This is a genomic window from Clavibacter vidaverae (genome assembly GCF_047529985.1).
Lineage (GTDB): Bacteria > Actinomycetota > Actinomycetes > Actinomycetales > Microbacteriaceae > Clavibacter > Clavibacter nebraskensis_A.
In genome coordinates, this window is record NZ_JBLJAM010000001.1 from 1 (window position 1) to 55,941 (window position 55,941).

The 55,941-nt window shown below is 73.4% G+C and carries 54 protein-coding genes and 1 tRNA gene (1 of these 55 only partly in view); 35 read left to right on the plus strand and 20 right to left on the minus strand.

The window, feature by feature from the left end; all coding sequences use genetic code 11:
* The first annotated feature begins 1,074 nt into the window (after window positions 1–1,074).
* The 16 genes from ACMT9T_RS00005 to der all read left to right on the plus strand — a co-directional run bounded on the left by ACMT9T_RS00005 (window position 1,075) and on the right by der (window position 16,751).
* Window positions 1,075–1,917, plus strand: coding sequence for a tetratricopeptide repeat protein (locus tag ACMT9T_RS00005; RefSeq protein ID WP_414743678.1), 843 nt, complete (start codon window positions 1,075–1,077; stop codon window positions 1,915–1,917).
* Entirely contained in the window at window positions 1,907–2,938 is a 1,032-nt protein-coding gene (locus ACMT9T_RS00010) for an HAD-IIA family hydrolase (protein WP_414743679.1), read from the plus strand. The genes ACMT9T_RS00005 and ACMT9T_RS00010 overlap by 11 nt, the downstream gene beginning before the upstream one ends.
* Before the next feature lie 9 nt (window positions 2,939–2,947).
* The gene (locus tag ACMT9T_RS00015; RefSeq protein ID WP_414743680.1) at window positions 2,948–3,166 is read left to right on the plus strand and encodes a hypothetical protein; all 219 of its coding nucleotides are present in this window, start codon (window positions 2,948–2,950) and stop codon (window positions 3,164–3,166) included.
* Window positions 3,159–4,019, plus strand: coding sequence for a TlyA family RNA methyltransferase (locus ACMT9T_RS00020; RefSeq protein ID WP_414743681.1), 861 nt, complete (start codon window positions 3,159–3,161; stop codon window positions 4,017–4,019). The genes ACMT9T_RS00015 and ACMT9T_RS00020 overlap by 8 nt, the downstream gene beginning before the upstream one ends.
* 5 nt (window positions 4,020–4,024) lie before the next feature.
* On the plus strand, window positions 4,025–4,942 hold the full coding sequence (locus ACMT9T_RS00025) for an NAD kinase (protein WP_414743682.1): 918 nt from the start codon (window positions 4,025–4,027) through the stop codon (window positions 4,940–4,942).
* Window positions 4,935–6,650 carry a DNA repair protein RecN gene (gene recN, locus ACMT9T_RS00030; protein WP_414743683.1) on the plus strand — a complete coding sequence of 572 codons (1,716 nt, stop codon included), beginning with the start codon at window positions 4,935–4,937 and terminating at the stop codon, window positions 6,648–6,650. Before ACMT9T_RS00025 ends, recN begins: the two co-directional genes overlap by 8 nt.
* 128 nt (window positions 6,651–6,778) lie before the next feature.
* Complete coding sequence (pyrG, locus tag ACMT9T_RS00035) at window positions 6,779–8,473, plus strand: CTP synthase (RefSeq protein ID WP_414745840.1); 1,695 nt, start codon at window positions 6,779–6,781, stop codon at window positions 8,471–8,473.
* A complete protein-coding gene (locus ACMT9T_RS00040) occupies window positions 8,470–9,129 on the plus strand; it encodes an NUDIX domain-containing protein (RefSeq protein ID WP_414743684.1) in 660 nt (219 codons plus the stop codon). Before pyrG ends, ACMT9T_RS00040 begins: the two co-directional genes overlap by 4 nt.
* Entirely contained in the window at window positions 9,126–10,112 is a 987-nt protein-coding gene (xerD, locus tag ACMT9T_RS00045; RefSeq protein ID WP_414743685.1) for a site-specific tyrosine recombinase XerD, read from the plus strand. Before ACMT9T_RS00040 ends, xerD begins: the two co-directional genes overlap by 4 nt.
* Before the next feature lie 107 nt (window positions 10,113–10,219).
* Window positions 10,220–11,068, plus strand: a complete 849-nt coding sequence (locus ACMT9T_RS00050) for a ParA family protein (RefSeq protein ID WP_223842741.1) — start codon at window positions 10,220–10,222, stop codon at window positions 11,066–11,068.
* The gene (locus tag ACMT9T_RS00055; RefSeq protein ID WP_414743686.1) at window positions 11,052–11,906 is read left to right on the plus strand and encodes a segregation and condensation protein A; all 855 of its coding nucleotides are present in this window, start codon (window positions 11,052–11,054) and stop codon (window positions 11,904–11,906) included. The genes ACMT9T_RS00050 and ACMT9T_RS00055 overlap by 17 nt, the downstream gene beginning before the upstream one ends.
* Complete coding sequence (gene scpB, locus ACMT9T_RS00060) at window positions 11,896–12,519, plus strand: SMC-Scp complex subunit ScpB (protein WP_414743687.1); 624 nt, start codon at window positions 11,896–11,898, stop codon at window positions 12,517–12,519. The genes ACMT9T_RS00055 and scpB overlap by 11 nt, the downstream gene beginning before the upstream one ends.
* A complete protein-coding gene (locus ACMT9T_RS00065) occupies window positions 12,503–13,363 on the plus strand; it encodes a pseudouridine synthase (RefSeq protein WP_414743688.1) in 861 nt (286 codons plus the stop codon). The genes scpB and ACMT9T_RS00065 overlap by 17 nt, the downstream gene beginning before the upstream one ends.
* The gene (locus tag ACMT9T_RS00070; RefSeq protein WP_414743689.1) at window positions 13,360–14,478 is read left to right on the plus strand and encodes a prephenate dehydrogenase; all 1,119 of its coding nucleotides are present in this window, start codon (window positions 13,360–13,362) and stop codon (window positions 14,476–14,478) included. The genes ACMT9T_RS00065 and ACMT9T_RS00070 overlap by 4 nt, the downstream gene beginning before the upstream one ends.
* On the plus strand, window positions 14,475–15,203 hold the full coding sequence (gene cmk, locus ACMT9T_RS00075) for a (d)CMP kinase (RefSeq protein WP_414743690.1): 729 nt from the start codon (window positions 14,475–14,477) through the stop codon (window positions 15,201–15,203). Before ACMT9T_RS00070 ends, cmk begins: the two co-directional genes overlap by 4 nt.
* 39 nt (window positions 15,204–15,242) lie before the next feature.
* Entirely contained in the window at window positions 15,243–16,751 is a 1,509-nt protein-coding gene (der, locus tag ACMT9T_RS00080) for a ribosome biogenesis GTPase Der (RefSeq protein ID WP_414743691.1), read from the plus strand.
* Window positions 16,752–16,838: 87 nt separating this feature from the next.
* Here the strand turns inward: der and ACMT9T_RS00085 are convergent, their stop codons facing one another.
* Window positions 16,839–18,170: an acyl-CoA dehydrogenase family protein gene (locus ACMT9T_RS00085; RefSeq protein WP_414743692.1), complete on the minus strand. Its 1,332-nt coding sequence runs from the start codon at window positions 18,168–18,170 to the stop codon at window positions 16,839–16,841.
* A 263-nt stretch (window positions 18,171–18,433) separates the two neighbouring features.
* Between ACMT9T_RS00085 and ACMT9T_RS00090 the strand changes: the two genes are divergently transcribed.
* From ACMT9T_RS00090 to ACMT9T_RS00100, 3 genes are all read left to right on the plus strand, one after another.
* On the plus strand, window positions 18,434–18,973 hold the full coding sequence (locus ACMT9T_RS00090; RefSeq protein WP_414743693.1) for a hypothetical protein: 540 nt from the start codon (window positions 18,434–18,436) through the stop codon (window positions 18,971–18,973).
* Between the two features lie 84 nt (window positions 18,974–19,057).
* Window positions 19,058–19,131: transfer RNA gene (locus tag ACMT9T_RS00095), tRNA-Pro, on the plus strand.
* A gap of 230 nt (window positions 19,132–19,361) precedes the next feature.
* Window positions 19,362–19,940 carry a hypothetical protein gene (locus ACMT9T_RS00100; RefSeq protein WP_414743694.1) on the plus strand — a complete coding sequence of 193 codons (579 nt, stop codon included), beginning with the start codon at window positions 19,362–19,364 and terminating at the stop codon, window positions 19,938–19,940.
* A gap of 159 nt (window positions 19,941–20,099) precedes the next feature.
* On the opposite strand, the gene ACMT9T_RS00105 is transcribed toward ACMT9T_RS00100, so the two are convergent.
* Window positions 20,100–22,574: a tetratricopeptide repeat protein gene (locus ACMT9T_RS00105; protein WP_414743695.1), complete on the minus strand. Its 2,475-nt coding sequence runs from the start codon at window positions 22,572–22,574 to the stop codon at window positions 20,100–20,102.
* A 133-nt stretch (window positions 22,575–22,707) separates the two neighbouring features.
* On the opposite strand from ACMT9T_RS00105, the gene ACMT9T_RS00110 reads away from it, so the two are divergent.
* The 6 genes from ACMT9T_RS00110 to ACMT9T_RS00135 all read left to right on the plus strand — a co-directional run bounded on the left by ACMT9T_RS00110 (window position 22,708) and on the right by ACMT9T_RS00135 (window position 27,903).
* Entirely contained in the window at window positions 22,708–23,211 is a 504-nt protein-coding gene (locus tag ACMT9T_RS00110) for a hypothetical protein (RefSeq protein WP_414743696.1), read from the plus strand.
* A 3-nt stretch (window positions 23,212–23,214) separates the two neighbouring features.
* Window positions 23,215–24,222, plus strand: a complete 1,008-nt coding sequence (locus ACMT9T_RS00115) for a hypothetical protein (protein WP_414743697.1) — start codon at window positions 23,215–23,217, stop codon at window positions 24,220–24,222.
* Window positions 24,223–24,324: 102 nt separating this feature from the next.
* Window positions 24,325–25,503: a glycosyltransferase gene (locus tag ACMT9T_RS00120; RefSeq protein ID WP_414743698.1), complete on the plus strand. Its 1,179-nt coding sequence runs from the start codon at window positions 24,325–24,327 to the stop codon at window positions 25,501–25,503.
* A gap of 142 nt (window positions 25,504–25,645) precedes the next feature.
* A complete protein-coding gene (locus ACMT9T_RS00125) occupies window positions 25,646–26,083 on the plus strand; it encodes a very short patch repair endonuclease (RefSeq protein ID WP_414743699.1) in 438 nt (145 codons plus the stop codon).
* Between the two features lie 71 nt (window positions 26,084–26,154).
* Window positions 26,155–26,430, plus strand: coding sequence for a hypothetical protein (locus ACMT9T_RS00130; RefSeq protein WP_414743700.1), 276 nt, complete (start codon window positions 26,155–26,157; stop codon window positions 26,428–26,430).
* A gap of 195 nt (window positions 26,431–26,625) precedes the next feature.
* Window positions 26,626–27,903, plus strand: a complete 1,278-nt coding sequence (locus ACMT9T_RS00135) for a PASTA domain-containing protein (RefSeq protein WP_414743701.1) — start codon at window positions 26,626–26,628, stop codon at window positions 27,901–27,903.
* A gap of 40 nt (window positions 27,904–27,943) precedes the next feature.
* On the opposite strand, the gene ACMT9T_RS00140 is transcribed toward ACMT9T_RS00135, so the two are convergent.
* The 3 genes from ACMT9T_RS00140 to ACMT9T_RS00150 form a co-directional block, all read right to left on the minus strand.
* Complete coding sequence (locus ACMT9T_RS00140) at window positions 27,944–28,438, minus strand: GNAT family N-acetyltransferase (protein ID WP_414743702.1); 495 nt, start codon at window positions 28,436–28,438, stop codon at window positions 27,944–27,946.
* Window positions 28,439–28,531: 93 nt separating this feature from the next.
* On the minus strand, window positions 28,532–30,004 hold the full coding sequence (locus ACMT9T_RS00145) for an MFS transporter (RefSeq protein WP_414743703.1): 1,473 nt from the start codon (window positions 30,002–30,004) through the stop codon (window positions 28,532–28,534).
* 293 nt (window positions 30,005–30,297) lie between these two features.
* Window positions 30,298–31,260: a trypsin-like serine peptidase gene (locus ACMT9T_RS00150; RefSeq protein WP_414743704.1), complete on the minus strand. Its 963-nt coding sequence runs from the start codon at window positions 31,258–31,260 to the stop codon at window positions 30,298–30,300.
* 237 nt (window positions 31,261–31,497) lie between these two features.
* Between ACMT9T_RS00150 and ACMT9T_RS00155 the strand changes: the two genes are divergently transcribed.
* The 4 genes from ACMT9T_RS00155 (at window position 31,498) to ACMT9T_RS00170 (ending at window position 36,512) form a co-directional block, all read left to right on the plus strand.
* Entirely contained in the window at window positions 31,498–32,868 is a 1,371-nt protein-coding gene (locus ACMT9T_RS00155; RefSeq protein ID WP_414743705.1) for an LLM class flavin-dependent oxidoreductase, read from the plus strand.
* Window positions 32,865–34,106 (plus strand): acyl-CoA dehydrogenase family protein, encoded by a 1,242-nt coding sequence (locus tag ACMT9T_RS00160; protein WP_414743706.1) that lies wholly within the window; start codon window positions 32,865–32,867, stop codon window positions 34,104–34,106. The genes ACMT9T_RS00155 and ACMT9T_RS00160 overlap by 4 nt, the downstream gene beginning before the upstream one ends.
* A gap of 109 nt (window positions 34,107–34,215) precedes the next feature.
* A complete protein-coding gene (locus ACMT9T_RS00165) occupies window positions 34,216–35,382 on the plus strand; it encodes a hypothetical protein (protein WP_414743707.1) in 1,167 nt (388 codons plus the stop codon).
* Window positions 35,379–36,512 carry a hypothetical protein gene (locus ACMT9T_RS00170; protein ID WP_414743708.1) on the plus strand — a complete coding sequence of 378 codons (1,134 nt, stop codon included), beginning with the start codon at window positions 35,379–35,381 and terminating at the stop codon, window positions 36,510–36,512. Before ACMT9T_RS00165 ends, ACMT9T_RS00170 begins: the two co-directional genes overlap by 4 nt.
* Before the next feature lie 84 nt (window positions 36,513–36,596).
* On the opposite strand, the gene ACMT9T_RS00175 is transcribed toward ACMT9T_RS00170, so the two are convergent.
* Entirely contained in the window at window positions 36,597–37,601 is a 1,005-nt protein-coding gene (locus tag ACMT9T_RS00175; RefSeq protein ID WP_414743709.1) for a trypsin-like serine peptidase, read from the minus strand.
* Window positions 37,602–37,764: 163 nt separating this feature from the next.
* Here ACMT9T_RS00175 and ACMT9T_RS00180 point away from each other — a divergent pair, with 163 nt between their 5' ends.
* Complete coding sequence (locus tag ACMT9T_RS00180) at window positions 37,765–38,256, plus strand: DoxX family protein (RefSeq protein WP_414743710.1); 492 nt, start codon at window positions 37,765–37,767, stop codon at window positions 38,254–38,256.
* 40 nt (window positions 38,257–38,296) lie between these two features.
* On the opposite strand, the gene ACMT9T_RS00185 is transcribed toward ACMT9T_RS00180, so the two are convergent.
* The 10 genes from ACMT9T_RS00185 to ACMT9T_RS00230 form a co-directional block, all read right to left on the minus strand.
* Entirely contained in the window at window positions 38,297–38,536 is a 240-nt protein-coding gene (locus ACMT9T_RS00185; protein WP_414743711.1) for a PLDc N-terminal domain-containing protein, read from the minus strand.
* A 35-nt stretch (window positions 38,537–38,571) separates the two neighbouring features.
* The gene (locus ACMT9T_RS00190) at window positions 38,572–39,807 is read right to left on the minus strand and encodes an amidohydrolase (protein ID WP_414743712.1); all 1,236 of its coding nucleotides are present in this window, start codon (window positions 39,805–39,807) and stop codon (window positions 38,572–38,574) included.
* A gap of 123 nt (window positions 39,808–39,930) precedes the next feature.
* Entirely contained in the window at window positions 39,931–40,551 is a 621-nt protein-coding gene (locus tag ACMT9T_RS00195) for a PepSY domain-containing protein (RefSeq protein WP_414743713.1), read from the minus strand.
* A gap of 74 nt (window positions 40,552–40,625) precedes the next feature.
* On the minus strand, window positions 40,626–41,954 hold the full coding sequence (locus ACMT9T_RS00200; RefSeq protein WP_414743714.1) for a sensor histidine kinase: 1,329 nt from the start codon (window positions 41,952–41,954) through the stop codon (window positions 40,626–40,628).
* The gene (locus tag ACMT9T_RS00205; RefSeq protein ID WP_414743715.1) at window positions 41,947–42,624 is read right to left on the minus strand and encodes a response regulator transcription factor; all 678 of its coding nucleotides are present in this window, start codon (window positions 42,622–42,624) and stop codon (window positions 41,947–41,949) included. The genes ACMT9T_RS00200 and ACMT9T_RS00205 overlap by 8 nt, the downstream gene beginning before the upstream one ends.
* A gap of 57 nt (window positions 42,625–42,681) precedes the next feature.
* Window positions 42,682–43,305 (minus strand): histidine phosphatase family protein, encoded by a 624-nt coding sequence (locus tag ACMT9T_RS00210; RefSeq protein ID WP_414743716.1) that lies wholly within the window; start codon window positions 43,303–43,305, stop codon window positions 42,682–42,684.
* Window positions 43,302–44,726: a threonine/serine exporter family protein gene (locus ACMT9T_RS00215; protein WP_414743717.1), complete on the minus strand. Its 1,425-nt coding sequence runs from the start codon at window positions 44,724–44,726 to the stop codon at window positions 43,302–43,304. Before ACMT9T_RS00215 ends, ACMT9T_RS00210 begins: the two co-directional genes overlap by 4 nt.
* Before the next feature lie 247 nt (window positions 44,727–44,973).
* Window positions 44,974–45,882 (minus strand): dienelactone hydrolase family protein, encoded by a 909-nt coding sequence (locus ACMT9T_RS00220; RefSeq protein ID WP_414743718.1) that lies wholly within the window; start codon window positions 45,880–45,882, stop codon window positions 44,974–44,976.
* Window positions 45,883–46,081: 199 nt separating this feature from the next.
* The gene (locus ACMT9T_RS00225; protein WP_414743719.1) at window positions 46,082–46,747 is read right to left on the minus strand and encodes a VOC family protein; all 666 of its coding nucleotides are present in this window, start codon (window positions 46,745–46,747) and stop codon (window positions 46,082–46,084) included.
* 52 nt (window positions 46,748–46,799) lie between these two features.
* Window positions 46,800–47,420, minus strand: a complete 621-nt coding sequence (locus ACMT9T_RS00230; protein ID WP_414743720.1) for a (deoxy)nucleoside triphosphate pyrophosphohydrolase — start codon at window positions 47,418–47,420, stop codon at window positions 46,800–46,802.
* Between the two features lie 117 nt (window positions 47,421–47,537).
* Here ACMT9T_RS00230 and ACMT9T_RS00235 point away from each other — a divergent pair, with 117 nt between their 5' ends.
* Window positions 47,538–47,885, plus strand: coding sequence for a LysR family transcriptional regulator (locus ACMT9T_RS00235; RefSeq protein ID WP_053774742.1), 348 nt, complete (start codon window positions 47,538–47,540; stop codon window positions 47,883–47,885).
* Between the two features lie 40 nt (window positions 47,886–47,925).
* On the opposite strand, the gene ACMT9T_RS00240 is transcribed toward ACMT9T_RS00235, so the two are convergent.
* On the minus strand, window positions 47,926–48,762 hold the full coding sequence (locus tag ACMT9T_RS00240) for an alpha/beta fold hydrolase (protein WP_414743721.1): 837 nt from the start codon (window positions 48,760–48,762) through the stop codon (window positions 47,926–47,928).
* A 127-nt stretch (window positions 48,763–48,889) separates the two neighbouring features.
* Between ACMT9T_RS00240 and ACMT9T_RS00245 the strand changes: the two genes are divergently transcribed.
* The 4 genes from ACMT9T_RS00245 (at window position 48,890) to ACMT9T_RS00260 (ending at window position 53,977) form a co-directional block, all read left to right on the plus strand.
* Window positions 48,890–50,605: an AMP-binding protein gene (locus tag ACMT9T_RS00245; protein WP_414743722.1), complete on the plus strand. Its 1,716-nt coding sequence runs from the start codon at window positions 48,890–48,892 to the stop codon at window positions 50,603–50,605.
* A 66-nt stretch (window positions 50,606–50,671) separates the two neighbouring features.
* Window positions 50,672–51,340: an FMN-binding negative transcriptional regulator gene (locus tag ACMT9T_RS00250; protein ID WP_414743723.1), complete on the plus strand. Its 669-nt coding sequence runs from the start codon at window positions 50,672–50,674 to the stop codon at window positions 51,338–51,340.
* Window positions 51,337–52,908, plus strand: a complete 1,572-nt coding sequence (locus tag ACMT9T_RS00255; protein ID WP_414743724.1) for an amidohydrolase — start codon at window positions 51,337–51,339, stop codon at window positions 52,906–52,908. Before ACMT9T_RS00250 ends, ACMT9T_RS00255 begins: the two co-directional genes overlap by 4 nt.
* Window positions 52,909–52,948: 40 nt before the next feature.
* Window positions 52,949–53,977, plus strand: coding sequence for an NADPH:quinone reductase (locus tag ACMT9T_RS00260; RefSeq protein ID WP_414743725.1), 1,029 nt, complete (start codon window positions 52,949–52,951; stop codon window positions 53,975–53,977).
* 93 nt (window positions 53,978–54,070) lie between these two features.
* Here ACMT9T_RS00260 and ACMT9T_RS00265 read toward each other — a convergent pair whose 3' ends face one another.
* The 3 genes from ACMT9T_RS00265 to ACMT9T_RS00275 form a co-directional block, all read right to left on the minus strand.
* The gene (locus ACMT9T_RS00265) at window positions 54,071–54,367 is read right to left on the minus strand and encodes a hypothetical protein (RefSeq protein WP_414743726.1); all 297 of its coding nucleotides are present in this window, start codon (window positions 54,365–54,367) and stop codon (window positions 54,071–54,073) included.
* A gap of 178 nt (window positions 54,368–54,545) precedes the next feature.
* Window positions 54,546–55,238, minus strand: a complete 693-nt coding sequence (locus ACMT9T_RS00270) for an NAD(P)H-hydrate epimerase (protein WP_414743727.1) — start codon at window positions 55,236–55,238, stop codon at window positions 54,546–54,548.
* Window positions 55,235–55,941, minus strand: partial view of an SGNH/GDSL hydrolase family protein gene (locus ACMT9T_RS00275; RefSeq protein ID WP_414743728.1) — the 3' portion only. Its footprint extends 97 nt past the window's final position; 707 of the gene's 804 nt are visible here — the last part of the coding sequence; the start codon falls outside the window, past its right edge — the gene reads right to left on this strand; the stop codon is at window positions 55,235–55,237. Before ACMT9T_RS00275 ends, ACMT9T_RS00270 begins: the two co-directional genes overlap by 4 nt.

A 55,941-nucleotide genomic window follows, 5' to 3' on the forward strand; every position in this document is an offset into this window, starting at 1 on the left:
CGAGGTAGGGCCGGCCGGGCAGGGGCGACCTGCACTGTCGCCCAGAGCGAGTCTTCCTCCGCGCATGCATCCGAAGTCGACGAGGGATCCACGCTCCGAGTGGAGCTGCGTGCCGCGCTGCTGCCCTTGCGCGGGGGCGGCTCGATGCGGCTGCTGTCGCTGTCGCAGGCCCGAGAGCCCGTGTGACTCGCTACGGGGTGGACGCCCGCCCGCAGCCGTTAGCCTGGACCTTGACTTCGGTACGACCCACAACACCACAGACATCATCAGGCCCACGTGGCCGACAGGAGCACAGTGAGCGACTCATCCGATCGAGACAACCGGCCCGAGGGCCAGGACCGCGGATCGTCGCACTCTCCGCGTGGGCGTGACGGCGGCCGGCCTCCGTACGAGCGAGGATCATCGGGTGCTCCTCGAGGGCCGCGCGACGGCGGTCGAGCAGCGGGGCCCGGGGGAGCGGGCGCAGAGCGCCCCCAGCGCGATGGGGAGCGGAAGCCGTGGTCGAAGGACGGCGGCGCCGGTGGCGGGCGTCCTGCTCGGGATGGGGAGCGGAAGCCGTGGTCCAAGGACGGCGGTGCCGCGGGCCGCCCCCAGCGGGATGGCGAGCGGAAGCCCTGGTCGAAGGACGGCGGTGCCGCGGGCCGCCCCCAGCGGGATGGCGAGCGGAAGCCCTGGTCGAAGGACGGCGGTGCCGCGGGCCGCCCCCAGCGGGATGGCGAGCGGAAGCCGTGGTCGAAGGACGGTGGCGCCGGTGGCGGGCGTCCTGCTCGGGATGGGGAGCGGAAGCCGTGGTCCAAGGACGGCGGCGCCGGTGGCGGGCGTCCTGCTCGGGATGGGGAGCGGAAGCCCTGGTCCAAGGACGGCGGTGCCGCGGGCCGCCCCCAGCGTGATGGCGAGCGGAAGCACTGGTCGAAGGACGCTCCTCGGGATGCCGGTCGCGGCGGGGCGCGACCGCCCCGCGACGGCGACAAGCTCTGGACGCGCGACGGGCGGCCGGCGCGCAACGACCGCGACGCCCCGCGCTACGAGGAGGCGCTGACGGAGGAGCAGCTGCGGGCGCGTGAGCTCCGCTCCGTGCGTCCTCGGCACGACGACCCGGAGATCCCCGAGGACGTCGCGCCCGGCGACCTCGACCGGATCGCCCGCAACGAGCTGAAGACGCTCAGCAAGGACAACGCCGAGGGCGTCGCGCAGCACCTCGTGATGGCGGCTCGGCTCATCGAGGAGGACCCGGAGCTGGCGCACCGGCACGCCACGTCCGCGGCGCGACGCGCCGGACGCATCGCGGTCGTGCGTGAGTCGCTCGCGATCACCGCGTACGCGGTCGGCGACTACGCCCTCGCGCTGCGCGAGCTGCGCACGTACCGCCGCATCTCGGGCAAGAACGACCAGCTCGCGCTCATGGTCGACAGCGAGCGCGGCCAGGGCCGGCCCGACAAGGCGCTGGAGCTCGGTCGCTCCGTGCCGAAGGAGACCCTGCCGGCGGCGGAGCAGGTCGCCCTGGCGATCGCCATGTCGGGCGCGCGACTCGACCTCGGCCAGACCGAGGCGGCGCTCGACGAGCTCTCGATCGCGCAGCTCAACCGCGATGTGGCGTACTCCTACAGCGCGGACCTGTTCCACGCGTACGCGGAGGTCCTCGAGGAGCTCGGACGGTCCGACGAGGCCGACGCGTGGCGGCAGCGCGCGGATGCGGCGGAGGCGGCGTTCGCGGATCCGGACGAGGGATGGGATGACATGGTCGAGGTCGTCGAGGAGGAGCTGGAGGGGCAGGAGTCCGGCGACGACGAGGACGCGGCCCCGGACGTGACCCCGGCGCCGACCCCGCCGAGCGAGGACGGCGACAGCGAGGAGATCGCGATCGACGTCGACGACGAGCTCGACGCACCGACCGAGGGAGACCGCGATGTTCGCTAGGGCCGCGAAGGGCAGCGCGCCCCTGGCGGGCGTGGACGTGATCCTCGCCGACCTCGACGGCGTCGTGTACGCCGGGCCGGACAGCATCCCGCACGCCGTGGACGCGCTCAACCGCGCTGCCGGCGACGGGATCCGCCTGGGCTACATCACGAACAACGCCTCGCGCACGGACGCGTCCGTCGCCGAGCACCTCACCTCGCTCGGGCTGACGGTCGCGCCGGACGACGTCGTCACGTCGCCGCAGGCCGCCCTCCGTCTGCTCGCGGACCGCGTGCCCGCCGGATCCACCGTGCTGGTCGTCGGCGGCGAGGGCCTCGTGCACGAGCTCGAGAAGGCCGGCTACGTCGTCACGCGCTCCACGGAGGACCGCCCGGCCGCGGTCGTCCAGGGCTTCGCGCCCGAGGTGGGCTGGACCCAGCTCGCGGAGGCCGCCTTCGCGCTGGCCGACCCGGACGTGGTGTGGGTCGCGACCAACACCGACTGGACCATCCCCGTCGCGCGCGGCATCGCGCCCGGCAACGGCACGCTCGTCTCCGCGGTGCACACGGCCGTCGGGCGGCTGCCCGTCGTCGCGGGCAAGCCGGAGACGCCGATCTTCGACGTGGCCAGGGAGCGCTTCGGCGCCCAGCGGCCCGTCTTCCTCGGCGACCGGCTCGACACGGACATCCTGGGCGCCACGCGCGCCGGCATGGCGTCGGTGCACGTGCTGACCGGGATCGATCGTGCCAAGCAGCTGCTCGCGGCGGAGGAGGACCAGCGTCCGACCTTCATCCTCGAGCACCTCGGCCAGCTGCACGAGCCGTACCCGGAGACGCGCTTCTCAGGCCAGGGCTCGGTGGCGACGGTCGGGAGGTCGTCCGTGCGCATCGACGGCGACCGCGTCGAGGTCGTCAAGGACGGCGGGTCGACGATCGACACGCTGCGCGCCGCGTGCGCGGTCATCTGGAACTCGGGCCGCCCCATCTACGGGCTGGACGTGCAGGAGTCGTTGTACGTCGCGGCCGGCGCGGGCCGGGCGTAGCGTGACCGCGTGAGCGACGACCCGGACGACACTCCAACGGATGCGCCGGCCGACGAGGTCGCGGCTCCCGGGCTGGTCGACGACCACGACGTCGCCGAGGAGCTCGTCTCCCGGCTCGAGCTGATCGAGGGGCAGCCGCTCGGGGAGCGCGCCGCGTCCTTCGCGCTGCTGCACGACGAGCTGCGCACGCGGCTCGAGGGCGGCGACGGGGCCGCGTCGCGTGGGTGACCCCGGCGACGCACCCGCGTCCGCTCCGGGCGAGGCGATCGGCGGCGACGTGCGGCTCGACGCAGCGCTGCCCGCGCTCGGCCTCGCGCGCTCGCGCACGCACGCCGCGCGACTCATCGCCGACGGGCTCGTCACGGTCGACGGCCGTGGGGTCGTCAAGGCGTCCTTCCGTGTGATGCCCGGATCCGTGGTCGAGGTGGCCGGGACGGACGCCTACGTGAGCCGCGGGGCCCACAAGCTGATCGGGGCGCTCGACGCCTTCCCCGAGGTGCTCGTCCCGGGCAAGCTGGCGCTCGACGTGGGCGCGTCCACCGGCGGCTTCACCCAGGTGCTGCTCGAGCGGGGCGCGCGGCGCGTGATCGCGCTCGACGTGGGGCACGGGCAGCTGGATCCGCTGATCCGCGACGACCCGCGCGTCGACGTGGTCGAGGGGTTCAACGTGCGCGACCTGACGCCGGAGTCGCTGGCGTCCGTGACGCCTGACGACCTGGCGGGCGAGGCGCCCGCGCTCGTCGTGGGCGACCTCTCCTTCATCTCCCTGGGCCTCGTGCTGCCGGCCATCGCGCGCAGCGCCGCGGACGGCGCCGACATCGTGCTCCTGATCAAGCCGCAGTTCGAGGTGGGGCGCACGGGGATCCGCGAGGGCATCGTGCACGACCCCGGGCTCCGCGACGACGCCGTCATGCGCGTGCTCTGGGCGGCGTGGGATCTCGGGCTCGGCACGGCCGGCCTCGTCTCCTCCCCGATCGTCGGAGGGGCCGGGAACCACGAGTACCTCGCCTGGTTCAGCGGTCGTGCGGGCGGCAATCCGACACAATGGAGATCGACGTCGAACGAGATCACAGGAGCGTGAGCGAAGTGGCTGGACCCGCGAGGCACATCCTGGTCGTGTCCCACACGGGGCGCCGCGACTCCATCGACGCGGCCCTCAGCGTGTGCGCCCAGCTCGCGGAGGCCGACGTGCAGCTCGTGCTCACGGCCGACGAGAAGGCCGACATCCTGCCCTTCGCGCCGCACATGGACGGCGTCGCCGTCCTCGGCGAGGACGTGCAGACGGCCGACCTCGAGATCGTCATCGTGCTCGGCGGCGACGGCACCATCCTCCGCTCGGCCGAGCTCGTGCGGGGCACGTCCGTCCCGCTCCTCGGCGTGAACCTCGGCCACGTCGGCTTCCTCGCCGAGAGCGAGCGGGAGGACCTCACGGCCACCGTGCGCCGCGTGCTCGACCGCGACTACACGGTCGAGGAGCGCATGACGCTCGACGTGACGCTCAAGGTCGGCGCCGACATCGTCTATCGCACCTGGGCGCTCAACGAGGCGACCGTGGAGAAGGCCAGCCGCGAGCGGATGCTCGAGGTCGTGGTGGAGATCGACGGCCGCCCGCTCGCGTCCTACGGCTGCGACGGCATGGTCGTGTCGACGCCCACCGGATCCACCGCGTACGCGTTCTCCGCCGGCGGCCCCATCGTGTGGCCGAGCCTGGAGGCCATGCTCGTCGTGCCGCTCAGCCCGCACACGCTCTTCGCCCGATCGCTCGTCGTGGGCCCGGAGTCCACGGTCGCGGTGGAGGTGCTCAGCCGCACCTCCGGATCCGGCGTGCTGTGGTGCGACGGGCGCCGCACGCGCGACATGCCGCCCGGCGCGCGCGTCGAGGCGCGACGGTCCGCCATCCCGGTGCGGCTCGCGCGGCTCAAGCAGTCGCCGTTCACCGACCGCCTCGTGAACAAGTTCGAGCTGCCGGTCACCGGCTGGAGGGGGCCCGTCGACCGTGATTGAGGAGATCACCATCCGCGACCTCGGGGTGATCGGCCAGGCGACGCTGCCGCTCGGGCCCGGCTTCACGGCCGTCACCGGCGAGACCGGCGCAGGCAAGACCATGGTCGTCACCGCGCTCGGGCTGCTGCTCGGCGCGCGCGCCGACTCGGGGGCCGTGCGGCAGGGCAGCGAGAAGGCGGTCGTCGAGGGGCGCTGGATCATCGCGGCCGACGGACCCGTGCCGGAGCGCGTGCGTGACGCCGGGGGAGACGTCGACCCGTTCGGGGACGGCACGCGCGGCGAGCTCATCGTCACGCGCCAGCTCTCGTCCGAGGGCCGCAGCCGCGCGTCGGTCGGCGGACGGGGCGCGCCCGCGGCGCTGCTCACGGAGATCGGCGAGCAGCTCGTCGTCGTGCACGGCCAGTCCGACCAGATGCGGCTGCGCTCGTCCACCGCGCAACGGCAGGCGCTCGACCGGTTCGCCGGATCCGCGCTCGCGCCCGTCCTCGCCGAGTACCAGGAGGTCTTCCGCCGCTGGCAGTCCGCCCGCGCCGAGCTCGACCGGCTCGTCACGGAGCAGGACGCCCGCACGCGCGAGGCGGAGGAGCTGCGCGCCGCCATCGACGCGATCGAGCAGGTCGCGCCCCAGCCCGGCGAGGACGAGGAGCTGCGCGAGCGCATCGACCGGCTCACGAACCTGGAGGACCTGCGCGCGGCTGCGTCGGCCGCGCACGAGCTCATGTCGGCCGAGGACGCGTCGGGCGAGATGGCGGACGCCGCCTCCGTGCTCGACACCGCGCACCGCCGCCTCGACCGGGTGGCCGCGCACGACGCCGGCCTCGCGGACATCATCGAGTCGCTCGACAGCGCGCGGATCCTGGTCTCCGAGATCGCCGTGCAGCTCTCGGGCTACCTCGCGGGACTCGACGCCGACGGGGCGCGCGAGCTGGAGACGCTGCAGGACCGCCGCGCGGAGCTCGCGGCCCTCACGCGCGTGCACGGCCCCACCGTGGAGGACGCGCTCGCGTTCCTCGACACGGGCAGCGCGCGCCTGCTGGAGCTCGACGGCGACACCGACCGGATCGACCTGCTGCGCGTCGAGGTGGAGCGCGATGAGCAGCTCGTCGGCGAGCTGGCCGCCCGCGTCACGGCCGTCCGCGAGGAGGCCGCCACGCGGCTGGCCGACGCCGTGACGACGGAGCTCGGCGCCCTGGCGATGGCCGACGCCTCGCTCGAGGTGCGCGTCAGCCCGCGCGAGGAGCCGGCGCTGTCGGGTGCCGACCGCGTGGAGATCCTGCTGCGGCCGCACGCGGGAGCCGAGGCCCGACCGCTCGGGCGCGGGGCGTCCGGCGGCGAGCTGTCGCGCGTCATGCTCGCCATCGAGGTCGTGGTCGCGGGCGACGACCCCGTGCCCACCTTCGTGTTCGACGAGGTCGACGCGGGCGTCGGCGGGGCCGCCGCCATCGAGATCGGGCGGCGGCTGGCGCGGCTCGCCGAGCGCGCGCAGGTCATCGTCGTCACGCACCTCGCCCAGGTCGCCGCGTTCTCGACCAACCACCTCCGCGTGGTGAAGGGCGGGGACGGGCAGGTCACGGCGTCCAGCGTCACGCAGCTCGAGGGCGACGCGCGGATCCAGGAGATGGCGCGCCTGCTCTCCGGCCTGCCGGACAGCGAGAGCGGCCTGGCGCACGCCCGCGAGCTCGTGGAGACCGCCGCCTCGCTCCGCTGACCCGCCGAGCCGCTGACCCGCCGAGCCGCGGCGCGCCGTGGGTGTCGCGGCAGCCGGATTCCCACGTAGGATGGAAGCCCGTGGCGGACATCAATTCAGCGGACACGGACCCGAGCTCGACGGACAGCATCACCAGCACGACAGGCGCGGCGAAGACGACCAGGCACATCTTCGTGACCGGCGGCGTCGTCTCCTCGCTCGGCAAGGGCCTCACGGCGGCCAGCCTCGGCAACCTCCTCACGGCGCGCGGCGTGCGCGTCGTCATGCAGAAGCTCGATCCCTACCTCAACGTGGATCCGGGCACCATGAACCCCTTCCAGCACGGCGAGGTCTTCGTGACCGACGACGGCGCGGAGACCGACCTCGACATCGGGCACTACGAGCGCTTCCTCGACATCGAGCTGGACCAGGCGGCCAACGTGACCACCGGCCAGATCTACTCCGAGGTCATCGCCAAGGAGCGCCGCGGCGAGTACCTCGGCGACACCGTGCAGGTCATCCCGCACATCACCGACGAGATCAAGCGCCGCATGCGCCTGCAGGCCTCCGACGAGCCGCAACCCGACGTGATCATCACGGAGATCGGGGGCACGGTCGGCGACATCGAGAGCCAGCCGTTCATCGAGGCGGCGCGCCAGGTGCGCCACGAGCTCGGCCGCAACAACGTCTTCTTCGTGCACGTCTCGCTCGTGCCGTACATGGGCGCGTCCGGCGAGCAGAAGACCAAGCCCACGCAGCACTCCGTCGCGGCGCTGCGCTCCATCGGCATCCAGCCGGACGCGCTCGTGCTCCGCAGCGACCGGCCGGTCTCGGACTCGAACAAGAAGAAGATCGCGCTGATGTGCGACGTGGACGAGCAGGCCGTCGTGAACGCGGTCGACGTGCCGAGCATCTACGACATCCCCGAGATGCTGCACGGGCAGGGCCTCGACAGCTACATCCTCGACCACCTGGGGATCGACGCCGCGGACGCCGTCGACTGGTCCGGGTGGAGCGACCTGCTGGACGCCGTGCACGACCCGAAGCACGAGGTCACGATCGGCCTGGTCGGCAAGTACATCGACCTGCCCGACGCGTACCTCTCGGTCACCGAGGCGCTGCGGGCCGGCGGCTTCGCCCACTCGGCGCGCGTGAAGCTGCGCTGGGTCGCGTCCGACGAGTGCGAGACGCCGGAGGGCGCGGCGAAGAAGCTCGGCGACCTCGACGCGCTGTGCGTGCCGGGCGGCTTCGGCATCCGCGGCATCGAGGGCAAGCTCGGCGCGCTGAAGTTCGCGCGCGACAACGGGATCCCCGTGCTGGGCCTCTGCCTCGGCCTCCAGTGCATGGTGATCGAGTACGCGCGCAACGAGGCCGACCTGCCGGGCGCCTCCTCCAGCGAGTTCGACCCGGACAGCGCGTTCCCCGTGATCGCGACCATGGCCGAGCAGGTCGACATCATCGCCGGCGGCGACCTGGGCGGCACCATGCGCCTCGGCCTCTACGAGGCGGCGCTCGCGCCCGGATCCCTCGCGGCCGAGCTGTACGGCGCGCCCGTCTCGCACGAGCGCCACCGCCACCGCTACGAGGTCAACAACCAGTACCGCCAGCAGATCCAGGACGCCGGCCTCGTGTTCTCGGGCACCTCGCCCGACGGCACGCTCGTCGAGTACGTGGAGCTGCCGCGCGAGGTGCACCCGTTCTACATCGGCACGCAGGCGCACCCGGAGCTCCGGTCGCGCCCGAACCGCGCGCACCCGCTGTTCGCCGGCCTCGTCCGCGCGGCCCTCGACCGCCAGGCGGCCAGCACGCTGTTCGCCGAGGACGACGCCGAGGCGGTCGCGTGACCGACGCCGCCGCGGGTCCGCTCCACGACGACCCGGCCTCGTACGGGATCACCTCGAGCGAGCGGGTCTTCGCGGGCAAGATCTGGGACATCCGGCGCGAGACGTTCGCGTACGGCGACACCGAGATCACGCGCGAGTTCGTCGACCACACGGGCGCCGTCGCGGTGCTCGCGATCGACGACCAGGACCGCGTGCTCCTCATCAAGCAGTACCGGCACCCCGTGCGCATGCGCGAGTGGGAGATCCCGGCCGGGCTCCTCGACGTGACCGACGAGCCGCCGCTCACGGCCGTGCAGCGCGAGCTCGCGGAGGAGGCCGACCTCCAGGCCGCCGAGTGGAGCGTGCTCGCGGAGTACTACACGACGCCCGGCGGCAGCGACGAGGCGATCCGCGTGTACCTCGCCCGCGGGCTCACCCCCACGGCGGAGGCGTTCGCACGCACCGACGAGGAGGCCGACATCGAGACGCGCTGGGTGGACCTCGACGAGGTCGTCACCGCGGTGCTCGAGCGGCGGATCCAGAACCCGTCGACCGTGATCGCGGTGCTGCAGGCGCACGTCGCCCGCTCCCGCGGTTGGACGACGCTCGGCCCTGCCGACGCGCCCTGGCCGCGGCACCCGAAGCTCCGTGACGGCGGGGGCGCGTCCGGCTCGTGACCGACGCGGCCGACGGACCCGGGGGAGCGGCGCCCGACGCCGCCCCCGAGGTCCCGGTCGCGCTCCGGCGCGCCGTCGACCGCTGGCTCCGGCACGTCGAGGTGGAGCGGGGCCTGTCCCGCAACACCGTCCAGGCGTACCGCCGCGACCTCGCGCGCTACACGGCCCACCTCGCGACCGAGGGCGTCGTGGATCCGGCCGGTGCGACACCCGCGCACGTGACGGGCTTCGCGCAGCGCGTCCGCGATCCCGCGCACGGCGGCCTCACCGCGTCGTCGCTCGCGCGCATGCTGTCGAGCGTGCGGTCGTTCCACCGGTTCCTGGTGGAGGAGGGGATCGTCGAGGTCGACGTGTCCGCCGACGCCAAGCCGCCCAAGCTGCCGAGCCGCCTGCCGAAGGCGGTCTCCATCGAGACGATGGGGCGGATCCTCGACGCCACCGACGGCGACGACCCGCTCCGCGTCCGCGACAAGGCCCTGCTCGAGCTGCTGTACGCGACGGGCGCGCGCGTGAGCGAGATCACGGCGCTCACGGTCGACGACGTGCTCGGCCCCGACGGCGCCGCCGCCGAGCTGGTGCGCGTGCTCGGCAAGGGCGGCAAGCAGCGGATCGTGCCCGTGGGATCCTTCGCGCGCCGGGCCGTCGACGCCTACCTCGTGCGCGTCCGCCCGATCCTCGCGGCGCGCGGCACCGCGACGCCCGCGCTCTTCCTGGGGCTCCGCGGCCACGCGCTCTCGCGGCAGAACGCCTGGCTCGTGATCAAGGCGGCCGCCGAGCGCGCCGGCGTCACGGAGGAGATCTCGCCGCACACCTTCCGGCACTCGTTCGCGACGCACCTCATCGCGGGCGGCGCCGACGTGCGAGTGGTGCAGGAGCTGCTCGGCCACTCGTCGGTCGCGACCACGCAGATCTACACGCGCGTGACCGTCGACACCCTGCGCGACGTCTACACGACCGCGCACCCGCGTGCCCGCCGGGCGTGAGCGACCCTCCCCGGTAGACTCGCAGGATCCGGCGGACCCCCGCGTCGGACGAGCGGCAGGAAGAGATCCACGTGACGCGCAAGCCAGATGTGACCGAGCTCCCGGGAATGGACGTCCCCGTGCTCGGACCCACCGGTCGGGAGCTGCGCGAGTTCGCCGAGCCCGAGCCGCTCGCCGGCCACGGCCCCGCGAAGATCATCTCCCTCTGCAACCAGAAGGGCGGCGTCGGCAAGACGACCACCGCCATCAACCTCGGCGCCTCGCTCGCCAGCTACGGCCGCCGCGTGCTCGCCGTCGACTTCGACCCGCAGGGCGCGCTGTCCGCGGGCCTCGGCGTGCAGACGCACGACGCCGTCACCATCTACGACCTCCTCCTCGGCACCGTGAAGGACCCGCGCGAGGCGATCCAGACCACGGGCTTCGAGGGCCTCGACGTCATCCCCGCGAACATCGACCTCTCGGCCGCGGAGGTGCACCTCGTCAACGAGGTCGCGCGCGAGCAGATCCTCGCGAGCGTGCTGCGCAAGGTGAGCGCCGACTACGACGTCATCCTCATCGACTGCCAGCCGTCGCTCGGCCTCCTCACCGTCAACGCGCTCACCGCGAGCCACGGCGTGCTGATCCCGCTCGAGTGCGAGTTCTTCGCGCTCCGCGGTGTCGCGCTGCTGGTGGAGACCATCGAGAAGGTCAAGGACCGGCTGAACCCGGGGCTCGCGCTCGACGGGATCCTCGCGACCATGTACGACTCGCGCACGCTGCACTCCCGCGAGGTGCTGCAGCGCGTGGTCGAGGCGTTCGACGACAGCGTGCTCGAGACGGTGATCGGCCGCACGGTCAAGTTCCCGGACGCGTCGGTGGCGGGCAAGCCCATCATCCAGTTCGCGCCCGAGCACCCGGCCGCGCTCGCGTACCGCAAGGTGGCGCGGGAGCTCATCGCGCGTGGCGCCGTCGCGTAGGGCTGCGCCCCTGGCCGATCCGGAGATCGCCGACGCCGCCACGCCCACGGACCCGGAGCGCGCCTTCCGCGTCAGCATCGGCAACTTCGAGGGCCCGTTCGACCTCCTGCTGTCGCTCATCGGCAGCCACGAGATGGACATCACCGAGGTGAGCCTGAGCCTCGTGACCAACGAGTTCATCGCGCACATCCGCGGGCTGGACTCGCCGGAGGACCTCGACGAGGCGAGCTCGTTCCTCGTGGTCGCCGCGACCCTGCTCGACCTCAAGCTCGTGGGGCTCCTGCCGCAGGGCGAGCTGGTGGACGCGGAGGACGTCGCGCTGCTCGAGGCCCGCGACCTGCTGTTCGCCCGCCTGCTGCAGTACCGCGCGTTCAAGCAGGCGGCGTCGTGGTTCCAGGAGCGGCTCGCCGCCGAGTCCGGCCGCGCCTTCCGCGACGTGCCGCTCGAGGAGCGGTTCCGCGCGCAGGTGCCCGAGCTGGTGTGGACGACGTCGCCCGCCGACCTCGCGGCCATCGCCCTCCTCGCCTTCGCGCCGCGCGAGATCCCGACCGTGGGGCTCGACCACCTGCACGCGCCGCTCGTGAGCATCCGCGAGCAGGCCGCGGTCGTCGTGGAGCGGCTGCGCCGCGGCGCGCCCGTCACGTTCCGGGAGCTCGTCGCGGACGCCGGGGTCACGGGCGTCGTGATCGCGCGCTTCCTCGCGGTGCTCGAGCTGTACCGGGTGGCCGCGATCGAGTTCGACCAGCCGGAGGCCCTCGGGGAGCTCACGCTCACGTGGACCGCGGAGAGCTGGACCGACGACGCGCTGGCGAGCCTGGGGGCCGGCTATGACAGCTGAGCCGGATCCCGCGGGCGACGCCGACACGGCCGTGCCCGACGCGCCCGCCCCCGACGCCTCGCTCGACCTCGACCGTGCGCTCGAGGCGCTGCTGATGGTCGCCGACGAGCCGCAGACCGTCACGACGCTCGCGACCGCGACCTCGACGCCCGTGAAGGAGGTGCGCCGCGCGATCCAGCGGCTCGTCGACGACTTCGACGGCCGGACCGGGGGAGTGCGCCGCGGCTTCGAGCTGCGCGAGGTCGGCGGCGGCTGGCGGGTCTACGTGCGGCCCGAGTACGACGTGGTCGTGCGCGACCACGTGCTCACGCAGAACCCCACGCGCCTGTCGCAGGCGGCCCTCGAGACGCTCGCCGTGATCGCGTACAAGCAGCCGATCAGCCGCAGCCAGGTCGCCGCGATCCGCGCCGTCAACGTGGACTCGGTGGTGCGCACCCTGCTCGCGCGGGGCCTCGTGGCCGAGGTCTTCACCGACGGCGAGACCGGCGCGATCCATTACGGTACGACAGACCACCTGCTCACGCAGCTCGGCATCAACTCGCTCGACGAGCTCCCCCCGATCTCCCCGTTGCTCCCCGACGGGGCGGAAGGCTTCCATGACCCCCTCCTCTGATCGCCCGCACGCCTGGAACCCCGACGAGCCCGTCGCCGGCGTCCGCCTGCAGAAGGTGATGGCCGCCGCCGGCGTCGCCAGCCGCCGCGTCTGCGAGGACATGATCGCCGCGGGCCGCGTCACCGTGAACGGCGAGACCGTCACGGAACCCGGCCGGCGCATCGACCCCGACGTCGACGAGGTCGCGGTCGACGACCAGGCCGTGCAGCTCGACACGTCCAAGCGCTACCTCATGCTCAACAAGCCCGTCGGGATCTACTCCTCGCTGCGCGACGAGCGCGGCCGCCCCGACCTCCGCGAGTTCACGGAGGAGTTCGAGGAGCGCCTGTTCAACGTCGGCCGCCTCGACGCGGAGACGAGCGGGCTCCTGATCCTCACCAACGACGGCGACCTCGCGCACGTGCTCGCGCACCCGTCGTTCGGCGTGCTGAAGACGTACATCGCGAAGGTCACGGGCCGCGTGACGCCGCAGACGATCCAGCGGCTGACGCAGGGCGTGGACCTCGAGGACGGGCCGATCCAGGCGGATCGCGCGCGCATCCTCTCGGGCGGCGGCGACCAGACGCTCGTGGAGATCACGCTGCACTCGGGCCGCAACCGCATCGTGCGCCGCATGCTCGACGAGGTCGGCCACCCGGTGGAGGAGCTCGTGCGCCGGCAGTTCGGGCCGCTGCACCTCGGATCCCTCGGCGTCGGCCGCGTGCGCGACCTCACCTCCGACGAGCTCGGCCAGCTGCTCACCATCTCGCGCGAGGCCCGCGCGCAGGCCGGCCCCGCCACCCCGCAGGGCGCGGGCGCCGCCGCCGAGGCGCAGGGGGACGTCGACCGCGAGGACGGCGAGTGAGCGAGGCCGCGGGCGCCGTCCAGGCGACCGACACGCGCGTGCAGGGGACCGTCCGCATCGTCGGCACGGGGCTCCTCGGCACGAGCATCGCGCTCGGGCTGCGCGCCCGCGGCGTCGACGTGGTGCTGGCGGACGCGTCGCCGACCACGCTCCGCCTCGCCGCCGACATGGGTGCCGGTCGGATCGCGGACATCGACGCCGCGCCCGACCGGCCCTCGCTCGTCGTCGTCTGCGTGCCGCCGGACGTGACCGCGCGCGTGGTCGCCGCCGAGCTCGACGCGCACCCGGACGCCCTCGTCACCGACGTCGCGAGCGTCAAGGCCGCGCCGCTCGAGGAGCTGCGCGTCATGGGCGCCGACCTGTCCCGCTACCTCGGATCGCACCCGCTCGCCGGGCGCGAGCGCGGCGGCCCCGTCGCCGCGACGGGCGACCTCTTCCTCGGCCGGCCCTGGGTCATCGCGGGCCACGACGGCATCACCTACGCCGCCGGCGCACCCGTCGAGCAGCTGATCCTCGACCTCGGCGCCGTCCCCATCGAGATGACCGCGGAGGAGCACGACACCTCGGTGGCGCTCGTCTCGCACGTGCCGCAGATCGTCGCGAGCCTGCTGGCGTCACGGCTCACCGACGGCGACGCGTCGGCGCTCGGCCTCTCCGGCCAGGGCCTCCGCGACACCACGCGCATCGCGTCGAGCGACGCGGCGCTGTGGGTGCAGATCCTCGGGGCCAACGCCTCCCGCATCGTCCCGATCCTGCGCGCCATGCGCACGGACCTCGACGAGGTCATCGACGCGCTCGACGACGTCGACGCGCAGGGCGCCCGGCTGCGGGTCGCCGAGCGGATCCACGCGGGCAACGCCGGCGTCGCACGCATCCCCGGCAAGCACGGCCAGGACCGCCGCTTCGCCGCCATCACCGTGATGATCGACGACCGGCCCGGCCAGCTGGCCGCGCTGATCTCCGAGGTCGGCGCCGCCGACGTCAGCATCGAGGACCTGCGCCTCGAGCACTCCCAGGGCGCGCAGGTCGGTCTCGTCGAGATCGCCGTGCTGCCCGAGGCCCGCGACCGCCTGGTCGCGCGGCTCGAAGACCGGAACTGGAGGATCGCCGGATGACCGGAGACGCAACGCAGGCACACGACCCGCTGGAGGACGCCCTCCTCGTGGACGCCACGCTCAACCGCACGGTCGTCGCCGTCGACGGCCCCGCCGGCAGCGGCAAGTCGAGCGTGAGCCGCGCCGCCGCGCGCGCCCTCGGCTTCGACTACCAGGACACGGGCGCCGCCTACCGCGCGCTCAGCTGGTTCGCGCTGGAGAGCGGCGTCGACACCCGGGATCCCGCCACCGTCACGAGCCTCATCGAGGGCTTCGACTACGACATCGCGATCGACCCGGAGGAGACGCGCGTGAGCGTGCGCGGCACCGACGTCACCGAGGCGATCCGCGAGCCCCGCGTCTCCGCCGTCGTGAGCCACGTCGCCCGCGTGCCCGAGGTGCGGCACTACATGGTGGAGCTGTTCCGCTCGCTCATGGCGTCGAGCGACAAGCCCGGCATCGTGGTCGAGGGACGCGACATCACGACGGTCGTCGCACCGGATGCCCAGGTGCGCATTCTGCTGACGGCCTCCCCGGAAGCTAGGATGAGCAGGCGTTCCGCGGAGACGTCGACCCAGTCGGCAGCCGCGGTCGGCGAATCACTCGCCTCCCGGGATCGGGCCGACTCGCAGGTCGTCGATTTCATGAACGCCGCAGATGGTGTGACCACCATCGACTCCACGGACATCGACTTCGACCAGACCGTCCAGGCGGTGGTCGATCTCGTTCACGCACGAACAGATTGAGGCGCGACCCGGTGACGGGCCGACACGCCAGAGGACAACATGGCTGATCACGACGACGACTTCCCCGAGCTCGACAGCGGGCTCTCCGAGCGCCTGTCGAGCATCGACGAGGAGCTGGCCGCGCAGCGCGCGCAGACGCTCCGCGCCGGGCTCGAGGACTACGAGCTGGACGACGAGGACCTCGAGGTCCTCGAGTCCGCGACGGACGACCCCGACCAGGTCACGTACCTGCCGGCGCTCCCCGTGCTCGCGGTCGTCGGCCGCCCGAACGTGGGCAAGTCGGCGCTCATCAACCGGATCCTCGGACGCCGCGAGGCCGTCGTCGAGGACACCCCCGGCGTCACGCGCGACCGGGTCTCCTACAAGGCCGAGTACGGCGGACGCTGGTTCACGCTGGTCGACACCGGTGGCTGGGAGCCCGACGCCAAGGGCATCAACGCGTCCGTGGCCATGCAGGCCGAGATCGCGATGGACCTCGCCGACGCCGTGCTCTTCGTCGTCGACGCGAACGTGGGCGCCACGAGCACGGACGAGCACGTCGTCCGCCTGCTCCGCAAGACCAAGAAGACGGTGATCCTCGCGGCCAACAAGGTCGACGACGCGCGCCAGGAGCCGAACGCCGCCACGCTGTGGTCGCTCGGCCTCGGCGAGCCGCACCCCGTCTCCGCGCTGCACGGCCGCGGCGTGGCGGATCTCCTCGACCTGGTGCTGAAGACCCTGCCGCTCGTCTCCAAGGTCGCCAAGGAGGAGGTCGGCGGACCCCGCCGCGTCGCCATCCTCGGCCGCCCGAACGTCGGCAAGTCGAGCCTGCTCAACAAGGCCGCGGGCGAGGAGCGCGTGGTCGTCAACGAGCTCGCCGGCACCACGCGCGATCCCGTCGACGAGCAGGTCGAGATCGCCGGCAAGGTGTGGCGCTTCGTCGACACCGCCGGCATCCGCCGCCGCATGCACCTCGCCCAGGGCGCCGACTTCTACGCGTCGCTCCGCACGAGCGCAGCTCTCGAGAAGGCGGAGGTCGCGGTCGTCATGATCGACGTCTCCGAGGTCATCAGCGAGCAGGACATCCGCATCATCGAGCTGGTGCTCGAGTCGGGCCGCGCGCTCGTGCTGGCGTTCAACAAGTGGGACCTGCTCGACGACGAGCGCCGCCGCTACCTCGAGCGCGAGATCGAGACCGACCTCGCGCACGTGTCGTGGGCGCCGCGCGTCAACATCTCGGCGCGCACCGGCCGCCACATGGAGAAGCTCGTGCCGGCGCTCGAGACGGCGCTGGAGTCGTGGGACACGCGCATCGCGACGGGCAAGTTCAACGCGTTCCTCGCCGAGCTCACCGCGGCGCACCCGCACCCCGTGCGCGGCGGCAAGCAGCCGCGCATCCTGTTCGGCACGCAGGCCTCGAGCCGGCCGCCGACATTCGTGCTCTTCACGACCGGGTACCTCGACCCGCAGTACCGCCGCTACATCCAGCGTCGCCTGCGCGAGATCTACGGCTTCGAGGGCAGCCCGATCATCGTCAACATGCGCGTGCGGGAGAAGCGGAAGCGCTAGCGCTCTCGCGGGCTCCGGCTCGCAGCACGACGGACGGCGTCGATCCCTTGCCGGGGTCGGCGCCGTCCGTCGTCTCGCGGGCGCGGATCACGTGTACCAGGTCGGCTCCGGGATCTCGCCGAGGAGCACGTGCCGCCCCACCTCGCGGCGCTTGTAGGCGATGGGGTCGTGGAGGCTGTGGGTGCGGAGGTTCCGCCAGAACACGTCGAGCCCCACCTTCGACGCGGTCGCGCGCGCGCCCGTGAGCTCGAACACGCGCGTGCCGACCTCGAGCCCGTCCTCGACGATGCGCGCCTTGGCGGCCGCGACCCGGACGGCGATCTCGCCGCGCTTCCGCTCCGTCAGCTTCTCGCGCGGCGCGTGCAGCACGGCGCTGATCTCCGCGCCCACCCGATCCAGCAGCGCCTCCGACGCCCACAGCTTCGACTGCAGCTGCCCGTAGCCCTCGAGCACGTACCACTCGTCGGTCGCGCGCTCCTTGTCGTCGCCGCCGTACGGCCAGGCGCGCGTGGTGCTGCGCGTGTACGCGGCGGCCGTCTCGAGCGCGCCCTCCGCGATCCCCTGGTAGAAGTTCGCGAACACCAGCTGGATAGCCGGCACGTTGAGCGTGCCGTAGACGAGCGGCTGGAAGACCTTGTCGACGAAGCCGGCCGCATCCGCCCACGGCACCCGCACGTCGCGGATCTCGACCGAGCCCGACTCCGTGAGGCGCTGCCCGAGGCTGTCCCAGTCGTGGCCGAAGACGATGCCCGGCTGGTCGGTCGGCACGATCGAGAACACGTGGGTGTCGGTGCCCTCGATCACGCCCTCGAGCACCGTGAGGTCGGAGACGACGCCGCCGGTGGAGAAGGACTTGCGGCCGGAGAAGACCAGCTCGTCGCCGTCCTCGCGGATGACGAGGTCGGAATCGCGCGGGTTCACGGCGCCGCCGAAGAGGAGGTTCCCGGTGGTGGCGAGCTTCTCGACCGCCTCGATCTGCGCGTCGGTCGCGACGAGCCTGGCCGCCCACGCCCAGAGGTAGTGGTAGCCGAGGAGCTGGCCGATGGATCCATCGCCGCGGGCGACCGCGCGGATCACCTTGTACGCCGTGTCCCAGGTCTGCCCGCCGCCGCCGTGCTCCGCGGGGCCGAGGAGCGTGACGAGGCCGGCGTGCTTGAGCAGCGCGACCTCCTGGTGCGGGCTCGCCCCGGCGCGGTCGCGCTCGACCTGGTCGACGGCGAGGATGTCGGCGACCTCGCGGGCGCGGGCGATCCACGCGGCCGGCGTCGTGGGGCGGGGCGCGCCCTTCCATCGGTCGACGGGGGCGGCGCCGAGGGGAGCGGGGCGCGGGCGGTCGGCGGGCGCGTTCGCGTTCGCGGAGCTCGCGGTGGATGCGGGGGAGCCGGATGCGGGTCGGGGCTCGCGGTCGATCAGGGTCATGTCCTGTCCTCTCGTGAAGGGGCGCGACCGGTGCCGCGCCTCGCGGTGGGGCCACGGTAGGCGCGGGTCCGGCGCGGTCGCGAGGGGTGTGACGCGGGGTTGCGGGGTGTGACGACGCGGGGCGTCACGGGGTGTCATGCGGGGGAGCGGTCGCCTGTCCGTCTGGCGTCCCGTCGTGCGTTCGCGGCCGGCACGCGGCGTCACGTCGTACCCTGATCCGGGCGCATCCGACGCCCGCTCACGAGACCTGGAGGATCGCACCGGTGGACCAGCTGCTCAGCCGTCTCGACCGCATCGCGGCCGGCCGCCAGGCGGGCCACGTCATCGCCGAGGACATGCGCGACCACCCGTGGACGGCGCGGGCCTTCCGCTGGATCCGGTGGATCCTCGTCGCCGAGACCGCCGTCGGCGCGACCGCCGTGGCCATCGCCCTGACCCTCGCGTCCGACGGCGTCGCGATCGCACCGGCCGTCTGGTTCCGCTCGTTCGTCGTGCTCGCGATGACCATCACGCTCTACTACTTCGCCTGGCGCGCCTCGGCCGGCTACTGGTGGGCCTACTCGCGCCTGCGCCTCTTCAGCCAGATCTTCCCCATCGTGACCCTGGTGATCGCCGCGATCCCGGGGCTCTACCCGCTCTGGATGGTCATCGAGCAGATCGTCTTCTCGCTGCTGCTCATCGGCGTGGCCGACATCCTGCGGAGCGACCACATGCGGGACGCGTTCCCGAAGCCGGGGCGGGTTGCTGGTGGCTCCGCTGCGGGGTCGTCGTCGGCACGGCCCTCGGGTGGCGCGGCCGCGTGATCCCGTGCTCGTCTGCCTCGCCGGACGTGCCGGAGCAGTGCCGCTGATGCGGTAGGCTCTACGAGTTGCCCAGCGATGGGTCAGCGGGCTGTGGCGCAGCTTGGTAGCGCACTTGACTGGGGGTCAAGGGGTCGCAGGTTCAAATCCTGTCAGCCCGACGGACATGCCTCGGAAGGACCTATTGGTCCGGCCGGGGCATTCGTCGTTTCCACGCCGGCCCGTGCCGCAGTCGCACGTGATCGCGTAAGCGCCCTTGCGCAAACGGAACGCCGCGGGAACGACCCAGCGGCATCAGACCGGAATGAGTCCGGCCGCCCCTGCAGGCGTGAGTGACAGCGCGCGGTTCTCGGCTGAGCCCAATGCACGCGTGGCGTGCGAACATCACGACATGGATCTCGAGACCGTGAAAGCGCTGCCGATGGCGGACCAGATGACATTCCTGCGTGGACGGATCGTCGATGAGGCACTGCGACTGGAGGCGGCTGCACGCTATCTCCATGTGAGGCTGAATGGAGCATCCGACTTGGACGCCGCGCTTGACACTCCTCAGCATTTCAAGTCCCTCATAGCCGAGTGCGCCGAGCTCGTTCCACACTGCGAGCGACTTCACGATGGCATCCGGCCCGTCGCGCTGGACGCGATCATCACGGCCGGCGCGCTCTACCAGCTACGCAATCGGTTCGTACACGATGTCCTCCGAACCAATCTCGTCTCAGAGCAGGCATGGGAGATGTCCAAGATCTCTCGACCGAAGAGTGAGGTTGGAAATCCTCTGCCGGATCCCGAGCCTGTGTCCGCGGAAGACATGATCGTGCAGATTCTTGAGATCATCCGGACGACGTGGCGGCTGCGCGGCGTGATCTGGTCCATGATCGGGTCGTCGCGGGGGATATCGCCCTTCCTCACTCATCCGTTCGCGCCACAGTGGGACGGGACCTTCCTCTACCTCGATGGCGCCCCGAGGTGAGCCGACGGGCGAATCGGGAAGGTGATGTGCCGGCGGCCGACCTGTGCCGGTTTGTCGCCGCTAGCTGATCGGGTCCCTCGGATACCCCTCCCGCCGCTGCCTGCTCTGGAGGCCGCGACGACGGGCGCGCAGCGAGGAGAGCGGCATGGCAGCTGATGGTCAGCCGCCGAGCCGATGACCGATCTCGCGGTAGATGTATCGTGCGCGCTCCGCGAGTGCCTCGGAGGTGTCCACATCCCCGCGAAGCCCGGCGATCCGGCCGAGGACCGCCAAGCCCCGTGCGATCTCTGCGCGGTCCCCGACTGCTTCGGCGATGCTCGTCGCTTCAGAGGCATGGCTCTCCGCCTCTCCCAGCAGGGAGGGCTCGAGCGCCTGTGCCGTCGCACCGGAGATGATGATCTCGGCGAGCGAGTTCCGCGCCTCGGTCGCGATCAGCGGCGTTCCCGCCCTATCGGCATCACGCAGGGCCTCGCGTGCGACCTCCACCGCCCGAGGGAACCGTCCCGCTCGGGCATCGAGCCGTGCACCGAGAAGGGCCAGCTCGGCGGCGGCCGAGTACTCGACCGAGCCGGCCATCGCCCTCTTCGCCGAAGCAAGGCGCTCTGCTGCCGAGTCGAAGTCCCCGCGCGCCTCAGCGACGAGACCTAGGGACATCCGGACGTACAAGACGGCGCGCTCGCCCGCTTCATCCAGGATCGACTGCAATTCAGCCTCTGCGTCATCCAGCCGCCCGGTCGAGGTCCACAGGAGGGCTCGATTCGCGCGGACGATGCCCATGTTCAACTGGTCGTCCGCACCGGTGGCGATCCCGAGGGCATCGAAGAACTCCTGCTCTGCCTCGCGGAACCGAGTCAGGACGCGGAGCGCATTCGCGTGATTTCCCAGAGCCCGACCCTGGACGACGTGGTCGCCGCTCGCCGTGGCGATCTCGACGGCGCGCTGGAATGAGGTCAGAGACTCGTCGAAATGGCACATCCAGTGCTGCACGTTGCCGATCTGATTCCATGTGCGCGCGAGTGCGGTCCCGTCGGCGATCCTGCGCACTCGATGCAGAGTGTGGAGGGCCTCGTCGTAACGGCCGAGCCTCTCTGCGCAGTGGGCGACGTTGAGCGCGAGTTCGGGAATGAGTTCCAAGCCCCTGCCCTGCGCGGCCAGGTCATGGAGACGCAGCGACTCGGTCCACAGCGACCAGCGGGCGAGCGCAGGATACGAGGCCAGCGCGAGCCGTTCGTTCTGCTCGTCCAAGGCGTGTTCGTGCGCCGCCTCCGCGACGGCGAGGACCGTTCCGACCTCGCGGGCGGCGTAGTCCTCGTCACCGGCGATCCGGGTCAGCAGGACATCGGCCATTCGGCCGATGGCGGTGCGTCTCTCCGATCTCGGTCGCATCGTCATCGCACGCTCGCGCGCGAACGCGAACACGGTCGCGTGCATGACGAGACGGCCGCCGTGCAGTTCGACGAGATGACGGGCGCGAAGTCTCTTCAGGGATGCCTCGCCCTCCGGTCCTCTCGCGTCGATCAGGACGCTGGTGTCGAACTCCCGGTCGATGAGCGCCGCGTCGGTGAGCGTGATCACGTCCTCGGCCTCGAGCGTGGCGCCGGAGACCTCGAGGACAGGTCGGATGCGGCGATCTCGAGGTTCGGTCTCGAACCGTGACGCCAGGTCGTCCAACGTCCATCCCGCGTGCTCCCGCATGACGCCCGCGATCATGACGATGTCGAGCGGCAATCCGCCAGCGACCGCGACGATGCGCGTCAGCGCGTCAGCTCGCTGGGGGCTCCCTGAGGCCGCCGTCCTCCTCGAGGCCGCAGAGGCGTCCCCCTCCTCGTCGGCTATCAGACGCGACAGCAGGATCCGCGCAGCAGGGCCGTCCAACGGGGGAACGGTCACGTGGGTGAGCCGACGCCCCCGCAGCGAGGGGTGATGCGTCAGGGAAGTCAGGTCGACACGCGTGGTGACGATGAAGCGGATTCCCGGAACGAGCAGCGCGGCCAGTCGCGAAGGCGACACCGCATCCTCGATGACGATGATGACCCCGCGGGCATCAGTCGCGAAGCGCTCTCGCAGGCGGGCCAGGTCGTAGGGGAGAGAACGGTGTCCGAGCGCGCTGAGCATGCGTCGGAGGACTTCCACCGGCCCGACGATCGGGCGACCCGGTTCTGATTCCCGCAGTTCGACGGTGAGCGTGGGGCTGCCGACGGCGAGCGCGGTCGCGAGCGTCGTCTTGCCCACTCCGGGAAGACCTGAGAGGACCACCACTTCGGCGTCGGAGGCCTCGCGGACGATCTGCTCTCGCCCGACGATCTCGCCGACGTCGGCAGGGGCCCGTCGCCCTAGGACGACTTCCAGGTGCACCGCGTTCCGTTCGCCGTTCAGCGTCTTGGCGAGGTCACGCCAATGGGCCGCCTCACGCTCGCTCCTCCCGAGCGCGCGCACGATCGCGCCGACCAGGCGATCATCGACGCGGCGACGCCCCGCTCGGAAGCAGTCGTACACCGTGACCTTCGGCGGTTCGGCATCTTCGCCTGCAGCTCCTATTCGTTGAGCTATCTCGGCGAATGACGGTGTGCCCGCCTGTCTGCGCAGTCGTCCCAGAGCGACGCTGAGCTCGTCGAGAGTCCGCGGATCATGCACGACGGGACCTTATCGCGATCATGGGTATCCGGTCGTGTCGTTCGGGATCGTTCGGGGTGATGATCAAGGGCGGGCTGGTCGGCTAGCTTCTCGGCTGCGCACGGAGGCAAGGCTTCGTGGAATGGATGATGGGATGCAGATGACGACCAGCGCAGAGATAACGGCCAAGCTCGACGACTTCGCATATCAGAAAGCGAACTTCGGCGGGTTCTTGATGAACAAGCGCGCGAAGAATTCGTATGCGCTGTGGAAGGGCAACTCCGACAAGGGTGTGACGGAGCTCACGCTGCTCGCCACGCGGGACTACGGCGAAGGCAATGTGTATGACGTGGCCGCGTTCGCGCTGGCCGGTACGGTCGCCGCGGAAACCGTCCGGGAACTCGTCCCGCAGGCCGAGGCCCTCGCGGACAGCGCCAATCTCCGGGAGCACGGCTACCTCTATTCCGATCTGGAGCCGTGGGACGGAGGGGGCAAGCTGTGGATCTCGAAGAAGCCGCAGTTCCGCAGGCTCAGCCGGGAGGCGGAAGGCGTCTACGTCATCCCCATCCAGCGCATCGCGGGGAAGGACGCACCGCGATGGCTTGCCTGGGTCCGACAGGAAGGGCAGCTCTTCATCGCGATCGTCTACAAGCCCTGAAGGATGTCGTCGATCTCCCGCTATGAACGCGCGGAGCACACGCCGTGGTGGAGGCGAAGCAGCGCGCTCATCATCTTCAGCGCGGTCGGGTACCTCGCCATCGGCGCGACCGTCATGTTCTACGTGCTTCCCCGTGGCTTCGAGCTCGGAGGCGTGGCACTCGTCCTCGTCCAATCGGCGGTCGCGCTTCTCGGCGCTGCGCTGATCGCCTACGTCGCGTGCATGATCCGTCACGGCATCCGCGATCGAGCTTCCCTCTGGTCGCTCAGCGCAGCCCTCGGGTGGCATTACACCTCCGACATCAGCGACCGGCTCTGGGGCGGCTCGGTCGATGAGCAGATCGACCGACGATCGCGCCTCACGATGGACCACATCGACGCGACGCACACGGCGTTGCCCTTCGACGCCGCGAGGCGCACCTTCGCGGTGGGAAACGGGCAAGGGGCGACCGTCCACACGACCCTTGCCGTGCGCCTCCCGCTGCCGTCGGAAGCACCACGGATGCAATTGCGATCCAGGAACGGGAACGGCCCGTTGAGCGTCCTGCCCCATGCGCCGACGGGGCGGCAGGAACTCCGTCTGGAGGGCGATTTCAGCGATGTGTTCGCCGTCTCCGTCCCCGTCGGATACGAGCGCGACGCGCTCTATGTGCTCACTCCGGACCTGCTGGTGATCCTGCTCGACAACGCCGCGGATCTCGATCTCGAGATCGTGGACAGCACGCTGCACGTGTACTTCCCACCGCTCGATCTCACCGATCCTGAAGTGCTGATGCGTTTCTACACGGTGATCTCCGCCCTCTTCGACCGCTTCGGCCGCCGCACCATCCGTTATCGTGACGCAGCCGCACCGGCTATCGACGCCGAGACGTACCGCCGCTCGGGCGACACGCTCTCGCACGCAGCCCGCACCATGGACACTCGCGCTCGGCTCGGGCCAGTGGCGTCGGCTGTGCTCGCTCCGCTCGTGCCCCTGCTGATCGGCGTGGTCTGGATGCAGCTGACCACGTAGGCGGGCCGCCGCGACCCCTCGCGCCGCCTCGCACCCCTTGAATAGGATCGGACGCGCTGTGGGCCTCGACGTCGAGGTCGTCGTCGAGCTGTGGGGGCTGCAATGCGCGTACTCGTCCTGGCGTTCTTCCATGGGCTGGGGCATGTGGTCCGGGCGACGCGCGTGGCGGAGGAGCTGAGGCGGGGCGGGGCGGAGGTGCTCGTCGCGACGGCGGCTGCCGCCACGCACATCCCCGCTGCCCGGGGCCTCGAGACGGCCGCGCTGCGTGAGCTGCCTCCGATCCCGGCGGGTGCGCCGCCGGCCTCGCCCGGCGCCCGACTGCGCTTGGCGGATGCGGACTACCTCCGCGACTGCGTCGCCGACGAGCGGGAGCTCATCCGCTCGTTCCGTCCCGACTTCGTCCTCGTCGACTTCCGCGTCACGGGTGCCGTCTCCGCGGCGCTCGAGGGCGTCCACTCCGGCTGGATCGTCAACACGGGGTTCTTCGCGCACCCCTTCCCGGAGGTCCTCTCCGACGTGGTGCCGCAGCTGATCGCGAACGGCGTCGAGCCCGCGGCGGCACGGCGCATCCTCGGCGATCATGTCTGCATCCCCGACTGGTCCGCGTTGGACCCGCTCTCCTCCATCACGGACGAGTCCTCCCGGGCGGCGCTGTGGTCGGTGGACGAGATCCGGCATGTGGGGCCGGTCCTGAAGTCCGCGCCGTCGTCGCTGCCGGACCAGCGCGCAGCGCGGGCGTCGCTCGACGTGCCCGACGACCGGCCGCTCGTCGTGGTCAGCCTGGGCGGCACGGCGCAGGGATTCGACGCGCTCAGGAGGTTGACGCCGCGGCTGCGCGAGATCGACGCGACCACCGCTGTGGTGACGGGTCCGAACATCGACCCGTCGTCGCTCGACACGGCGGGCGTCGACCGGGTGCTCGCGTACACCGAGGAGGCGATGCTCTGGACGCGCGCCGCGGACCTCGTCGTCACGCACGGCGGGCACACGTCCACGATGGAAGCGATCTGCGTCGGCACGCCGCTGCTCGCGATCCCCGGCCACGCCGAGCAGCGCTGGAACGCCGCCCGGGCCGTCGAGCGGGGGGTCGGCGAGGCCATCGACCCGGAGTCGATCGAGTCCGACGCGGTGCCGACCATCCAGCGCCTCCTCGCGGATCCGGCCGTGGCCGCGCGTGCCCGGCAGCTGGCCGAGCAGCTCGCGGAGTACGACGGCGCCCGCGAGCTCGCCGATCACATCCGCCAGGTCGTGACCCTCGGCCACCGGGCGACGGGCGGGTAGCTGCGACGCGACAGGCTGTCCATCGTCACGATCGTGCGCGACGACCCGGGGCGGTCGCAGGGCGAGAGCGGCACGGGGCGATCTCGGGAGCCGGTCCGACCCCGTGCCGTCCCGCGTCGGTGGTCCGTGATCCTCTCTCCGCATGTCCTGGGCCTCCTCCGACTCCGCGCGCAGCATCATGCGTGCCAACAAGCGGCGAGACACCAGGCCCGAGCTCCTCGTGCGGCGGCTCCTGCACGCGTGGGGTCTCAGGTATCTCGTCGACCACCGCGTGGTGCCGGAGTCGAGGAGCCGGGCGGACATCGCCTTCACGCGTCAGCGCATCGCCGTGTTCATCGACGGGTGCTTCTGGCACAGCTGCCCGGCTCACCTGCACCTGCCGAAGGCGAACGCCGACTACTGGGTGGCGAAGCTCGCGCGCAACGTCGAGCGCGACGCGGAGGTGACCGCGCTGCTCCGTGACCTGGGGTGGACCGTGCTGCGGTTCTGGGAGCACCAGCCTCCCGAGGAGGCTGCCGCGGCGATCATCGGCGCGGTGCAGGCGCGCCGGGAGGGGGTCGTCACGCGCGTGCGGGGTTGAGATCCGGTGGCGGGAGTCGGCAGGGTGGAAGGGAGTCCTCGGCTGGGCATCCGACGAGAGGAGCGCTTCCCATGACCGTGACCGCTGTGATCCGCGTGCTCGTCATCCTCGCCGCGGGCGTCGCCGGCGTCTCCTTCTGGGCCTCGGGTGAGGCAGGCGTCGGCATTCTGCTCCTCCTCGCAGCGCTCGCCGCGGCGTTCCTGATGGGGCCTGCGATCCTCGGCGACCCGGCGGGCATCCGGCGGCTCCCCGACGGCGTCACCGCCGAGGACGTGAAGGAGCATCGGAAGCAGCACGGCGGATCCATCTCCGATGCTGTCCGTGCCCTCACGCGGCGCCAGGACTGACAGCAGGCGACGCCCGCGGACCGCTGCGCGAAGCCTCAACCGGGCTCGGTGGGCGGATCCCGGGAGTCCCGGCCCACTTTCACCCCCATGCGAGGGCTTACGGGCGGGGGAGCGCGCTCATAGCCTCAGGCGTCGTCACTCGACGGCACCACCTGCCGCCTACCCCTTCGCCGCGGCATGCACCCGAGGAGCACCATGCCCGACGTCCCCTCCGCCGCTCCTGCCGGCTGGTTCCCCGACGGATCCGGCCAGCTCCGGTACTGGGACGGCGCCGCGTGGACGCAGCACGTCGCGCCGATGGTGCAGCCCGCTGCACCGCAGGCACCCGTCCAGGCCCCGGCACCGAGCGCCGCCGCGCTGGCGGCCGTCGCCGCCGCGCAGCAGGCCGAGGCGGCGAAGGCCGCTCGCGCCGCGGAGGCCGCACGGGTCCGGGCGGAGCGCGCCGCCGCCGCGGACCAGCAGCGTGCCGCGAAGGTCGCGCAGCGCGAGGCGGCCATGCAGGCGAAGGCCGCCGAGCGCGCGAAGACTGCCACGGTCATCACGCCGGCACCGAAGCCCGCACGGAAGGCCATCGCCGCTCCGGTCGCACCTGTCGGCCCCGCGGCGCCGACGGCGGTCGTCACCGACACTCGCCCGAGCCGCCACCCGGCTACGACGTGGGTCGTCGCGGCAGCCGTCGCGCTGGCGGTCCTGATCACCACGGCGATCGGCGGATTCGGCGGCATGTTCGTCTCCGTCGGCCTGGTCGCGCTCGTCACCGCGCTCTACCCGCTCTTCACCGGCCGCCGCAGCTGGGTCCCGGCGCTCGCGACCCGACCCCGCAACAGCGCGACCGCAGCCGGTGCGATCCTGCTCCTGATCATCGGCGCGGCCGTGCCGGTCGCCGCGTCGGCTCCCGGCCCGCGCCAGGCGGATGCGATCTCCGCCAGCGCCTCTCCGACCCCGAGCTCCACCCCGACCCCCTCCGCCACCCCGCCCCCGGTGGTCCACGTCGTCGAGGACGTCAGCGCCAAGAGCGCCACGGACGCCCGCACGCTGCTCCGCGAGGCCGGCTACGTCGTCCAGTACGTGCTCGAGTCGGGGGAGGTGCCGAGCGTCACCGATGGCATGACGGTGAAGTCGCAGAGCCCGAACCCGGGCTCGCGTGTCGACGCCGGATCCACGGTGACGCTCACGCTGCTGGCTCCCGCCCCAGCGCCCACCCTCAAGCCCACGATCGCGCCGGCCCCCGCGCCCGCCGCACCGGCTCCCGCCCCGAAGCCCGCCGCACCGGCGCCTGCTCCGGTCGCTCCTGCGCCGGCTCCTGCCCCGCCGGCACCGGCACCCGCTCCCGCGCAGCAGACCGGCGGCATCAACCCCGGCGGCTTCTGCTCGCAGGTGGGCGCGGTGGCCCAGGCCGACAACGGCCGCAGCTACAAGTGCGGCGGCAAGGGTCCGGATGCCAGCGGCCGGTACCACTGGAACACGATGTGATGCGCTGCCGGGCGGCCCCACGACGGCCGCCCGGCCACCCTCACCGCACCATCCGCACCGTGACCATCTCCGCGCCCTGGTACATCTGCCGCTCCACGCCGCCGTCCCGCGCGAAGCCGTTGCGGCGGTAGAACGCCTCGGCGCGCGGGTTGTCGTCCGCTGCCCAGAGGTAGGCGGGGGAGTCGCCGACGGCCGCGTCGAACAGGGCCTGGCCGGCACCGGTGCCGTGGGCGGAGGCGACCACGTTGATCGCGTAGAGCTGGAACGGCCGCGGAGGATCCTCGTCGCGCGCCGGGCCCGCGAGCGCGAAGCCGACGATGCGGTCGTCGTCGAGGGCGACGAACGGCGGCACGTCGACGGATCCCTCGGTGAGCGTCCGGCGCCAGTCCTCGGCGCGCGTCGCGACGTCGAGCCCGTCGAGGTACGACGCCGGGAGCAGGTGCGCGTAGGTCTCGCGCCAGGTGCGGATGTGGACCTCGGCGATCCCCTCGGCGTCGGCGGGCACGGCGGAGCGGACGGTCGGCGCGGTGGTCATGCCGACACGATACGGGCGGCGCCGCGCACCGCGCGCACCGCGCGGACGACGAGGGGGCGGAGCGCGACGCTCCACCCCCTCGACCGCCCGCGCCTAGCGCGCCGTCGCGCGCTCCCGCTCGCGGAGCTCGACCGCGACGGATCCGGACGCATCGTCATCCGGCGCGGCTGCCGCAGAGGCCGCCCGCCGCTCTGCGATGGCGTCCCTGGCCGGGTCCTTCGCGGCGACCGCCGCCGCGATCGTCAGCACCGCGTACAGCCCGATGTAGGCGCACAGGATCCACGGCGATCCGCCGCCCCACTGCAGGAACAGCACCGCGAGCAGCGGCGTGAGGCCGACGGAGAAGATGCTGCCGACCTGGTAGCCCAGCGAGACGCCGCTGTAGCGGACGCCCGTCGGGAACTGCTCGGCGAACCAGGCGGCCTGCGGTCCGTAGATCGAGTCGTGGAAGACGTTCATGCCGAGCGCGAAGACGAGAGGCAGGAGCAGCAGCGGGCCGGAGTCGAGGAACGCGAAGAACGGCCAGATGAGGATCCCGATGCCGGCGGCGCTCGCGATGGTGAGGCGGCGGCGGCCGACGCGGTCGGAGATCCAGCCCCAGAGCGGCGTGGTCAGCACGCTGAGCGCTGACACGATGAGCACCGACGTGAGCGCGACGCCGGAGTCGCCCCTCTTCGACGCGAGGTAGGAGAGCGTGTAGACGGTGAGGATCGAGTAGAGCGCGGGCTGCACGAGGCGGAGGCCCGCGGTGATCAGCACGGCACGCGGGTGCTTGCGCAGCACCACCCCGAGCGGGAAGCGCTCGACCTCGCCGGCCGCCTTGATGTCGCGGAACTCGGCGGCGTCCTCCACGCGCAGGCGGATCACGAGGCCGACGCCCACGAGCACCGCGCTGAGCAGGAACGGCAGCCGCCAGCCCCAGGCGAGGAACGCCTCCTCGCCGAGGCCGAAGCGCGTGGCGGCGAAGACGCCGGTCGCGAGGAGCATGCCGCCCGCGGATCCCATCTGCGTGAAGGCGCCGAACAGGCCGCGGCGGTGGGCGGGGGCGTGCTCGACGGAGAGCAGCGCGGATCCGCCCCACTCGGCGCCGGCCGCGATGCCCTGCACGAGCCGCAGGAACACGAGGCCGACGACGCTCGCGAGGCCGATGGTCGCGTAGGTGGGCAGGACGCCGATGAGCGTCGACGCGATCCCCATGAGCACGAGCGAGTAGACGAGCATGCGCTTGCGGCCGATCCGGTCGCCCAGGTGCCCGGCGACGATCCCGCCGATGGGCCGCGCGAGGAACCCGACGCCGTACGCGGCGAACGACGAGAGGAGGCCCACGGCGGCCGTCTGGTTCGGGAAGAACTGGCTGCCGAACACGAGCGCGGACGCCGTGGCGTAGAGGTAGAAGTCGTAGTACTCGACGGTGGTGCCGATGAACGAGGCGGTGAGGACGCGGCGTCGGCGGCGGGACACGTCGGCGGGCGCCTCGGGATCGGAGGGCGAGGCGGGTCCGCCGGGCGGCGTGGCGGTCGGCGCCGCGGGCGGTGCGGTGGATGCGGCGGGCGGTGCGGTGGTCATGGGGTCTCCAGCGGTGCGGCTGCGGTGCAGGGGAATGGCGCGAGCGGGGATCCGCTCGCGTGCCGCCCACCGTGCCCCGTGTTCCCCCGCGCGGGGAAGGCCCGCGGTCACGGTGCGTAACGCACCCCGACCGCGGGCCGGACGCTGGCGGGACCCTCGTGGATCAGCCGACGAGCGCCTGGGACCTGTCAGGCGCCCCGCTCCGAGGCGCTGCGCTGCCCGGTCGTGCTCCGGCCAGCGCAGCGGTCATGGGCACGAGCGTGCCGACGGTCAGGACCCTTCCCCGCGCGGCATCAGGAGCTGATCGCCGCGGTGAGGTCGTAGGCCGAGCGAGCCGATTCCTGCCAGAGCGCACCGATGTTGTGGGTGCCCGCGTAGTCGAGATCGGCCACGTTCGCGAACTGCGCGCCGTCGCTGCCGGCGCCGGCGAAGATCGGGGAGCCGGAGGCGCCACCCGTCATGTCGCACGCCAGGACGATCTGCGTGGTGCCCTGGGCCGTGCCCGAACCGGTGCACCGGTCGAGGTGCTCGCCGTCGAAGCGCCCCACGGCGGGGTAGCCGTATGCCGAGGCGAGCTGCGCGGCCGGCTGGTCGAAGAGCACCGGCGTCGAGCCGACCACGCTGGCGACGGTCTGCCCGTCGCCGTCGCGCGCGACGGCCATGAAGGCCGTGTCCTCCGCCTGGTCGGCGTCGTTGCGCTGGTACCAGCCGGTCGTGACGTTGCCGCCGACGACGGGCCAGACCCCGTACGCGGACGGGCCCGACTCGTACTGCGGGTAGAACACCATCTTGGTCGAGAAGGTCTGGTCGCGGGTGACGCAGTGCCCGGCCGTCGCGATGGTCGAGCCGTTGGCGGAGTCGACGACGTTCGCCGAGCAGTAGTGGCCGAAGCCCTCCTGCTCGTAGTAGATGCGGCCGATGTGCGACACGGTGGCGACCTGCTCGGCGTGGTCGTCGGTGCGCGCGGCGTCCGAGGTCGCGAACTCCTCGGTCGCGGCGTCCGATGCGGCGGCGGAACCGGTCGTCGCGTCGCCGGACGCGTCGTCGTCCGTCGCGGCGGCACGGCGCTCGGCCGTCCAGTAGGCGACCGCGTCGGAGGGCTGCGCGGCGGGCACCGCGACCGGGACGAGCGACGCGGAAGCGTCCCTGCCGGCGGCAGACGCGGGTGTCGCCGCGCCGAGCAGGGCGGCGCCGAGGCAGAAGGCGGCGACGGTGGCCGTGGTGCGACGGTTCGAACGCGCGGGATGGAGGTGCATGAGGGACCTTCCTGGCGGAGAGCGACGGCGCGGACGTGCGTCAGCGCCGGAGGAGATGCGGAGGAGAGCTCGGACCGGGCACCTGATCGTGGTCCCGCGCCCGTGTGCGCTGACGGTAACGGCTGGCCGCGCGATCCTGGGTGCTTGGTGCACAGCGCCCATGTGACGGCCCGCTACGCCCTCCGGACCCTCATTTCCCCACCCGTGCGACGCTGGTGACCCGACGAGAGGATCCCCATGCCCGACGCCCGGCCCCCGCTCCGCTTCGCCGCGTTCGTGATGAACACCGCCAGCCACATCCAGCACGGCCTGTGGCGGCACCCGTCCGCCCGGCAGCACGAGTTCGACGACGTCGAGCTCTGGGTGGACCTCGCGAGGACGCTCGAGCGCGGCCGCTTCGACGCCATGTTCTTCGCCGACGTGGTCGGCCTGTACGGTCCGGGCGACGGCGCCTACGACGTGAACGCGCGCGAGGGGCTCCAGTTCCCGAGCAACGACCCGTCCGTGCTGATCTCCGCGCTCGCCGTGAGCACGGAGCACCTCGGCTTCGCGTTCACGAGCTCGGTGCTCCAGTCGCACCCCTTCGACTTCGCGCGCAAGGTGTCGACGCTCGACCACATCACGAAGGGGCGCATCGCCTGGAACGTCGTGACGAGCGCGCTCGACGGCGCCGCCCGCAACTTCGGGCACGACGGCCTCGAGGACCACGACGCCCGCTACGCCTGGGCCGACGAGTACCTCGACGTCGTCTACAAGCTGTGGGAGGGCTCGTGGGACGACGACGCGCTCCAGCGCGACAAGGAGCGCGGGGTGTTCTCGGACGCGTCGAGGATCCACCGCATCGATCACGAGGGCCCGCGCTACAAGGTGGCCGGCCCGCACCTGTCGTCGCCGTCGCCGCAGCGCACGCCCGTGCTCTTCCAGGCCGGATCCTCGCCCGTCGGCCGCCGCTTCGCCGCCCGGAACGCGGAGGCGCAGTTCATCCTGTCGTCGACGCCGGAGAAGACGCGCGCCCTCATCGAGGACACCCGGGCGCTCGCCGTGGACGCGGGCCGCCGGGCCGACGACCTCTCCTTCTGGCTCGGGCTCTCCTTCATCACCGGCAGCACCGAGGAGGAGGCGAAGCGCAACGAGGCCGAGATCGACGAGTACCTCTCGGCCGACGGGTTCCTCCTGCACTCCAACCTGGGCTTCGACCCGAAGACGGGTGAGCAGCTGGATCCGGCCACCCCGCTCTCGCAGGTCGAGACGCAGGCCGGGCAGAGCCACCTCAACTGGCTGCGCGAGGCATCGCCCGACCGCGAGCCGACCATCGCCGACCTCGCCCGGCTCTCCGCGAAGCTGCGCGGCCGCGTCGTGGGCACGCCCGAGCAGATCGCCGACGTGCTCGCGGGCTGGCAGGAGGCGGGCGTCGATGGGATCAACGTCATCAACTGGACCCTGCCCGGCAGCTACGAGGACTTCGTCGACCACGTGACCCCCGTGCTCCAGGAGCGCGGCCTGCAGCAGCGCGAGTACGCGCCCGGCACGCTCCGGCACAAGCTCACCGGGCGCGACCGGCTGCCGGAGTCGCACCCGGCCGCGGCGTACCGGGGCGCGTTCTCGTGACGGTCGCCTCGCCGGAGGGAGCCTCCACCGCCGACCTGCGGGCCGAGTTCCTGCCGCTGTTCGAGCGGATCCGCGCCGGCGCCGGCGCCCGCGAGCGCGCCCGGGACCTCGCGTTCGACGCGGTCGCGGTCCTCCGCGAGGCGCGGTTCGGGGCGATCCGCCTGCCCGTAGCCGACGGCGGGCGCGGGGCCTCGATCGCGCAGCTCGTCGAGCTCGTGGTCGAGCTGTCGGCCGCCGACGCCAACGTCGGGCCCCTGCTCCGCGGCCACTTCGGCTACGTCGAGCTCGTGCTGCGCCGGCCCGCGGGGGAGGCGCGCGCGGAGTGGATCCGACGCATCGCCGAGGGCGCGATCGTCGGCAACGCCACGAGCGAGCAGACCGGCACGACCCTCGCCGACATCTCCACCACGCTCACGGAGCGCGACGGCCGCTGGGTCCTCGACGGCACCAAGTACTACTCCACCGGCACGCTCTACTCCGACTGGATCTACCTCGCCGCCGGTCGCGCGGCCGCCGACGGCGTCGAGCGCGTGACGCTCGCGATCCGCACGGATGCGCCGGGCGTCACGGCCGTGGACGACTGGGACGCGTTCGGCCAGACCCTCACCGCGAGCGGCACGACCACCTTCGACGGCGTGGAGGTGGATCCGGCGAGCGTCACCGCCTACCGCGAGGCGCCGCTGAGCCACATCCAGGCCTTCTACCAGCTGTACCTCGTGGCGGTGCTGGCGGGGATCGCCGCGGAGGTGGAGCGCGACGCCGTCGCCTACGTGCGCAGCCGCACGCGCACCTACATCCACGCCACCGCGGCGCTGCCTAAGGACGACCCGCAGGTGCTGGAGGTCGTGGGCCGGATCTCCACGGCCGCGTTCGCCGTGCGCGCCGCGACCCTCGCGGCCGCCGCCCGTCTGGACGAGGCCGTCGCGACCGCGCCGCCCGGCGAGGCCCTCGACCGCCCGACGCTCGACGCCGCCGAGAACGCCGTGTACCAGGCCCAGGTGCACGCGGTCGACGAGGTGCCCGCCGCCGCGACCCGGCTGTTCGAGGTCGGGGGAGCGTCCGCCACGTCCCGCGAGCGCGCGCTCGACCGGCACTGGCGGAACGCCCGCGTCGTCGCGAGCCACAACCCGGCGGTCTACAAGGCCCGCGCGATCGGCGAGTTCGCGGTCGCCGGCCGCGGCCCGGTGGACGCGTGGGCCGCGTACGAGAAGGTGGGCGCGACGGCGTTCCCGCGCTGATCCCGCCCGCCGGCGTGCCTCCCGACCTGGGGGCGTCCGCGCTCCCGGCGGTGCCGTGCCTGCTCGGTACGTTGGAGGGGCGGCCGCGAGCCGCGGGACGAGGGGATCCATGACGACGCACGCGCCCAGCCGGCCGCAGCTGGACACGACGCCGCTGACCGGCCGGATCGACCGCGCCGACCTGCGCCGGTTCCGCCTCGAGTTCAGCGCGCGGTTCCCGATCCTGGTGTCGCCGCTGTTCCTCGTCGGCCGCATCGCGACGGGCGTGCTGGCCGTGTTCGCCATCCCGCTCGGCGGGGTCCTCCTGCTCGTCGGGGGCCTGGGTGCGATCTTCACGGACGACCCGGAGACCCGCGGCGACGCCCTCGGCATGTCCGTGTTCGCGATCCCGATGTTCGGCACCGGCGTCTTCTTCGCGTGGCGCCTGATCCGCACGCGTCGGCGCCGCAGCAGGGTCCGCTCCCACTACCGCCTCGCGCGCTTCGGCCGTGTCAACGGGCTGAGCTACGTGCCGGGCCCCATCACCGACGCGCACATGGGCGAGGCCGCCGCGCGCAGGATGTACGTCACGCGCGTGATGCGGCCGCGCACGGCCCGCCCGGTCGAGTTCGGCAACCACGAGCTGAGCCAGGGGTCGAAGGCGTCCGGGATCACCCAGTACGGCGGCTACGCGATGATCGGCCTGCGGCGGGAGCTGCCGCACATCCAGGTGATCTCGAACCGCACGCGCCTCCGCCGCGCCATGACGCCGACCCTCGACGTGGCCCGCGACCAGCGCCTGGAGCTCGAGGGCGACTTCGACCGGCACGCGGCGCTGTACTGCCCCGAGGGGTACGAGCGCGACGCCCTCTACCTCTTCACCCCCGACGTCATGGCCGTGCTCGTCGACCGGGTGCGCGGCTTCGACGTGGAGATCCGCGGGGACCGGCTGCTGCTGCGCTCGCCCGCCGACATGGTCACGCTGGATCCCGACCGCTGGCGCGACGTGATCGACGCCACCGCCGCCCTCATGGCCAAGGTCGACCGCTGGGAGCGCTGGCGCGACGACCGGCTGCTGTCGCTCGAGGGCGTCGAGGGGTCGTCGGTGCTCACGGCCTCCGACGAGGCGCTCGCCGTGCCCGCGCCGGGCAGGGCACGTCGGCGCACCCGTCGCTCGCGCGGCGTCGCGGCGGCCGGGCGACGCCTGCGGAACCGGCCCACGATCGGCCTGCTCCTGCTCATCGCGCTCGCCGCGGTCTTCTTCGGGCTGGGCTTCCTGATCACGACGCTGCCGTGACGGGCGAGCGGGCGCTCACGCGGGCGCGGCTCGACACGGATCCGCTGACCGACCGGGTCCGGTGGGGCGACCTGCGCGCGTTCCGCCGCGGCTTCCGCCGCGCGCACCCGGAGGCGGAGGGGATCGGCGTGAAAGCGCGCACGGCGCTCATGGTGTTCCTCACGTGGGACTGCGTCCTCGCGCTCGCGGCGTTCGGCGGGATCATCGTGGATACGCTGCAGGAGGGCGCGCCCGACGCCGGGGAGCAGGTGCTCTTCCAGACGCTGATCGCCTCGATCTTCGCGATCCTGCTCGTGGTCTTCGGCAGCTGGGTGATCCGCTCGCGCGAGCGCCGCGGCGGCTACCGCGCCCACCTCCGGCTCGTGCGCTTCGCCGAGGCGAACGCCATGACCTACTTGCCGGGACCGATGTCGGACGGGCACTTCGGATCCGCGCGCCGCTACTTCGACCTCACGCGCGTGATGCGGCCGACGGCGGCGCCCGGCGTCGAGTTCGGCAACCACGAGATCGTGACGGCCGGTCGGCGCGAGGGGGCGCCGCGCTTCGGCGGGTACGCGATGGTGCGGCTCGCGCACGAGATGCCGCACATCCGCGTGATCGCCCGGCGGGGCGTCGTGCGCCGCGCGCTGACGATGATGTCGCGGCCGGAGCGGGAGCAGCGCCTCTCGCTCGAGGGCGACTTCGACCGCCACTTCGCCCTCTACTGCCCGGCCGGCAGCGAGCGCGACGCCCTCTACCTCTTCACGCCCGACGTCCTCGCCGTGCTCATCGACCGCGTCCGCGGCCTCGACGTGGAGGTCGTGGGCGACCGGCTGCTCCTCACCTCGTTCGACGACGTCGTGACGCGCGACCCCGAGCGCTGGCGCGACGTCATCGAGGCGACGACGGCGCTCGTCGCGAAGGTCGACCGGTGGGAGCGCTGGCGCGCCGACGCGCTCGAGGAGCGCGAGGACCCGTCGGCGCTCGACGCCGTGCTCGCCGCGGTGGGCCTGCCCGACGCGGGGCGCGCATCCCGTCCGCGGCCGGTGCGGCGCCTGCGCATGACGCCGACGCTCGGCGGCGTCCTCGCGGTGAGCGTGCCGGTCCTCCTGTTCGTCGCGGGCTGGATCGCCGTGCTCGTCCTCGACTGAGGCGGTACGCCGGGCGGAGAGCCCGGGACCGGGCCGCGCGCCTCCGCGGATGCGGCGCGACCCGATCCGGTCACCCGGCGCGGATCAGCCGACGTGTGCCTGCGCGGTCCGGTACGCCGCCTCGATGACGCGGTCCCAGACCGGTGCGACCACGAGCGGCTTCTCGTCGAGCCCGCCGGACAGCACGCTGTACTGGCGAGCGTCGGGACCCGATCCGTCGAAGAACGGGGCGCCCGACGCCCCCTCCTTCATGTCGCAGTCGAGCTCCTGGCCGGTCTGCCCCTCGAGGTGCGTGGCGCGCGCGGTGCCGCTGCAGAGGAACGGCGCGTCGCCCGTGAACCGGCCCATCGCCGGGTAGCCGATGACGGTCGTGTAGTGCGTGCGCGGCTGGTGGAACTCGACCGGGGAGGCGCCGACCGCCTCCGTGAGCGTGCGCCCGTCGGGGCTCGCCACCGTGAGGAACGCGGTGTCGCGCGCGGGATCCAGCGTCTCGCGCCAGCCGGCCGGCAGCGTCACCGAGGTGACCGGCCACACGGTGTACGGCTGGCCCTTCATGTACCCGGGCACGAAGACCATCTTCGACGGGTCCTTGCCGGGGAAGGCGCAGTGGCCGGCGGTGGCGACCGTCATGCCGTTGGCGGACTCGACGGCGTTGCCCGTGCAGCTGAACTCCTTCCCGTCGACGACGTAGGCGACGACGCCGATGTGCGACACCGGATCCACCTCCTGCGCCACCGGGATCACCGGGCGGGCGCGGCGCTGGTCGCGGGCGGCCGACGTGGTGAGCTCGTCCGCGGAGGGCACGTCGTCGACGACGGTGCCCGGCGTGCCCGTGGCGCGCGTGAGCACGGGGGAGGCCGCGCCCGCGAGCCGCTCCGGGGTCCAGAAGGCGACGGCGTCGGCCGCGTCGGCGGCGGACCGGGTGACGGTGGTGGGCGCCGGCGTCGCGTCGTCGGAGGTGGCCGCGGCGGCGGGCGACACGGCCGCGAGGGCGAGCAGGCCGGCGATGCCCGCGGCGGCGCCGAGGACCGGACGGTGCAGGAGCGCGCGGACGAGCAGGCGCGCGGCGGAGCGGTGCGGATGCGTCATGGAGGGCCTTTCCATCAGGGGGACCGCACGCCGGGAGGGCGGTGCGGGTCCCCGACGGTAGCCGCGGGGCGTCCGGCCGCGAGCGGACGGCGAACAGCTGGACGCATCCGCGGGCCATGCCGCACGCCGCTGCCCCACATCCGCGGCGCGTCACACTGGGGGCATGACCTCGCGCCCCGAATCCCGTCCGACGACCGCCGAAGAGCGCCCGGCCGACCCGCGCATCGCCCCGGACGGCGGCCGCCGGTCCCTGCCGCGCACGCTCGCGCGGATCCTCCTCGGCCTCCTGCTGGTGATGGCGGGAACCGGGCACCTCACGGTCGCGCGCGCGTCGTTCCAGGCGCAGGTGCCGACGTGGCTGCCGATGGATCCCGACTTCGTGGTGCTCGCGTCGGGCGTCCTGGAGATCCTGCTCGGCCTGTCGCTCGTGCTCCTCGGCCGCTGGCGCGTGTGGGTCGGGCTCGTGGTGGCCGCGTTCTTCGTGGCGATCTTCCCCGGCAACATCTCGCAGCTGGTCACCCGCACGCCCGCGTTCGGCCTCGAGACCGACGCCGCGCGCGCCATCCGCCTCGTGTTCCAGCCGCTGCTCGTGATCTGGGCGCTCTGGGCGACCGGCGCGTGGTCGGCCTGGCGGAACAGGCGCGCCCGCCGCTGACCGGGGTCGAGCGGCGGGCGCGGAGTTCCCGCGGGAGCGGCTAGCGGCTGAACCGGAGCCGGTCCACGGCGCGCTGCGCGTCGGTCGTGCGGTGCCCGATCGCGAACCAGGCGATCGCCCCGAGAACGGGGAAGACGATGACGGCGACGACCCAGAGGTCGCGGGCGATCGCGGCGAGCGAGCGATCGCGGACGACCTGGACGAGCGCCGCCACGGCGAGCGCGACGTAGGCGATGACGAGCGGGGCGACGACGGCCCCGGCGATCAGTGCGTCGGACATGGTGGTGCCTCCTGTCGTGTGCGTGTCCCTCGAACCTACGCGCGGGCCACCCCGACGCGCGAGAGGATGGCGGCCGTCGCGGCCTTCACTCCCGTCTCGATCGTGCCCTCCATGGTCGGCGCGAACTGCGGCGTGTGGTTGCCGGGAGGCGGGGTCTCGCCGCCGAACGCCGACGCCTCGACGCCGCCGAACGCCCAGTAGACGGTGGGCACGCCGATGGCCTCCCCGAGGATCCCGAAGTCCTCGCTGCCCATGATGGGCGGCGACTCGACGACCCTGTCGGCCCCGAGCTGCGCCGTGAGCGCCGCGACGACGCCGCGCGTGGCCTCGGGGTCGTTGCGGTTGAGCGGGAAGGACACGATCTCCTCGATCTGCGGCTCCGGCGCCCCGCTCGCGGCGGCCTCCGCCAGGATGATCCGCCGCACCGCCGCCAGCACGCGCTCGCGCACGGCCGGGTCGAAGGTGCGGATGCTGAGGCCGAGCACCGCGTGCTCGGGGATGATGTTCTCCTTCATGCCCGCCTGGAACGTGCCCACGGTCACGACGGCCGCGGCCTGCGGGTCGATCTCGCGCGCGACCACGGTCTGCAGGCGCAGAACGATGGCGCTGGCCGCGACGATCGGGTCGATGGAGTTGTGCGGCTGCGAGCCGTGCGCGCCGCGGCCCTTCACGGTCACCCTCCACGAGTCGGACATGCTCATGAACGCGCCCTCGCGGGTCGCGACCATGCCGACGGGGAGCGGGAAGACGTGCTGGCCGAGGATCACCTCGGGGCGGGGTGCGCGCTCCCAGAGGCCGTCGGCGAGCATCGCGCGGGCGCCCTCGCCGGTCTCCTCGCCGGGCTGGAAGACGAACACGACCGTGCCGGCCCACGCGTCGCGGTTCGCGGCGAGCGCCTGCGCGGTGGTGAGCGCGGCGGCGACGTGGAAGTCGTGGCCGCAGCCGTGCATGGTCGGCACCTCCTTCCCGGACGGGTCGATGCCGGTGTCGCGGCTCGCGTGCGCGAGGCCCGTCTCCTCGAGGATGGGGAGGCCGTCGGTGTCGGCGCGGAACGCGACCACCGGGCCGTCGCCGTTGCGCAGGATCCCGACCACGCCGGTGCCGCCGCAGCGGCTCGTCTCGGCGCCGATCGCCTGCAGGTAGGCCTCGATCGCGGCCGCGGTGGCGTGCTCCTGCATCGAGAGCTCGGGGTGCGCGTGCAGCGAGCGGAACAGCTCGTGCGCGTCCCGCACGTCGTCGTCCAGCAGGGTGACTCCGGGGTGCACGTCCATGGGGGATCCTCCTCGCGGGTGGGTGGCGTCCCTCGGGGGGACCGGTCCTCCCAGACTATGCCCGGCCCTCGACCGGCCCGGGGCCGGTCGCGGTCGGGCGGGCATCCGCGATGCGGCCGGCCGTCAGTCCTCGACGTCCTGGCCGACGACGTCGCCCGAGCCCGCGTCGACGCGCACCGAGTGGGTGACGCCCGCGGCGTCCACGACGTCGCCCTCCCAGAGGATCCGGCCGCCGTCCTCGTCGAGGGCGAGCTCGGTGACGGTGCCGGCGACGGCGCCCGTCATGGCGGATGCGGCGTCCGCGTGGCCGACGCGGGCGCCCTGCAGGAGCGCCGCGTTGTCGGCGAGGTCGTCGGCGTCGTCCGCGTCGGCGACCGGGCCCGCCGTGACGGCCGATCCGTCGGCTCCCGTGTGCACCTCGTGCTCGCGGCCGTCCTGCTCGGCGACGACGACCTCCCATGAGGTGCCGCCCGCCTCCTGGTCGACGGAGAGGAGCGCGCTGCCGGGGACGGCGGCGATCGCGGTGTCGACCGCGGCGGCGAGGGCGCCGTCGGCGGGGGCCTGCGCGGACCCGTCCGAGCCGTCGGTGGGCGCGGCGGACGCGGAGGACGGGCCGGCGCCCGGGGCGGAGGCGGGCGCGGTGCCGGGCTGCGAGCATCCGGCCAGGGCGAGGCCGCCGATCAGCGGCAGGGCGAGCGCCAGGGCGGCGCGGCGGGCGGTGGTCGGGTTCGTGTGCGTGGTCATGGGGCCACCCTGCCCGCGGGCACCTTAACCGGACCCTAAGCGGGCGCCGGGGAGCGGGCGTCGGGGAGCGGGCGTCAGCCGACGGGCAGGCGCAGCACGACGCGGGCGCCGCCGCCCGGTGCCGCATCCACGGTCGCGGACCCGCCGTGCGCCTCCGCGACCTCGCGCACGATGGCGAGGCCGAGCCCGGATCCACCCGAGTCGCGGTCGCGCCCCTCGTCGAGGCGCACGAAGCGGTCGAGGACGCGCTCGCGTTCGGCCGCGGGGATCCCGCGCCCGTCGTCGTCGACCGTGAGCACGACACCGCCGGGTCCCGCCGTCGTGGACACGGTCACGGTGGTCGCCGCGTGCCGGGCGGCGTTCTCCACGAGGTTCCGGACGGCGAGCGCGAGGAGCCGGGCGTCGCCGGAGACGCGGCAGGCGGTGATCCCGGATCCGTCGACCCGCACGTCCGCCCGCCCGCGCAGCCGCGCGACCTCCTCGAGCGCGACGTCGTCGAGGTCCACGGGGCGGCGGTCGAGCGCCGCGCCGTCGTCGAGGCGGCTGAGCACGAGGAGCGCGTCGACGAGGTCCTGCTGCCGCCCGCCCTCCGCCAGCGCGACGTCCGCGAGCTCGGCGAGGCTCGTCCGGTCGGGGTGGATGCGCGCGAGCTCCGCGTGCTGCCGCACGGTCGCGAGCGGGGAGCGCAGCTCGTGCGAGGCGTCGGAGACGAAGCGCCGCTGCGCCGTGCGGGCCGCCTCGAGCCGGGCGAGCATGCCGTTGAGGGTGCGCGCGAGTCGGTCGACCTCGTCACCCGTCCCGGGCTCGTCGATGCGCGCGTCGCCCGCCGCGGAGCCGATGGCCTCGGCGTCGCGGCGGATCCGCTCCACGGGCCCGAGCGCCCGGCCCACCACGACCCACGCGAGCAGCGCCACGAGCGCGACGACGACGGGCACGGCCACGAGGAGCAGCCGCACGACCGCCGTGACCGCCTCGTCGGCCTCCTCGAGGGATGCCGCGACGACGACGGTCACGCCGCCCGCGTCCTCGACCTCGCCCGCGACCACGAGCCGCCGCTCCCCGTCGACGACGACGTCGTCGGCCCGGTCGTCGACGTAGAGGGGCGGGCCGTCGGCGTCCTCGCCGTGCGCGATCACGCGGCCGTCGCCGTCGAGCACCTGCACGAGGTCGTCGTCGCCGAGGCCCGTCACCGCCTGCGGACCGCCCGCGGCGACCGCGTCGGCGACCGTCTCGAGGGTCCGCTCGGTCGCCTGGCGGACGCCGTCCTCGAGCGATGCGCGCAGCACGAGCGCGAAGGCGACCGCGCCGATCGTCCCGAGCACGAGCGCGAGGAGCGCGACCGCGATCGTGGCGCGGACGCGGAGGGAGCGCCGGCGCCGGGGCGGCCGCGCGGCCTCACGCATCGGATCCGCCGAGCCGGTAGCCGGCGCCCCGCACGGTCTCGATGGTCGTCGTCCCGTACGGCCGGTCGAGCTTCCGGCGCAGGTGCGCCACGTACACCTCGACGATGGAGGGGTCGCCCTCGAAGTCGTCGTCCCACACGTTCTGCACCACCTCGCGCTTGGACACGACGCGTCCGGCGTTCCGGGCGAGGAACTCCAGCACCGCGAACTCGCGGCTGGTCAGGTCGATCTCCTCGCCGCCGCGGGAGGCCCGACGCGGTCCCGGATCCACGACCAGGTCGCCGATGCGGTGCGCCACCGGCCGGGCGGGCGCGCCGCGGCGGACGAGCGCGCGGATCCTCGCCACCAGCACGGGGAACGCGAACGGCTTCGTGACGAAGTCGTCGGCGCCCGCCTCGAGCGCCTCGACCTCGTCCCAGTCGCCGTCCTTGGCGGTGAGGATGAGCACGGGCGTCCAGATCCGCTCCTCGCGGAGCGTCCGGCAGACGGCCCAGCCGCTCATCCCGGGCAGCATCAGGTCGAGGAGGATCGCGTCGTAGCGGTTCTCGCGCGCCCACCACAGCCCGTCGACGCCGTCGTGCGCCACGTCGACCGCGAAGCCCTCGGCCTGGAGCCCGCGCCGGATCCCGTCGGCCAGCCGCCGCTCGTCGTCCACCACGAGGATCCTCATCCGACCACCGTGCCAGACGCGCCGCGCCGACGCCCGCGCCCGGCAAGCCGCCGGGCCTCAGCCCAGGAGGTGCGTCGTGTCGCCGAGGGAGACGACGGTGCGGTTGTGGAACACGTCGTCCTCCACGAGGTGGGTGATGCTGCCGGCGGGCAGCCGGAACCCCACCACGTCGAGCGCCGTGACCGGCATGCCGATCCAGCGGGCGATGACGAACGTGCCCGAGCCGCCGTGGGTGACGACGATGCGATGCGGCGCCGGGTCGGCCATGACGGCGTCCATGCCCCGGTAGACGCGCGCGACCCACTCGGCCTTGGTCTCCGCGCCCGCGAGCCCCTCGTCGTGGTGCATGCGCTCGCCCTGGGCGGGCGGCGGGACGAAGCGCTCCCGGAACCAGGCATCCGGCTGCCCCTCGCCCTCGCCGTAGGACTTCTCGCGCAGCTCGGGCACCGCCACCGGATCTCCGCCGACGAGAGCGGCGATGGCGTCGGCGGTCTGCCGCGTGCGTCGCAGGTCGGAGGTGAGGATCGGCGTCCCCGCCGGCACGCGCGCCGCGAGCGCCGACGCGATGCGGGCGGCGTGCGCGTGCCCGCGCGCCGTCAGCTCGGAGTCGTGCCAGCCGCCGACCCGTCCCTCGACGTGATGCGTCGCCTCCGGATGCGTGACCAGGAGGAGCTCCCTCACGCCGTCCCGTCCGAGCGCGGGGCCGGCTCCAGGAGCTCCGGGTCGCGGATGATGCCGATGGGCGTCGTGTCGAGCCGCACCGACTGCACCACCACGCGCTTCGAGCGGCGGCGGAGGTGGCGGCGGGCCTGCGGCGTCGCGAGGAGGCTGCCGAGCACGAGCCCCGCGCCGATCGCGAGCGTGGTCGCCATCGCGCCGACGAACGCGCCCGTCGCGCCGGAGTTGCCGGCCATCGAGTTGAGGAGCGCCGACGCGACCGCGAGCGACGGCAGGAGGGATCCGCAGAAGGCGGGCACCGCGATCGCGGTGGCCGAGACCCGGAACCGCGCCGCGACCACCGTCCCCAGTGCGCCGAGCAGCGTCGCGGCGAGGAACGTCGCCGCGAGGAGCGGGACCCCGGCGGCCTTGAGGATCCAGAGCGAGACCGTGCCGACGAGCGCCACGCCGATGGCGACGGGCATCACGCGCGCGTTGGCGCCCTGCGTGATCCCGGTGGCGCCGGCCGCGAAGAAGGTTGTGATGAGCAGCATCCAGAGGGGGAGGGCGCGCAGGGTGATGTCGGTCGGGTCCACCTCGATGTCGACGCCCGCGGTGAGCGCCAGCCCGCCCGGGATGCCGACCGCGATGCCCGCCACGATGAGCACGATGATCATCGCCCGCGAGAGGGCCATGGCCCGGAAGCCGGAGATGGCGTCCTGCGCCCAGGTGACGATGGTCACGTGGGGGAGGATCAGCACCACCACGGCCGCGACCATGGCGGCCGCGCTGCCCGCGGGCATCACGCCCCACCAGATGGCGAGCGTGCCGAGCGCCGCGACGCCCGCCGACTGCACGGCCACGACGAAGAACGGCGGGATGCCGCGCCGCGACAGCTGCCGGCCGAGCACCATCGCGCCGATCATGAGCAGGAACGCGCCGACGGCGCCCGGGAGCGAGCCGCCGGCCTGGAGCGAGACGGAGACGCCGAAGAGGCCCATGGCCGCGTCGGTGATCCACGACGGCCACCGCGGCGGGGACTTGAGCACCTCGACGAGGCCGTCGACGGCGCTCGTCATGTCGCGGTCGTCGTGGAGGAGCTCGTCGACGATCTGGTAGACGAGCGAGAGCCGGTGCAGGTCGCTGCCCTCGGCGGTGACGACGCGCAGCTTGACGAGCGGCGGGCCCTCGTGCGGCGCGTACTGGATCGTGATGGCCGTGCCCGTGATGTCGAGCTCGAGCGGCGCGAGGTTCCACTTCGTGCTCACGGCGACGATCGCGATCTCGACCGCGCGCACGTCGGCGCCGGACGCCAGCATCACCTCGCCGAGGTCGAGGCAGAAGTCGACGATCTGGCGGGGGGAGTAGAGGTCGCCGAGGCGGCCGTGCGCGGGCTCTGTTCCCTCGTAGATGGTGCCGCGGAGGCGTGCGCGGACGTCGCGCATCTCCTGCGGGTTGACGCGGCGTCGGCGCTGGCGCGGCGGACGGGCGGCACCGGGGTCCCGTCGGGGGCGGCGTGGATCCGCGGGGGGCGGGGTGGTGCTCAGCGCGATCAGCGCTCCGTTCGGTTGCCGGCCCGCGCGAGGCGGGGGCGGATGGTGGATCGCTCCCACCCTAGGCGCGAGTCGGGGGACACGCCCGCGCGGCGCCCGACCAGGATCGGTCGGACGCCGCGCGGGGTGAGCGGGCGGGTCAGCCCTTGGGGCAGGAGCTGAGCGACGCGCTGATGGGACCGGCGACCTTCGGGGCCGGGCAGATGAACTTCGTGTACTCGTGGTTGTCGTCGAGGTAGCGCTTGAGAAACGCCGTCACGGCGTTGCGCATGGTGGCGCTCGGCACGTGCTGGCCGCCCTCGTGGCCGACGCCCTTCAGCTCCAGGTACTGCTTCGGCGTGCCGGCGGGGATGGAGTCGTACGCGGGCTTGCCGAAGTCGGCCGGGTCGGCGACCTCGTCCTTCTGGCCGGTGATGACCAGGGTCGGGGTCTTCATGTTCGGGTACGACGGGTACGACGCGTTCGGGTCCGTCGCGGGCGGGAAGTCGAAGGGCATGAGCCCGATCGCGGCCTTGATGGACGGGCGCGACTGGGCGGCCTGCATCGTGCCGCCGCCGCCGAACGAGTAGCCGATGAGGCCCACGTCGTCCTTGGAGACCTGCGACTTCACCGCGCTCTGGCCGGTGAGGTAGTCGGCCGCCGCGAGGATCTGGGTGGCGCGCAGGTCGGGGAGGTCGTCGGTCGTCAGCGTGTCGATGGCGAACGCGACGAAGCCCTGCGAGGCGACGAGCTCGGCCATCTCCTTCTCGTTCGCGTTGGTGTCCGTGAAGCCGGGCGTGATGACGACGGCGCCGAGGACGGGCTTGCCGGTGTCCTGGGGTGTGTAGATGACGCCGCCGCCGAACGTCTTCGCGGCCGTCCTCGGGACGACGGTGGTGCGCACCGCGAAGGGCGCGTGGTGGTGGTGCTGGGCGATGCTGCTGTGCGAGGTGGACGCGCGGTGGGCGGGCGTGGCGGCCTGCGCGGCGGTGGGGATCGCGAGCGTCGCGACGAGCGCGAGGGCGGCGACGGCCGCGGGGCGGCGGAGCTGGGGGGACATGACGGACATGGGTGGTCTCTCTTCGTGGTGAGCGTGAGCCCGGGCAGACGCCGCAGGCAGGGTGCTGCTGGACGTTAGGGGCACGCGCCTCGGGATGCGGTCCGGTCGTCCCCAGCGGCCGGGCCTGGGGATGATCGGCACGCGCGACGCCACGAGGCCCCACGCGCGCGCATCGTGGGAGACCGGCGCGTCCGACCCGGCTCCTTCCCTAGAGGAGGCGGGATCCGCGCCCGAGCGCGACCTCGCGGCCGAGCCCCGCGTCCACGACCACCGGCACGTCGGCCGCCGTCTGCGTGCCCTCGGGGACCCAGGCGCGGCCGGGCGCCACCAGGATCACGAGCCCGTCGACGTCTCCCACCGCGGCGAACCCGTCGGTCGCGAAGCCGCCGTAGGGATGCAGGCCCGCGCGCTCCAGCGTCGCGACGGCGGCAGGCACGTCGTCCACCACCACGCCGACCTCGCTCACCGCGACGACGCGGGAGGCGTCGAACGGCTCCGTCGCGCGAGGGTCGGGGGCGAGTGCGCGGCGCTCGATCAGCTCCAGCAGCTGCTCGTCCGGCCCGCGGAAGTAGACCGAGAGGGAGTCCCACGTGCCGGGTCCCTCGAACGCGTCGCGGCCGTCCGGCGCGATGACCTCCGCGCGCTCGCCGATCCACGCGCGCGCCGCGGCGAAGGCGCCCGTCGGGATGGTGAAGGCGAGGTGGAGCGCGCCGCGGGAGCCGGGATCCTCGTCGAAGCGGAGGAGGGAGCGCCCCACCTCGACCTCCACGCCGGCGGCGTCGGGGGTCGGGCGCGTGCGGAAGCCGAGCGCGCGGTAGGCGTCGGCGACCCGGGCGGTGTCGCGGGCGGGCAGGGTGACGGCGTGGATCCTCATGCCCCGAGGACAGCACCTCGAGTTCCCTTGAGGTCAAGCGCCGCGGCCGGCCTCAGCCGAGCAGCGCGCGCACGTCCGTCAGCGACAGCCGCGCCGACGCCGCGATCGTGTGCTCGTCGAGCCCGGCGGCGTGGGCGGCGCGCACGCCCTCCCGGAGATCCGCGACGGCGCGCACGTGTCCGGCCGCCAGCTCGGCGAGGCGCGCGGCGTGCGCGTCCCGGGCGGGGTCCCGGACCGGGGGCGGCCCGGCCACGTCGATCACCCAGTCGGCGTCCGGGTGCTGCGCGCGGAGAACGAGCCGCCGCACCGCGGGCAGGTCCGGTGCCGACCAGTCGAGGGCGCCGAGGTCGGCGAGCGGCACCCAGCGCAGCTCGTCGTGGTCGGTGCTCGTCGTCGGGAGCGCGCCGACGGGATCCGCGAGGTAGCAGGCGAGGTCGATGACGCGGTCGCCGACGGGCACCTCGGAGCGGTCGACGAGCGCGCCGACCGTCACGTCGACGCCGAGCTCCTCGCGGATCTCGCGCGCGAGCGCCGCCTCGGGCCGCTCGCCGGCCTCGACCTTGCCGCCCGGGAACTCCCACGTGCCCGCGCCTGTGACGTGCGGCGCGCGGCGGCAGGCGAGGGCGCGTCCGTCGTGGATCAGCACGGCCGCCACGACCTCGAGTCCCGCCATGCCGCGCCTCCGTCCGGTCGTCCGCCCGCATCGACGCTACCGGCCGCGCCCGGGACGACGGCACCCGCCCTGTACCGTGGGTCCTCCGGCATCCGCCGCGACGAGAGGCACCCGTTCGTGAAGATCAGCCACCAGCGTCACTTCGTGGTCGCAGCCGAGGTGCTGCACCTGCCGAAGGCGGCGGATCAGCTCGGCATCTCGCGCGCGAAGCTCGCCTCCTCCATCCGCGCGATCGAGGAGCACTACGGCAAGGCCGTGTTCGACCCGCAGAGCACCGAGACCCGGCTGACCAAGACGGGCCGCCTCGCGTACGAGGAGGCGCTCGAGGAGCTGGCGAAGCCCTCCACCCCGCCCGAGGCCCCGAAGCCGCCGGCCGGCGGCAAGGCGAAGGCCTCCAAGGGCCAGGGCCGCGCGCCCGTGGTCAAGGGCCAGCCGAAGCCGTACAAGCGCACGCAGGGGCGCTGACCCCGGATCGGATCAGCGCCCCTGCGGGTGATGGTGCGAGCTACTTCGCGAGGAACTCCAGCACGGCCTGGTTCCACTCCTCGGGGTGGCTGACCGTGACGCCGTGCGGGGCGTCCTTCACGACGTGCAGCTCCGAGCCGGCGATGGCGCGGTGCGTGCGCTCGCCGGATCCCTCGAACGGCACGGTCGCGTCGCTGTCGCCGTGGATGACGAGCGTCGGCACGGTGACCTTCGCGATGTCGTCGCGGAAGTCCGTGGTCGCGAACGCGGCCATCGACGCGAGCGCCGCGTGCTTCTTCGACTGGTGCGCGAGGGCGATGGCCTCCTGGCGCTCGGCCTCGGTGACCTTGAGCACGCCGTTGGCGGAGAAGAACCCGGTCGTGAACTCGTCGTAGAAGGAGTCCTCGTCCTTGGTGAGGCCGGCCGTCATCTCGGCGGCGGCGTCCTTGGTGAGCGGACCGTCCGGGTTGTCGTCGGTCTTCTCCAGGTACGGCGGGACGGCGCTGGCGAAGACCACGCTGTGCAGGCGCTCCTCGCCGCGGGTGCCGATGTAGCGGGCGATCTCGCCGCCGCCCATCGAGAAGCCGACGAGCGTCACGTCGCGGAGGTCGAGCTCGGTGAGCACGGCGTCGAGGTCGGACGCGAAGGTGTCGTAGTCGTACCCGGTGAGCGGCTTGTCGCTGCGGCCGAAGCCGCGGCGGTCGTAGGTGATGACGCGGTAGCCGGCCGCCTCGAACGCGGGGACCTGCTTCTTCCAGGACTCGCCGGAGAGCGGCCAGCCGTGGATGAGGACCACGGGTCGGCCCGCGCCCCCGGTGTCGTCGACGTGCAGGTTCGTGTCGTTCATGAGCCCGTGGTGGGCGGTGATCTCGGTCATGCGGTCGTCCTTCCCTCAGTGATGAGTTCGTGCACTACATATCTGCTTCGGAGCCGTGCGCGATCGGGTGCGGTCCGAGGATCACCCGCCGCCGCCGGCACCCGGGCGCGGGCGGCAGGATGGACCCATGACCCGAGCCAACTCCTCCTACCGCGCCGCCCGCGACCTCCTGCAGGAGATGCGCACCGACCGGACATCCGCGGTCGCGCGCTTCGAGTGGCCGGACGTCGGCGACTCCTTCAACTGGGCGGTCGACTGGTTCGATGAGATCGCGCGCGGGAACGACCGCATCGCGCTGCGGGTCGTGGCGGGCGACGGCTCCGAGCGCAGCCTCACCTTCGACGAGATGGCCACGCGCTCCGACCGCGTCGCCACCTGGCTCGTCGCCCGGGGCGTCCAGAAGGGCGACCACGTCATGCTCATGCTCGGCAACCGCGTGGAGCTGTGGGAGACGATGCTCGCGATCATGAAGGCGGGCGCCGTGATCCTGCCCACCTCCACCGTGCTCGGATCCGCGGACCTCGCCGACCGCGTGGAGCGCGCGGGCGTCGCCCACGTCGTCGCCGACCTCGCGCACACGACCGTGTTCGCGGACGTGCCGGGCGCGTACGGCCGCATCGCGATCGGCGCCCGGGGCGACGAGGCCGTCCCCGCGGGCTGGGCCGACTACCGCGACGCCGACGACGCGCCCGCCGACCGGGTGGGCGTCGAGGTCGCGTCCACGGATCCCGCGCTCGTCTACTTCACCTCCGGCACCACGAGCAAGCCGAAGATGGTCGTGCACACGCACGTCTCGTACCCGGTCGGGCACCTGACGACCGCGTACTGGCTGGGGCTGCAGCCCGGCGACGTGCACCTCGCCATCAGCTCGCCCGGCTGGGGCAAGCACGCGTGGAGCTGCTTCTTCGCGCCGTGGATCGCGGAGGCCACCGTCTTCGTGCACGACTACGCGCGCTTCGACGCGCACGTGCTCGTGGAGCAGCTCGACCGCGCGGAGGTCACGACGTTCTGCGCGCCGCCGACCGTGTGGCGCATGCTCATCCAGGCCGGGATCCGGGAGCGGCCGGGGAGGCTGCGCGAGATCATGTCCGCCGGCGAGCCGCTCAACCCCGAGGTCATCGCGCGCATCGAGGAGTGGTGGGGGCTCGTCATCCGCGACGGCTACGGCCAGACCGAGACCACCGCGATCGTCGCCAACGCGCCCGGCGACCCCGTCGTCCCGGGCTCGATGGGCACGGCGCTGCCGGGCGTCGACCTCGTGCTCGTGGATCCCGTGACCGGCGAGCCCGCCGACGAGGGCGAGATCTGCCTCGACCTCACCACCCGGCCCGTGAACCTCATGGCCGGCTACCTCGGCGACGAGGCCCGCACGGCCGAGTCGCTGCGAGACGGGTGGTTCCACACGGGCGACGTCGCGCGGCGCGACCCGGACGGATCCATCACCTTCGTCGGCCGCACCGACGACATCTTCAAGTCCTCGGACTACAAGATCTCGCCGTTCGAGGTCGAGAGCGTGCTGATCGAGCACCCGGCCGTCGCGGAGGCCGCCGTCGTGGGCGCGCCGGACGACGTGCGGCTCAACGTCGCGAAGGCGTACGTGCACCTGGCCGCCGGGTGGGAGCCCGACGAGGAGACCGCGCTCGCCGTGCTGAGGCACGCGCGCGAGCGGTGCCCCGCGTTCATGCGCGTGCGGCGGGTGGAGTTCGGCGAGCTGCCGAAGACCGCGTCGGGGAAGATCCGCCGGGTCGAGCTGCGGCAGCGCGAGGTGGAGGCGGCCGACGCCGGCGAGCGGCTCGAGGGGGAGTGGCGCGACGACCAGTTCCCGGGGCTGCGGGCGCGCTGACGGCCGGTAGCATCCCGTCATGCCCCTCGCCTCCCCGTCCGCCCTCGAGCCGCGGCGGTCCGTCCGGTGAGGGAGAACCCGTCGTACGCGCTCGAGGACGAGGGCGAGATCCGCCGCCTGGTCGACGAGAACCCGTGGGCCACGATCGTGAGCGGCACGGGAGCCGGGCTCGTCGCCTCGCACTACCCGGTGCTGCTCGATCCCGACCGCGACGACCTCGCGCTCCTCACCCACGTGGGCCGTCCCGACGAGCGGATCCACGAGCTCGGGCTCCGTGAGGGCGCGGACGGCGAGGTGCTCGTCATCGTGCAGGGCCCCCACGGCTACGTGTCGCCCGGCTGGTACGACGCGGACCCCGCCGTGCCCACCTGGAACCACGTCAGCGCGCACCTCACCTGCCGCGTCGAGATCCTCTCGGCCGAGGAGAACCTGCGCGTGCTCGGGCAGCTGGTCGACCGCTTCGAGGACCGGATGCCGGAGCCCCGCCGCATGGAGGGCACGGCCGCCGACGCCGCGTACGCCGCCCGGATCAGCGCGGGCACCGTCGGGCTGCGCCTCGTCGTCACGCGGTTCGTCGCCAAGGCCAAGCTCAGCCAGAACAAGCCGCCGCACGTGGTCGCGCGCGTGCTCGACGCGCTCGAGCACGGCGCGGAGTACCCGAACCCGGCGCTCGCCGCGGAGATGCGGCGCGCAGCCGCGCGGGCGGCCGCGGCGACCGCGGACGGCCCCGCGTGACCGCGCTGCTGCTCGCGGGCGGGCGCCTGCCCGGATCCGCCGCGCTCGTCGACGTGCTCGTGCGTGACGGGATGGTCGCGTCGGTCGGGCCCGCGGGATCTGCCGACGCCGCCGGCGCCGAGACGCGCGCCCTCGACGGCCGCTTCGTCATCCCGGGCCTCTGGGACAACCACGTCCACTTCACGCAGTGGACCAAGGTGTCGCGCCGCCTCGACCTGTCGCGCGTCGCGTCCGCGGCGGAGGCCGTCGCGCTCGTGAAGGACGCGCTCGCCGCGCGCTCCGCGTCGGCCGGCTCCGGTGCCGTGACCCGCGACGCCGCGGGCGCCTCCGAGGCGCTCGTCGGCTACGGCTTCCGCGACGGCCTCTGGCCCGACCTCCCCACGAAGGACCTGCTCGACGCCGTCGCGGGCGACACCCCCGTGCTCCTCGTCAGCGGCGACCTGCACTGCTGCTGGGCGAGCTCCGCGGCCCTCGTGCCGCACGGCTACGGGGATCACCCCACCGGACTGCTCCGCGAGGACGATTGCTTCGACTTCATGTACCGCGTGGAGGAGGGCGACGCGTCGTCGCTCGACGCACGCGCGGTGCAGGTGGCGCGCGACGCCGCCCGCCGCGGAGTGGTCGGCGTCGTCGACCTCGAGATCGATTGGAACCCGGCTCGCTGGCGCCGCCTCGCCGCCCTCGGCCACGACGCGCTCCGGGTCGAGTTCGGCGTGTGGCCGCAGCACCTCGACCGGGCGGAGGCCGAGGGGCTGCGCTCCGGCGACGTGCTCGACGGCACGGGCGGGCTCGTGCGCGTGGGGCCCGCGAAGGTCGTCACCGACGGATCCCTCAACACCCGCACCGCGTACTGCTTCGACCCGTACCCCGACCTCGACGGCCAGGGCGGCGGCGCGCACGGCGGCGCGTGCGGCACGCTCTCGGTGCCGCCGGAGGAGCTGCGCGGGCTGATGTCCCGGGCCGTGCGCCAGGGGCTGCGGCCCGCGATCCACGCCATCGGCGACCACGCGAACCGGCTCGCCCTCGACGCCTTCGCCGCCCTCGAGCGCGAGACCGGGGGCGCGCACCGCGACGCGGACGGGCTCGCGGGATCCATCGAGCACGCCCAGCAGCTCACCCACGAGGACGTCGCCCGGTTCGCCGCGCTCGGCGTCGTCGCGAGCGTGCAGCCGGAGCACGCCATGGACGACCGCGACATCGCCGACGTCTACTGGGCCGGGCGCACGGCCCGCGCCTTCGCGCTCGCCGACCTCCGCGCCGCGGGCACGCGCCTCGCGCTCGGCTCCGACGCGCCCGTCGCCCCGCTGGATCCGTGGGCCACCATGTCCGCCGCCGTCGGCCGCGCGCGCGACGGCCGGGAGCCGTGGCACCCCGAGCAGGCCATCGACCGAGCCGCCGCGCTCGACGCCTCCGTGCGCACGCGCGTGGCGCCGGGGGAGCGGGCCGACCTCGCGGTCGTCGACGCGGATCCGCTCGCGGGCGGCGCCTCTGCGGACGACCTCCGGACCATGCGCGTCTCGGCCACCCTCCTCGGCGGCCGGTTCACGCACGACACGCTCGGCGGCTGACCGCAGGAACACCACGCGGGCGCGCGGCGTTGGGCCCGTCATGAGAGCGATCACCTACACCCGCACGGGTGCCCCCGACGTCCTGCAGCCCGTCGACCGCGACGAGGCCGCCCCCGGTCCCGGCGAGGTGCGCGTCCGCATCGTCGTCTCGGGCGTGAACCCCACCGACTGGAAGTCGCGCGACGGCGGATCGCCCGGCCAGGAGCTGCCGTTCCCCGAGGTCGTCCCGAACCAGGACGGCGCGGGCGTCATCGACGCCGTCGGCCCGGACGTCACCGACCTCGCCGTCGGCGACCGCGTCTGGATCATGCTGGCCGCGCACGGCCGCCCCACCGGCACCGCGCAGGAGAAGACGGTCCTCCCCGTCGACCGCGTCGCGCCCCTGCCCGACGGCCTCTCCTTCGACCTCGGCGCGAGCCTCGGCGTCCCCGCCGTCACGGCGCACCGCGCCCTCACCGTCTCCGAGGACGGCCCGTCGCGCCTCGCGCCCGGCGCCCTCGCCGGCAAGCACGTGCTCGTCGCCGGCGGCGCGGGCGCGGTCGGCCACGCGGCCATCCAGTTCGCACGCTGGGCCGGCGCCACCGTGATCACCACGGTCAGCTCGCCCGAGAAGGCCGCCCTCGCGACGGCCGCCGGCGCGCACCACGTCGTCGACTACAAGGCGGGCGACGCCGCGGCGGAGATCCAGGCGATCGCGCCCGACGGCGTCGACCTGATCGTCGAGGTCGCGCCCGCGCAGAACGCCGAGCTCAACCAGGCCGTGGCGAAGAACCGGGCCTCGGTCGCCGTGTACGCGAACAACGGCGGCGACACCGTCACGCTGCCCGTCGTCGACAGCTTCGTGAAGAACCTCCGCTACCAGTTCCTCCTGCTGTACACGGTGGGCCGGGAGGCGCTCGACGCCGCACGCGCCGACATCCACCTCGCGCTGATCGACGGCGCGCTGCCCGTCGGCGAGGAGGCGGGCCTGCCCCTCACCCGCTTCGCGCTCGAGGCCACGGCCGACGCGCACCAGGCGGTCGAGGACGGCGTGACCGGCAAGGTGCTCATCGACGTGACGCCCGCCTGATCCCGGGCCCGCGTCCCCAGCCGGACGGACGGATGGCCGCATCGCCTCGCGCGATGCGGCCATCCGCATGTCCGGGCCCGGTCGGGCCGGGCGCTACTCGGTGCGGGTCTCGCGGCGGCGCGAGCGCGGCGTGCGCGTCAGGAGCCCCTGCATGATCAGCGGGGCGAGCGCGCTCGCGTTCAGGCACGTGGAGACGAGGAAGGCGAGCGCGAGCGCGTTCGCCGGGATGCCCCATGCGTCGCCCACGAGGTGCAGCGCGAGGACGACGAGCGACCACGCGAGCAGCAGCCACGACGACACGTGCAGCCAGCGCGGCGTGCGCGCCCCCGCTAGGGCGACGCCCGCCATGATCGCGGCGTTCACGACCGCGAGGGCGAGCGGGGCGGTCATGCCGTCCCTCGGGATGGTGCGCGGTGGATCCTGGCGTGCTCGTGCATGGTGTCGTCCCCCTTCGACGGGCCGGTCGGCCTGCGTCCACCCTGACCCAGCGGGAGCGTCGGATGAAGTCGGCGCTATCGGGGACACGGGGCGTCCCGGGCGCGTCGCCAGGCGTCCGGGCGCCGTCGGGTCAGGCGTCGGCGCGGACGAGCGGAGTGGCTCCCGAGAGGTCGAGGCCCACGTCGATGATCGCCACGCGGCCCGCGAGCGCGTGCCCGGGTCCCCGCAGGAGGCCGGCCTTGCCCGCGCCGAAGGTGACCGTGACGTCGGCGGGCAGCACGGTGGGATCGGGCACGGCACCGTCGTCGCAGCCGATGCCGCTCGGGATGTCGCACGCGACGACCCGCGGGCCGTCGTCGGCGGCCGCCACGGGCAGCAGGGCCGCGACCACCCGGCGCGCCTCGCCGCGGAGGGCGGGGCTGGCGGTCGTGCCGATGCCGAGGATCCCGTCGACGACGAGCGCGGACGCCCGGCCGAGCGCCGCCACGGCGTCGTCGTCGAGGTCGTCCGACGCGGTGACGCGCACGCCCGCGTCGGCGGCCCGCGCGGCGCCGTGCTCGTGGATGCGGGACGCCGTGCGGATCACGCGCACCGCGCGGCCCTCGCGCGCGAGCTCGGCGGCCGCGAGGAGGGCGTCGCCGCCGTTGTTCCCGGCGCCGACGAGCACGAGCACGGCGCCCTCTGGCACCTCGGTCCGGCAGACGCGCGCGAGCCCGGAGGCCGCGACGCGCATCAGCTGCGCCCCGGCCGCGAGCAGCGGCGCCTCGGCGGCGCGGATGTCGTCGGCCGCGTAGCCGTCGGCGATGGATGCGGGCCGCGTCACGCGGGCGCGATCCGGTCGACCAGCAGCTCCGCCCACGCCCGGTAGACGCGCCCGTAGAGCGTGTCCTCCGGGTTCGGCGCCGTGAACTCGGGGATCCGCCAGGCCGGGAACGGCACGCTGTCGGCCCGGTCGATGCGCTCGAGCACGCGGCGCGTGCTGCGGTTCAGCGCGTCCGCGTGGCGGCCGACGGCACCCGCGATGAGCGCCGGCGTGACGGGCGAGATCTCCAGCGGCGGCACCTCCGTCACGAGCACGACGGCGCCGGCGGGCATGCGCGCCTGCATCTCGAGGACGCATGCGCCGAGCAGCGCCTCCCAGAGCGGGGTGGGCGTGAAGCGGATGGAGTCGCCGATGCCGACCACGAGCACGGCGACGTCGGTGCTCGCCCAGGCCGGGAACGCGTCGAGGCCCGCGCGCCAGGAGCGGATGGTGAAGTCGGGGAACGACTGGACCGACCAGAACACGCCGCGGCCCGTGCGCACGGCGAGCTTGTGCGCCATCTGGCCCGCGACGCCGAGGTCGTGGGACACCGTCTGGTAGCCGACCGCGGTGCCCTCGCCGACGACCGCGAGGCCGTACGGATCCGGGCCCGGCAGCGATCCCGTGGGCGAGTCGCGGGGGAACGTCGCGCGGCGCATCTCGCGGTAGAGCACGCGGTACTGCAGCGCGCCGACGGTGGCCGACCGGAGCGACGCGAGCGGGC

Coding starts and splice junctions, on each gene's coding strand:
- ACMT9T_RS00200 (WP_414743714.1), bottom strand. CDS start 41,954: ATGCGTGAGGCCGCGCGGCCGCCCCGGCGCCGGCGCTCCCTCCGCGTC.
- ACMT9T_RS00240 (WP_414743721.1), bottom strand. CDS start 48,762: ATGACCGAGATCACCGCCCACCACGGGCTCATGAACGACACGAACCTG.
- der (WP_414743691.1), top strand. CDS start 15,243: ATGGCTGATCACGACGACGACTTCCCCGAGCTCGACAGCGGGCTCTCC.
- ACMT9T_RS00135 (WP_414743701.1), top strand. CDS start 26,626: ATGCCCGACGTCCCCTCCGCCGCTCCTGCCGGCTGGTTCCCCGACGGA.
- ACMT9T_RS00245 (WP_414743722.1), top strand. CDS start 48,890: ATGACCCGAGCCAACTCCTCCTACCGCGCCGCCCGCGACCTCCTGCAG.
- ACMT9T_RS00050 (WP_223842741.1), top strand. CDS start 10,220: ATGGACGTCCCCGTGCTCGGACCCACCGGTCGGGAGCTGCGCGAGTTC.
- ACMT9T_RS00190 (WP_414743712.1), bottom strand. CDS start 39,807: ATGGACGTGCACCCCGGAGTCACCCTGCTGGACGACGACGTGCGGGAC.
- ACMT9T_RS00175 (WP_414743709.1), bottom strand. CDS start 37,601: ATGACGCATCCGCACCGCTCCGCCGCGCGCCTGCTCGTCCGCGCGCTC.
- ACMT9T_RS00260 (WP_414743725.1), top strand. CDS start 52,949: ATGAGAGCGATCACCTACACCCGCACGGGTGCCCCCGACGTCCTGCAG.
- ACMT9T_RS00220 (WP_414743718.1), bottom strand. CDS start 45,882: ATGTCCGTCATGTCCCCCCAGCTCCGCCGCCCCGCGGCCGTCGCCGCC.
- ACMT9T_RS00085 (WP_414743692.1), bottom strand. CDS start 18,170: ATGACCCTGATCGACCGCGAGCCCCGACCCGCATCCGGCTCCCCCGCA.
- scpB (WP_414743687.1), top strand. CDS start 11,896: ATGACAGCTGAGCCGGATCCCGCGGGCGACGCCGACACGGCCGTGCCC.
- ACMT9T_RS00110 (WP_414743696.1), top strand. CDS start 22,708: ATGCAGATGACGACCAGCGCAGAGATAACGGCCAAGCTCGACGACTTC.
- ACMT9T_RS00155 (WP_414743705.1), top strand. CDS start 31,498: ATGCCCGACGCCCGGCCCCCGCTCCGCTTCGCCGCGTTCGTGATGAAC.
- ACMT9T_RS00185 (WP_414743711.1), bottom strand. CDS start 38,536: ATGTCCGACGCACTGATCGCCGGGGCCGTCGTCGCCCCGCTCGTCATC.
- ACMT9T_RS00205 (WP_414743715.1), bottom strand. CDS start 42,624: ATGAGGATCCTCGTGGTGGACGACGAGCGGCGGCTGGCCGACGGGATC.
- ACMT9T_RS00100 (WP_414743694.1), top strand. CDS start 19,362: ATGGATCTCGAGACCGTGAAAGCGCTGCCGATGGCGGACCAGATGACA.
- ACMT9T_RS00150 (WP_414743704.1), bottom strand. CDS start 31,260: ATGCACCTCCATCCCGCGCGTTCGAACCGTCGCACCACGGCCACCGTC.
- ACMT9T_RS00125 (WP_414743699.1), top strand. CDS start 25,646: ATGTCCTGGGCCTCCTCCGACTCCGCGCGCAGCATCATGCGTGCCAAC.
- cmk (WP_414743690.1), top strand. CDS start 14,475: ATGACCGGAGACGCAACGCAGGCACACGACCCGCTGGAGGACGCCCTC.
- ACMT9T_RS00225 (WP_414743719.1), bottom strand. CDS start 46,747: ATGAGGATCCACGCCGTCACCCTGCCCGCCCGCGACACCGCCCGGGTC.
- ACMT9T_RS00010 (WP_414743679.1), top strand. CDS start 1,907: ATGTTCGCTAGGGCCGCGAAGGGCAGCGCGCCCCTGGCGGGCGTGGAC.
- ACMT9T_RS00265 (WP_414743726.1), bottom strand. CDS start 54,367: ATGACCGCCCCGCTCGCCCTCGCGGTCGTGAACGCCGCGATCATGGCG.
- ACMT9T_RS00195 (WP_414743713.1), bottom strand. CDS start 40,551: ATGACCACGCACACGAACCCGACCACCGCCCGCCGCGCCGCCCTGGCG.
- ACMT9T_RS00215 (WP_414743717.1), bottom strand. CDS start 44,726: ATGCGCGACGTCCGCGCACGCCTCCGCGGCACCATCTACGAGGGAACA.
- ACMT9T_RS00115 (WP_414743697.1), top strand. CDS start 23,215: ATGTCGTCGATCTCCCGCTATGAACGCGCGGAGCACACGCCGTGGTGG.
- ACMT9T_RS00230 (WP_414743720.1), bottom strand. CDS start 47,420: ATGGCGGGACTCGAGGTCGTGGCGGCCGTGCTGATCCACGACGGACGC.
- ACMT9T_RS00140 (WP_414743702.1), bottom strand. CDS start 28,438: ATGACCACCGCGCCGACCGTCCGCTCCGCCGTGCCCGCCGACGCCGAG.
- ACMT9T_RS00145 (WP_414743703.1), bottom strand. CDS start 30,004: ATGACCACCGCACCGCCCGCCGCATCCACCGCACCGCCCGCGGCGCCG.
- ACMT9T_RS00180 (WP_414743710.1), top strand. CDS start 37,765: ATGACCTCGCGCCCCGAATCCCGTCCGACGACCGCCGAAGAGCGCCCG.
- ACMT9T_RS00165 (WP_414743707.1), top strand. CDS start 34,216: ATGACGACGCACGCGCCCAGCCGGCCGCAGCTGGACACGACGCCGCTG.
- ACMT9T_RS00120 (WP_414743698.1), top strand. CDS start 24,325: ATGCGCGTACTCGTCCTGGCGTTCTTCCATGGGCTGGGGCATGTGGTC.
- ACMT9T_RS00065 (WP_414743688.1), top strand. CDS start 12,503: ATGACCCCCTCCTCTGATCGCCCGCACGCCTGGAACCCCGACGAGCCC.
- ACMT9T_RS00130 (WP_414743700.1), top strand. CDS start 26,155: ATGACCGTGACCGCTGTGATCCGCGTGCTCGTCATCCTCGCCGCGGGC.